Below are 54368 nucleotides of genomic sequence, written 5' to 3'. Positions count from 1 at the left end.
GTATCCTGTGAACAGTACCAAGAACAATCCTAAGCAAAGACCAACGGCACCAATTACCAAGCCGACTAAACGTTGCCAACCGACTAGTAATTCAGGTACCCATGTTTGGGCTAAATTACTAGTTGCATTAAATAGAATCCAAAAGCCGAATACGAGTCCAATAAAGTCTTTCGCAACGTCTTGGCGGAATAAGAGAACCAATCCCATTACAAGACTTAACAGGGCACTCATTAGGTGTGAACCACGTAAATAGGTACTGTTACGAAATAACATTAGATCAATGATAGCAATGAAAATTGAAAATAATCCAAATAGTATTGAAACCGCTAATAACCACTCGGGGTTAAAGACAAAGGCAAAAATTCCTAAAATAATTGAAATAACACCAGCAGTAGCCAATAATTTACGAACAAAATATGAAATGATTGGCTTATGAGGAAGTTGATGTTGTTCTGAACGACTTTGCGTCACTTCCTCACCACTGGCTTCAGATTGTTGTACTTCTGGCAAATTAGCCATAGCTATGCCTCCTTTTAGATTGAGTTGTTTAAATTGAGTGTAATGGAAAATAGAGTAAAATACAATTGAAGACCAATTTAAAATAAAAAATATTAAATATTTATAATAAAAGGAATGTGAAGAATGATTGAAATAATTATTATCTTGGTGCTACTCATTCTATTTGGGTATACACAGTATCGCCAAAAAAAGTTTGATAAATCAGTCGAGAGAAAAGCTAAATCATTAACGGATAAACTAAAGGACAAGAATAACCATTAGGACACTACCATGATTATAAGAATACTTGTATAATAGTATGGACAGAAAATACAAAGAATAGGAGCGCAATAATGAATATAGAAGAAATGCAGGCGCGCCAAAGACATATCCGTAATTTTAGTATTGTTGCCCATATAGATCATGGGAAGTCGACGATTTCAGATCGTATTTTAGAAGCAACTCATACGGTTACTGAGCGAGAGATGCAAGATCAATTACTAGACACGATGGATTTGGAACGTGAACGTGGTATCACGATCAAAATGAATGCCGTTGAGGTGCACTATCATGCCAAAGATGGTGAAAATTACATTTTTCATCTAGTTGATACACCAGGCCATGTGGACTTTTCTTATGAGGTGTCACGTTCATTGGCAGCTGCTGACGGTGCAATTTTAGTTGTTGATGCAGCCCAAGGGGTGGAAGCTCAAACTTTGGCAAATGTTTATTTAGCGATTGAAAATGATTTAGAAATTTTACCCGTTATTAATAAAATAGATTTACCAGCTGCTGATCCTGAAGCAGTGCGTACAGAAATTGAAGATGTAATCGGTATTGATGCCTCTGATGCTGTGTTGGCCTCAGCCAAAAAAGGGGTTGGCATTCCAGAACTTTTGGAAAAAATCGTGACTGATGTTCCAGCGCCTCAAGGTGATCTTGATGCGCCATTACAAGCCTTAATTTTTGATTCGGCCTATGATTCATATCGAGGTGTTATTTTGACCGTTCGAGTGATGAGTGGTGTGTTGCGTCCGGGTGAAAAAATTAAGTTTATGAACTCGGGGGCAGAGTACGAAGTGACCGAGGTTGGTGTTAATTCACCTATGCCAATTAAACGTGAGTTATTAATGGCTGGAGATATTGGTTACGTGGCAGCCTCAATTAAGAATATTCGTGATGCGCGTCCTGGAGATACATTGACGCACGTGAAGCAACCAGCCACGGAACCATTGCCTGGTTATCAGCCAATGACACCGATGGTTTATTCTGGATTATACCCAACTGATAATGCAAAATATAATGATCTACGAGATGCATTGGAAAAGCTGCAATTAAATGATGCTTCGCTTGAATTTGAACCAGAAACATCACAAGCACTTGGCTTTGGGTTCCGTACTGGATTCTTAGGTTTGTTGCATATGGATGTTATTCAAGAGCGTTTGGAGCGTGAATTTGACTTAGATCTCATTACAACGGCGCCGTCAGTTACTTATCATGCTTATACAACAGATGGTGAAATGGTGGAGGTTGCTAATCCATCAGAATTACCTGAGGTATCAGAGATTAAGTATATCGAAGAGCCATTTGTCCTGGCACAAATTATGGTACCTAATGATTATGTCGGTGCGGTTATGGAGTTAGCACAGTCAAAGCGTGGTGAATTTGATACCATGGATTATTTGGATGCAAATCGGGTTAATGTTAAATATTACATGCCATTATCAGAAATTATTTTTGATTTCTTTGATAAATTGAAATCAAATACACGTGGGTATGCTTCACTAGATTATGAATTATCAGGATACCGTCAGTCTGAATTAGTTAAAATAGATATTCTATTGAATAATGAAAAAGTGGATGCATTGAGCTTTATTGTGCATCGTGATTTTGCACAAGAACGTTCTCGTGTGATTACGAAGAAATTAAAGGAAATTATTCCACGACGAAACTTTGAAATTCCAGTCCAAGCTGCTGTGGGATCAAAAATTGTTGCTCGTTCAACAATTAAGGCTTATCGTAAGGATGTTACCTCGCGAATTCATACAGGTGATCCAGACCGTCGTGCAAAATTGTTGGATAAGCAGAAGCGTGGTAAGAAGCGCATGAAAGCTGTTGGAACTGTGGAAGTGCCACAAGAAGCCTTTATGGCTGTGCTTAAATCAGACGAAGAATAGACGCTTTGTTGGTAAAGAAATTAATCAATTTTTTGGCTGGTTTATATTGAAAAACTATCATTTTTTGGTTATTTATGTTACTATATTCTAGTTAAATAATCTGACTCTGGTTTTTATAAAACCAGGGCAATAAGGAGAAAATAATGAAGGCTGAAATTCATCCAGATTACCACCAAGTGGTATTCGTTGACTCAACTACTGGTTACAAGTTCTTGTCAGGTTCTACTCGTACTTCTGACGAGACTATCGAATTTGAGGGTGCTACTTACCCAATGATCCGTGTTGAAATTACTTCAGATTCACACCCATTCTACACAGGTAAGCAAAAGTTTACTACTGCAGATGGTGCTGTTGATAAGTTCAACAAGAAATATGGTCTTGCTTAATTGCAATTCCTTACAAAAGCCGTTACATAGTGCTAAATGCCTATGCGACGGTTTTTTTGTGCGTTTTTTGTAGTGTTATTTAGTATCATTTATTATCGACAAATATCAAAATTAGGGAACTTTTGGGAACTAGGGAACTATTTGGGAACTATTTTTTGAACACATTTAGCATCTTTTCTTCTTCATTTTCTCGTGCTTTTTTAAGAAAGTGAAAGTAAACTTTTTGGGTTACACTAATCGAACTATGACCTAATCTTTCACTGACATAAGCAATATCAACACCGTTGTTAATTAAAATACTTGCATGACTATGTCGCAACCCATGAAAAGAAATAGGCTTAATATCTAGCTTTTTTGTAAGACACCTCAAACGATAACTTGGTACTGACTGCGAAGTTTTTTCACCAAATATATGTTCATCTGTATTTGGAAACATCTTTTTAAATTGTTCTAATTGTTCAAAATAATATGTTGGCATGGTTATTTCACGTACAGACTGTTTCGTCTTTGGTGCCGTGTATTGATAGGGGACTCGATTAGTCTTTGATTTAGTGACTAATATTTTATTATTCTTAACGTCAAAGTCATTATAAGTTAGCGCCAATACTTCTCCTGCTCGCATTCCTGAAAGGGCAGCAGTGTAAATCATGAAATTAGGTGCAGTCATAGGGCTATTTTCAATGTATTTAACCAACTTATTAAACTCATCTTCTTCTAAAAATTTTAGATCAGTCGGTTTGCTATCATGAGCACCTTTGAATTTAAGATTAAACGTTGGATCTGTTTTGATAATCCCATCACTAAAAGCTTCTTTTAAACACATACCAACACGCATTGATATTTGATGTACTGAACTAGCCGTTCTCGTTGTGCTTAGATCATCTAAGAACTGCTGATACCTTTTGCGGTTCATTTGCTCCAAAGTAACATCTTGTAGATGCTCGTGAACGATAGTCTGTGTAGCGATGTGATTGGCAATCGTTTGTTGTTTAATACCTGACTTAATATGATTATCTAACCAGGTATCATAGAACTCTGTAAACAATTGCTTACTAGACTCAATATCATAGCCCTGATTGAGTTTTGCTTTAAGCATTGTTTCATAAGCTAGGGCTTCTGATTTATACTTAAAACCGCCTTTAGTGGCTTTTTTACGTTTGCCATCAACTTGATAGCTGACAATTGCGCGCCAAGTTTTGCTTTGTTTTTCAACTGACATTAGTTTAAACCTAACCCTTCTTGAAAAAATATAGATAGTTTAAAGACGTGTCTAGGTCTGGTATACTAGATACGTTAAATAAAGCGCATAAAACGCTTGTTAATATGGGAATGCACGTACACCTCAAGTTTGGCGATGGAGGGTGTGCGTGTTTTTTTATTTTATTGAACCTTATACGTCTTTGTTCCGATTACCTTAAAGTCAGAATTTGAAAATTCAACTTCAACATCATTAGTGTTTTTTAAATCAAATGACACAGCGACTTGAGCGGTTTTGCTAGGCAATAAATCGTTGTTCAAAGCGTCTTCTTCAGATTGAATAGGGCTATTACCGTTTTCATCAAGAGCGACTGTACCAGGATTTAATTGAACTCGTGATGTGTCATTCTTTTGGAACGCGTGTAATACCATGTAGACATTCGATGGATCCATGTTCTTTTTTGCATTGTTTGTTACGTCCATGTGAAGAACCAATGTTTTTGAACCGTCTTCTGCAGCACTATCCATTAATTCTGATTTGGTAATTTTGTAAGTCATATTGCCAGCGTCAAAAACGTTGTTTTTCAAAGTCCACTTTCTATCTGAAGGGTCATCAGATTTCTTAGTAGAAACTTTTTCAGCATTTTCTGATTTTTTAGATGAATTTTCGCTTGAACTTGTAGTATCAAAGGTATCATCAAATGATTTTTCGAATGCCGATTGTGTCATTAACACAATACCAAAGGCGACAGCAGAAAAAATGACACCCAACCAAGCCATAAGCTTTTTATGTTTGCGATTTATAATTAAGGCGACAATCCCCAGTATTAAACCAATGATAGCTATAACTGCTGCCATATTGTTAATAAATGGCATCCAAGAAAACACCAATGCTACCACACCCAAAACGATAGAAATAATACCTAAAACCCGATTTTCTTGTGGCTTATCCATAAGAAACATACTCCTTAAACAGCTTTTAACGTGGTTCAGGTTTGCACGTAATTTCATTCGGTTAATTTAACATAAAAGTAAACATCTTTTTCATCAAGAACGTTATCTTCTAAATCGCATAGTGTTAAAATGAATTTATGAGGTCCCTCACTGAATGCAACTTGTTTTGCTGTTAGGTTCATTCCAGTAGCAAAACAATCTCCAATTATTCGCTTATCATTTTCATTTTCGCCCAAATTAGCTTCAAATGGAATTTGATCACTAAGTATTTCAATATTACGATTGAGTATTCTCATCTTAAATATATATTTTCCTTTTGGCTTAATATATAGCAAATGGAAATCAAACTTTAATTGGGCTTTGTTTTCTTGATTAGTTATACTAACTATACTAGTAGTTTTCTCGTCTGGGTTATTTGCAAATCCGTATAGTCTTAAGTTAGTTATTTTTGGCTCAAAAAAATTCATAAGGAGGTTCCTTTCAATGGTTGAATTTAAAAATGCGAATTCTGAACTAAAACCAAATGTGTTGGAAATATTGGAATGGATGATTAATAAAGATTTAATATCAGTTCGAATAGACACGGATAATGGTAAAGCAATTATTTACGTTCCGTATATGGAAAGTAAAATTGATTGGGTCTAGTCTTGTGTTATTTCAGAATTAAAATTATAGCCATCGCGTACTTTTTTGATTTTTAATAATGGCGATTCATCAATAGGTTGCAATGTACTAATTCTGCTTTGCAGATTTCGTATATCTTTTGCAAAATCGTCGTTTAAATTTTTTTCTGCTTCTAGCTGTTTATTTTTCTCTGCTAATTTCATTTCTTTATCTGATAGACTAGCTGAAAGTATTTTTGTTTGATTATACCAATAAAATGCATAGTAAACGGCTAAAACAAAGGCAGTAATAAAGACTATCAGAATTATTATATTTACATTTAAATGCGATATTTTATTAATCACCAAACCAATAACGGTACTTATAGTAGCGGTAACTATCACATTTAATATGGCATTAGGTGGTTTTCTTTCATCGTTCAAAACTAGTTCCTTTCGATATTACATTGTTATTCATAAATAAAATCTTTAACTAATGGTTCAAACCAACTATGTATGCCACCTTAATAGGTGGTTTTTTATTTGTAAATAACTTCTTTAACCAACTCTTCAAAGTGAGACTGTAAACCTAATGAGTTCATAAAATCTAGCCAATTTCGCTGTTCTAGTGGTACATCTCTGTAAACAATATTAGCGATCATTTCAACTGCATGGTTATTGGCAGAGTTTTCTTCAACCTTCATAAATAATGGGGAAAATCTGTAATAGGGTAGTGAACTATTATCACCATATAGAATATGAGCGACTTCATGAGCTAAACGGAAACAATATTTATAACTAGTTGAAAAATTAGGGTTCATCATGATTTTTCTAATAAAAGGGAAAGCAATATCTGGTGCATATTCATCACTGGTATCAATGTCTAAAACATCAATATCTTGTCGATATGCTAGAGCAAGAAGCTCATCTTTTAAATATTCTTCATTCATTTAGTCACCAAACATCAACTTTGCCATTTCGTATAATTTTAGCTTTTGATCATCAGTAAGCTCTTTACCACCGAATGAAACAGAAGGGCCAAGTTTACTTAGTGTCTCTTCTAAATCAACTGGCATATCCTTATCTTTATTAGCGTGCATATCGTCAGTGTTACCTAATAGGTAGTCGACTGATACGCCAAGGACGTCAGCAACTTTTTTCAGAGAATCTGTTGAAGGAGTTTTGTCACGCCAATGGTAGATGCTGTTGGTTCCTAACCCTGCAAGGTCGTTTAACTTAGAAAGTGAATAACCCTTATTTTTCGAAATTTCTTTTATACGTTCAAACGTTGTCATATCAGTATTTCTCCTGAGTAGACAAATATAATTAGCAAATATGCGTAAAAAAGTTGACTTATTAGCACAAGTGCGCAATAATATATTTATCAAGTAATTGAGCAACAAAAAACAGACCTAAAATAATCAAAGCTTTGGCGAGCGAATGTTGATATATAGGGTTTCTGCGTTTGTTTTTCTATGCAATTATATTAGCACGAATGCTAATTTTAATCAACAACTTGATAATAAATAAACAGAAAGGAGGTCATAAAGATGAGTAAACAAAAAACGATTGAACTATCGCCAGATGGTAAATGTTCAATCGAAATTATTGATAAGCGTCACATGATTATTAAATCAGAAAAAGTAACGCTTAATGGTCAAATTACTTTGCAGGGTCAACAAAGTTAGGGTTTGGCTTTGTGTAATCAATAGTAATGTCAGTGCCGTTTTGATTTAAAACAAAATTAGAAGAAACATTAATCGTACCGTTTCCATTATCACTAGCAATAATGATTGCACCTTTTTGTGTTTCCTGTCTTACAGCGTACGAACCATTACCTAAGGCATATTGATTATTTTCAATAATGAATTTATCATCATCGGCTAATTTTAAATTCAATTCCATTGTCATGTACTTCCTTTCATCAGTGTAGGGGAGAATTGCGACACTCACAAATTAGATATTATCACAAATAAACAAAGGAGGTTGCACTATGACTGCAACAACAATTGAAGAAGAGCAAGATGCTCTAAAACGCAAAGTAAAAAAGCGTATTAAAGATGAGCTTTGGGATAGAAACGACATGACCCAAGGCGAATTAGCAAAATTAATTGGTGAGGGTGTTAGTCAAACCAATCGAGCAATTAACGGTGAGAACTCACCTAAATCCAAGGCGATTCGTAAAAAGATTTTTACGTTGTTTAATATCACAGATTTATAAGGAGAAACGACATGTCACAAAGTGAAAAAGATAAAAAGATAGAAGCTGAACTGTATAGCATCAAACAACGAAGCGGAATACTTAGCGATATTGCACTAATACTTTCCGTTCTCGCCTTAATATTCGCAATACTTAATTAAAAAAACGACATAACTAGAGCAATGGCGCTAATAACAATAGCTATCCACGAACGTAACGATGTCATATTGGTTTCTTCAATTCTATGCAGGTAATCTTCACCATCTGCAGTAATTTCATAACGATCATCATATATATGTTGACTTGAACCTGTATTTGGATTTTTTTCCGTTTTAATAACATGACGGACGACATAACGCTTATTTAATAAATAAGTTTTGTCGGGAAACCATTTTAATTTTCTGGGTTGATTATTATGTAAGTATCGCAGTACTAAGTAATTTTGAAAGACCATGTTGTACACCTCGTTATTTTATTTATCTAAATTATAACAACAAAGAAAGTAGGAATAACAATGAATAACAATATTCAAGTTTTTGACAACTTAAAAGTCAAGGAAGTAAACGGACAAGTAATGTTCGATGCAGAAAGTGCAGCAATTGGAATTGGAATTTCTGAAACAAAGAAAAATGGTGCAGTGTATCCAATTTGGAACAGAGTTAATAAGTATTTGGGACTTTCGACAGAAGTGTCGAAAATTAGCAAGGGTGATTTTATTACCGAGCCACAATTTTACAAGTTAGTAATTAAAGCAAATAGTCCAGTTGCTGATAAGTTTCAAGATTGGGTAACAACCGAAGTCTTACCAAGCATTCGCAAGCATGGCGCATATCTAACAAATGACAAGATTGAAGAAATCTTATTAAGCCCTGACACCTTAATCAAGGTAGCAACGGAATTAAAGAATGAGCGAGAGAAGAACGTACTGCTCACACAACAGGTTTCAGAGTCACGTCCTAAGGCTGATTATTATGACAAAATCATGCAATCAAAATCATTAGTAACAATCACACAGATTGCAAAAGATTATGGCTGGTCAGCTAAGCAAATGAATGACAAGTTACATGATCTAGGTGTGCAATACAAAATTGGCGGTCAATGGGTGCTTTATTCAAAGTATCAAGACAAAGGATATACGTTCAGCACAACGGTTGACATCACCAAAAAAGATGGAAGTAGTGATGTAAAAATGAATACTAAATGGACGCAAAAGGGACGTGTATTTATCTACAGCTTGCTGAAAGAAAATGACATCTTACCAACAATTGAAAGAGAGAATTAATTATGACTCAATACAAAACACACCCAGCACTACAAACCGACAACTATGTGCGAGCAACAACACTTGTACCTGATAAATACGGCATTATCCAATTATCTAATGATTTGCTAGTCGCTATGCATGAAGCGGATATGAGCAGTTTGAAACATGACACAACGGAAGATGTAAGTCTAAACGTAAGTGTCATAGATAACTTCACTCAACTAACTGACGCAATGGAAGATTTAGCTAAGGATATGGGTATTGAGGCTAAATTTAAATTTTAGAATGAACTTACAAACTGAATTGGAGGTGTAAGAGATGCACTCATACTATAAGTTACCAGCTTTTACCACTGTGGAAGATAAAGTAAAAAGAGGAGACAAAGCTGCCATCTTGGCAATGGATATTTTTGAACGATTGAATGGCATGACTGACTTGTCTTATGAACAAAAAGAAAAAGCACTTCATCTCGCAAATGAAATGCTTTTCCAAAAATTGGTAACAGATAAAAAAGAACCAAGATCAATGACGGAAAATCAGATTAAAAAATATTTTAGCGATCGTTAGATATCATTTCAAAAGATTCTATCATGTCAGTATTGATAAATAATAAATACTTTTTATTTGTCGTACGAACTGCAATTACAGGTGATTTAATTTTTTCGGTAACTGCTCTTTCATAACCCAAAACTGTAAAGACATTACCAGATGACATAGTGATAGATAAAACCACGTTATCTTTCAGAAGAGAAAGTATTTTGTTATACATCACGTTACTTTTCCTTTCATCAATGTAGGGGAGAATTGCGACACTCACAAAATTAATTATAGCAATAAAGAAAGGAGACAAACCATGCCAGATGACAACCGCAAGGTCACGCAAAAGGAAGCGTGCAAGATTTTAGGGGTAAGCGTGAACACTTTCAGATTTAAGATTAAACCCACTGAATTGTTCCAACGTAATGTCCCTGACAAAACACCTAATGAACGTACTATCACGTATTCATACCATGATGTGGTACGTTTCAGTAAATTCAGCAATTGGTATTAGAAAGGAGTAAGACATGTTAGCAGAAGTGGCAATGTTCATTCAGTTACTAGGCATGGCGACATTAGCAGCGATTTTGCCAACGATTATCGTGATGTGTGCAATCTATCTAGCTTACACATACAGGGTTCAAATTTGGTGGTTTATTAAAGGCATCATGCGAGCAATCAGCTATGGATTAACATGCATCACTGACGGTAAGGCAACTGCTGATAAGCGACTATTAGAGAGGAAATAACATGGCAGATTATGACATCGGATCAACAGGTGTAGGCAACTTACATCATGGTTTTTCAAAATCAAAAGACTTAGTGAGCTTGCCAGCTAGTAGTGAAAAGCAACTCATAAATGGGTATAGAACATTGAGTTGGAAAAAAGAAAACTCAATAGCGAAGTCACGCAAGCATGACAAAGAAATACACCAAAAGTGGGAAGCTAATTACAAAATTTTTAAGTCATTTTTTAAGTCATATCGTGATAAGCAACCAGATGCACGAGGCAACGAACTCGAAGAGTTGTATAAAAAAGTATCTGAACAAACTGGCATTTCACCATATACGCTCAAGGGATTGATGTATGAATACAAGTGGAGAGCAGAACAATGAGATTGAAAGAATTACGTAAACAAAGGCATGAAACTTTACAAAATGTTTCTGATGCTATTGGTGTATCAAATGGCACAGTTGCAAACTATGAAAATGAAAAGCGTGAACCACGTATAGATGTACTAATCAAATTAGCTGATTACTTTGATGTATCAGTTGATTACTTAATCGGACACGAAAAAACGTCTAACCATGGCACTGGTCAGACGTTCGGGTAATTAGCTTGGAGACAAATTACCCTCTAAGAATAACACGGAGAACGATATATGACAAAGAAATATGAGACATGGGCTGTATTAGATACAGGCAAGGAAGTTCATTATTTTGAAAGCTCATATCATGACGATTGGCGTAAAGCGCCAAACACAACGTATATCAAATTTCAGGAGGAAGTACGATGAATTTATACGACTTAACAAGCAATTGGCAACATGTCTATGACATGGATCTAGATGAAGATACTTGGCTAGATACGCTTGATGCAATCGATGAAGAAATTGACATCAAAGCAAACAACATCGGTTTCCTCATCCAAAATCTAACTGCTGATGTTGAAGGATATAAGAAAGAAGAAAAACGTTTAGCTGATAAGCGCCGTGTTGCTGAAAATAAAATTAAAAGTTTGAAATCATATTTGCAAGATAATATGGAACGTTTGGATCGCAAAAAGGTAAAAACAGATTTGTTTAGTTTCAATATTCAACGAAATGCACCAAGTCTGCAATTGACTGATGAACAGTTGATACCGCAGAAGTATTACACAGTTGAATCAGTACGAAAGTACGATAAACAAGCGATTAAGGACGATTTAAAAGCGGGTCGGGTAATTAATGGGGCAGAGCTTAAAACGTCTCAATCGCTCCGTATTCGCTAAATGTGAGGTGCTAAATGGAACGAGATTATGCACAGGAATTCATGGATCGCAACTTTTTTACACCAGATACATTGAAGAAACCAGTTGGTAATGACTTATTCGGTTATTCATTGGTAGAAGGTGATGAGGTCTTTGTTTATCAAGATAGTTATTTGTTAATTGAAAAGATGAAAAAGACACAAATTGAAATGGCAAAACTAATGAAATTAGAAAGGAAAACGCTTTGAAAGAGTTATCAATTATCCAAGGCGAATTAAACGCTCCTAAGAGTCAATATAACAGCTTTGGAAAATACAAATATCGTAATGTTGAAGACATTCAAGCAGCGTTGAAACAATACATCAGAGACTTAAAAGTTGACATAACCACAAGCGATGAAATTGTACTAGTTGGCGATCGTATATATGTAAAAGCAACGGCAACAATTACCAATAGCGAAGGTGAAAAGGTATCGACAACTGGTTACGCACGAGAGGCGGACAACAAAAAAGGAATGGATCCGTCACAAATAACAGGGGCTGCATCATCTTATGCTAGGAAATACGCCTTGAACGGTTTATTTGCAATTGATGATACCAAAGACGCAGATAGCATGGATAACCGTAACACCACGCAAAGCAGTGGCGACTTCAATCACCAATTCAATGAAGCTGCGCAACGTTATCAGCAAAAACATAGTGTGACTGCTGATGCAATGTATCAAGCAATCAACGGTATTTCAGGTCATTCAATTACTAGCTTTGCTGATATTAACAACAATATGAACGAACAACAAAAGAAAAACCTAATCAAGTGGTTAAACGAATAAAAGGAGATTATCGACATGGCATTTAACAAGACAATTTTAGAGGGACGCTTAACACGAGATATTGAAGTACGACAAACAGGGAGTGGTATTGCAGTTGCTAGTGGATCAATCGCCGTACAACGTGACTTTAAAAACGCACAAGGTGAACGTGACACTGACTTCTTTAACTTTACAGCATGGCGCAAGGCTGGTGAAACGTTAGCAAAGTATACCAGCAAGGGCAGTCGAGTACTGTTAGAGGGTTCACTACAAAATCGTAAGTATGAGAATAAGAACGGACAAGAAGTAACGGTTACAGAATTAATCGTTAGTGGGTTTGACTTCATTGAGACACGTAACAGTGAGCAAAGCAGTAACGCACAACCATTTAATTCTGGTAACGAAATCAACATCCAAGATGATGATTTGCCCTTCTAAGGAGGTTGTTTATAAATGATTAATAAGTTTTTATTGGATCGAGAATTACAAAGTATATGCCAACAAGATGATGAAACTTTTTCTATCATCAAAGACATATTTTTGAATTATCCAAATGGCGGGTCTGTAGACGACTATCAAGACGGAATTAGAGAAAGCGTATATACGTTTTTAGAAAACCAAGGATTGATTCTGTTATCAACTAATAAAACGAAATTTTCTGTGTCGGATTTAGGCTTTGCTATTGCAAATGAATTCAGAAATTCATATCGCTTCAGATAAATATAGTGAGGTTAATGATGGTAACAAAAAAATTCTTTTGGATAAAACTTAAACAAGATTTTTTCAACGATCCATACATTAAACTACTTCGACGTATGGCTGGCGGAGACACTTACACAATTATTTACTTGGAAATGTTGGTTAAAAGTGCAAATGCTGACGGGATGCTTTATTTCCAAGGAGCAGGTCAAGACATTGCGGAAGAACTTGCGCTTACTTTAGATGAAAACGTCGAAGATGTGCGCGCACTACTTGCGTATTTGGAAGCGAAAAAATTAATTACACACCCTGAAATTAAAGAAGATTTGTTTTTGGTAGCAAGTGCTGATTTAACAGGCTCTGAAACGGATTCCGCTATTAGAATGAGAAATTTTAGAGAGCGCCAAACGTCACATAGTTACGCTATAACGTCACATAGTGACAGTGATGTGACGCGCAGTGACGATAAGTTAGAGATAGAGAAAGAGTTAGAGATAGATAATAATGCGCAATCAAAGATTTCGCTCGAGTCTGAATTTGAAAAATTGTGGAAACTTTATCCTAGAAAAAAAGATAAAGCACGAGCATTCAAGTCTTACAAAAAAGCAATTAAAGATGGTGTGACTAACAAAGAGATTCAAACAGGGATCGTCAATCTGAAAAGAGAAATTTCGTTGAAGGGTACAGATATTAAATATGTGCCATACGGTAGCACTTGGTTTAATGGTAAGCAATGGGAAGATGATTACGAAACTGGAAACGTTGAGCAAAGCAATGATTATAAAACTAATGAAATTGCACGTTTGGAAAAAGAGTTGCAAGACGACAAATTGGATCCAATAGAACGCAATTTCATGAGTAAGAAACTAGCAGAATTAAAGGGGAGTGCTTAATGCAAGGACAAGAAGCTGAATGGGCTGCATTAGCTGATGTAATATCATCTGACAACCCTTATGAAGCGATGCAGGAGTTAAAAACAGTTGTGCGAGCAGATATGTTTAGCAATCGTATTGCTGGTAATATCTTTAAACTTTGGGCAAAAGCAGAAGATGATGATCATATTAACTTGCTGACTATCAATAATGACAAAGTTGGTAGTGTAGATATTATTAGTGAAGCAACAGCAATGTTGGTTAGTAGTGTACCAGCTGTACCAATCGCACCCAAGATACTAGGTAAATATATTCAAGACGAAGCAGTTAAACGGCTGTTTTATAAAAAGGCTAGTAATGGTGAAATTAGTAACTATGAAGACTTAGCAGCCTTTACTGAACAAATTGAACAGTATCAAAACTTTGATGTAGATAACACGGACTTAATCACTGAATACGAGGAATACATTGGCAGAGAACGTGAATACATTGATTTGCTGAAAAACTTTCAGATACAAGCAGAAACTGGTCAGATGATCGTGATTGCTGGACGTCCTGGTATGGGTAAAACTGCCTTAGCAACTAACATGATGAGCACCTTAACATTAAATCGTGTGCCAGTTGCCTTAATTAGCTTAGAAATGAGGCGTATGGAAGTTTTTGAACGCATGGTTGACAGATTGCTTATCGAACCAAAAATGACGAAAGAAACGGCAAAAGAGGTGTTTAAAGGCAACCTAGATGTGTTTGATATTAGAGATGACATAAGGTCGTCTATTGAAAACATTGAATTAGAAATTGGCAGACAAGCAGATGCAGGTAAAAAAGTGGTGGTAGTTGATTATTTACAGCTGATTACTTCAAAGGGTGTGAGCCGTTATGAACAAGTAAGTGACATTTCAAGACGTTTGAAATTAGCAGCGATGAAACACGATATCTTACTGATTGCCTTAGCACAATTAAACCGTGCAAAAGCTGGTGAGAAGAACAATCGCCCACAATTAACTGATTTAAGAGACTCTGGATCAATTGAACAGGACGCTGACAAAGTTATCTTGCTACATTCAGATGATTATTATCAGGAAAACGTGCCAACAAATGTTGATTTAGATTTAATCGTTGCTAAAAATCGTCAAGGCGGACAGCATACATTCAAGTCATTCTATGACCGAGAACATCAAGCAATTGGGGTACGTAAGTCATGAAAAAAGTATTTGAAGCAAAAATAGAATTACCCATGAAATTTGCATCGGGTAATCAAATGATGGTTGCTAGAAAGCGACTTATTAGGACGAAAGAATATCACACTTACCATGATTATTTAAAAGCTAGTTTAGAAGAGATACTAGACGAAGTGCAGGTACAAATGAAAGCAGGTCAAGCTTATGAGCTTAGAAGCTTGTTCATTTATCCAGTACCAAAATCATTGATAAGCAGCAAAAAGAAACGTGATGAATTTGATAGTTCAAAAGTATTGCCAATTACACGAGGAACGATTGATGTTGACAACTCTGTAAAGGCATCTGATGACGTATTACAAGAGGTTCTAGGCTTTGATGACAGCCAGATAGTTAATAACTTAGGGTACAAGCGTTATTGGCTAGGAGAGACGTATATTTACAAATTTGAGTTATACGAATTTGATAGTGGCATGGAGATTGAATTTTATGATTAAAAACAACCATGAATATAAGTACCAACTATTCGTTGAAATGTGGGAAGACGACTACACAGTGGCAGAGATTGCTAAGAAGTTGCATCTAAGGGAATTTACAGTAGCTGGTAAAAATTTTATGGGTAGATATTACCGTGAACACCCACGTGTAAAGCATGGCAGAATTAATGTCGACAGAATGATGGCGTTAGTACATGAGCTAGAAGACCGATACGGCAAGCTTAGTGATGAGATACCAGAGGACGACAGGCAACTGATGGAGCTGCGCAAAGTGGTACACGCTAACAACTAGAACAAACAGCCAAGGGTATTTAAAAATGGTAAACAAAGTGTTATTTAGTTCAAAAAATATGAGTTGGGAAACGCCAGAAGATTTATTTATAGAATTAAACAAAAAGTTTAAATTCGATTTAGATGCATGTGCAAGTGTTGAAAACCACAAATTAGAGAAATACTTCACAGAAAGGGACGATGCTTTAATTCAAAAGTGGGATGGAAATGTGTTCATGAATCCGCCTTATGGTAGGTCTATCAATAAATTTATTGAAAAAGCCTATAAAGAACATTTGCGTGATCCGAATAGATTCATTGTAATGCTAATACCTTCAAGAACTGATACGACTTATTGGCATGAGTTTATTCAAAACAAAAGTATTGTTAAATTTTTGAAAGGTCGACTTAAGTTTGAGCTTAATGGAAAAGCAATGGACGCAGCACCATTTCCGAGTGCAATTGTTGTTTATGGATTTTAAATAAGAACAAACAGCCAAGGGTGAAAAGACTGCGAGCCCGTATGAAGATGAAAAAATGGGTAGGACTTAGAGACTTAAATGAGTTTGCTGAAAGTCGTGGGTATCAAGATTGGGCAGAGTTTGAACATGAACATGAAAATGATAAATTCACAGTGCGAGAGGCACGAAAGATGATTGAGAGGGGCTACTGATGACAAATAGAGCATATATCGTGGCGAATGAGCAACAAGAGCGTAAAGTGTTAGAGAAGTTAGAACGAGAAGGATACCTATGGATAAGTGGTGTAAGGCCTACAGCTAGATCCTACTTTGAAAATGAGCCGATGACATTTTTTACTGACAAAGATAAAAAAATACATGCTAAAGATGATTCTGACAAAAAAACTCCATCAGAATTAAAATCAGAACTCGTCTATGACGGTCGAAAGGAGTAGAAGATGAGTAATAAATATGTGGTGTCACAGGAGTTTATTCGTTATTTAGAAAGTTAACAAATGCTATCTATGATACTAAGAAGGTGGAAGAGTAATGCGAGAGATTAAGTTCAGGGTGTGGAATAGCATGTGTAATGAATATAGATCATTAAGCTGGAATACCAATAATCAAAACTTGGGACTTGGATTTGAAGTGTCAGGTGGTATCGGTAGCAATGTAACCACAATGTATCACTCTGTTGGAGACACTGTTGAGCAATACACAGGTATGACCGATAAAAACGGTGTTGAAATTTATGAAGGGGATATTATTCAGACTAGTACAGGCGAATTACAGACCGTTGTAGGGATTACACCAATTTACATTAACGAAGATATCTATACATTAGTACAAGCAACAAAATCATTGTCTGGTGAAATTTTCATTCTTGATAATAGTGATGTTGTGATTGGCAATATCCACGAAAACCCAGAGTTGTTGGAGGCTGATGAGTAATGAAATATGACGCTGTAAAGCACCCTAAGCACTATTTATTGAGTGACGGTACAGAAGTGAAAGACCATATCAATAGTATCGTAGGTGACATGCTAGGACGTTCAGCATGGAAAGTGGCTAACGTGATTAAGTACGTGGCACGAGCTGATAAAAAGAATGGCTTAGAAGATTTAAAAAAAGCACGTGAATATATTGACATGTTACACGTGAATATATTGACATGTTAATTGAGGATAAAGAAAAATGCACAAAAATTATGAAACACCAAAATATGTCGTTTTTAACACGCTTGCGAGAGATATTAACGGTAAAGCGCTAGTTACGGCAAGCGGTAACGATTTAGAGAAATTGTTAAGTGCTTATCACGGCAAGGCGTATCAGATTATGAAAGTTAAATCATTGAGTGATCGGGAGGAATGGTAATGACGTTTGATGAAGCTCTAAAAAAATTAATGACTAAAAGTTATTACTTACCAAATGGGACAGATGATGAGTTTGCTATTTCAATGAAAGATGCACAAGAAATTATATTGAATTTACGTGATGCTTATGAAAATGGGAGATTAGGATAATGAGTTATTTAAAGTGGTTAGGAACAGAATTAAAGAGTATTAATACGGCAGGTGGCGTGATGTTGGCGTTCATCATTGGTGTACAGTTAGCATTTTACTTATCAGCACCGATTACAGGGCTATCAACAATTACATTGGTTGCAACATTGGTTGGTTCGGCATGCACGGTGTATATGAGTTTAGGAAAGCCAATTAATGGACTGCTAGGACTAATCAGTGCAATTGGATTAATCTATATCAATTGGACAGCAGGACATTATGCCAGCGTGTTAGATCAGCTAGTGTTCGTTGCCTTGATAGATTTACCACTTATCTTTACTTGGAAGACGTGGGGACACAAAGTTGAGAATGGTGTTAAGTTCTTAGATAAGACAGGTTGGGTGTTGACGTTATCGTTCATTTTGGCTGCATGGTATCCGATGATGTTGGCATATACAGCGCTAGGAGATAGCAACCCACTATGGGACAGTATTGTGTTGATTATTGGAGCAACTGCTAGTTTGTATGTATTCAAAGGATATGGAGATAGCTACACGCTTTGGCTACTATCTGATTTTGTCAATATTGCCTTATGGGTGTCAGCGCTATTTGCAGGCTATTCAGCAAGTTCTTTGCCTATGTTGCTAACTATGAGCTTCTACCTTGCAACAGCCCTATATGGACGTTTCTGGAGCATTTGGCGAGGTAACAAATGAGTGAAGATTGGTTGATGAGAATATTTGAGATTGAAACATTCACTGATCAATATGGCTTTGAACGTTCAAATACAAAATTAGTTAATCACGAAACATTTACGAGCAAGTCAGAAGCGTTAATTTACAAAAAGATCATTGAAAAAGATATGAATAAGCGGGTTATTATCAAACCCAAAAAATAATCATTAACGAGGAAGGTTACGAATGGCTGATAAGTTAGATAAAGTTTTGAGTGATTACTTTACTGGTGTGATAGATACCAACATTAAACTGCGTAAGCTAGAATTAAAATTTAACTTTGATCGTACACCTGATGAGAACATCGGTGGTGGTCGTAAGCAAAATGATTACAACAATCCAGTTGAGTCAGCTATGATACGTGAACTACAAGATGAAGAGCTGCAAGCTTGGATATGGCAAAAGCAAGTCATCGAGATGTGGTACAACATAACCGTTAAGCCACAAAGGACTATCTTGTATGAGCGATATGGTCGCAAGAAAAGCTGGTTAGCTATTTCATTAATTGCTCATGCTGATGAAAGAACTTGTCGAGAATGGCGAGACAGATTTAAAGATGGTATTTCAGGATGGTTGAGTGATACACCTGAACGGGTGCACCGTTTTTACTCCATAAATCACCCGTAATTGTCTAATAATAGGCGCATAATATGTATTGTGGAACAGTTGGTTAGATGATGAATTTCCTTCTATTATTGTACGTGTGACTACTGCCAATCACTGTTCTACATAGCAAGCGTGGCGGAATAGGTAGACGCTAACGGAGTTATAAGACAAAGATGGTGAAAAAGGGTGCTGGTAATGACGGAGACTAAATAAATCTGATAAAGCACACATCTATAACATATAAGAGAGATTAACTTCAAGCCACGACCTCACTCAACGATAGGTACGAGTAGCTCCTAATCTTATATGGTGTCATGTTAGGTGCAAATCCTAACCACTTGCATATAAACAACAAAGGTTATCCGATTGGGTAGCCTTTTTATTTTGCAGGAGGTGCAAAGATGTAGATGTTCATAGATGAAAAGTATGGCTTGATGTCTAGCTATGAAGAGCTGGCAATATTGAAGGAGTTGGACAATAAGATGAGAGCACATAGATGTGCAGAGATTGGTTGCCGTGAGTTGATACCTTTGCGTTGGGACTACTGTGATAAGCATTATCAATTGAGAATGCAGAAGTATATCAAAGCTAAACAGATTAGCAATGAAACTAAAGCCAAGACTTTGCGAGGACAACGAGAGTTAGCAGAGCAGACCAAAGTTTATGACAAAGGCAGACGATATGAACTGCATGATGGCTTCTACCAGTCGAAGCAGTGGACAAGAGTAAGCGAGTTTGTTAAGCAAAGAGATGGATATTGTGATGCTATTGATGGGAACTTGTGGGATAAAGGTGATTTAATTGTTGACCACATCATTCCTAGACGATTATTGAGTAAAAGCGAGCAATTAGATACTGAAAATCTATGGTTACTTACTAAAAGGCAACACAATCATAAAACTGCGGTTGAAAGCAAATTAAATGAAAATGTGTTGAAACATGCTGGACGAAATTGGTGGATAAATGTTTTATCTAGTTCCAAAGTCTAGATTATATCCCCGCCCCGGCTAGGTAAGGAGTAACCGAATATCAAAAGCTCCCGTCCTTTGCACACACTGCAGTTATTTTTATTTTTTAAACTAAGGGTTTTGCGATTTGAAATCGTTAAACCTATGAAAGGTCAGTTTTTAAAAACGAGCTATTGAAAGGAGGTGAGACAATGCCACGAAAAGCAAAAGTTACCAATGAAGAAGATGATCGCAAAGACCAACGTGACCGAACGGAACATTTGAAAGATGTGCTTGCTGCTAAAGATAAGCTTTCTGAACAAGCTCCTGCACATTTGGCTGGTGATGCCAAAAAACTTTGGGAAACGATTGTGCCTGAATTGAATGCGACTGGATATGTAATCGGAGTTGATGCATCAGAAGTCGAAACGTTAGCAATGAATTATCAAATGCTGCGTGAAGCCTATGAATCAGTTAAAGACAACGGCATCACGTATATGGCAGGTGGGAAGATGTTTAAGAACCCAGCAGTGGGTATCATTGATTCAACTACTAAAGTTATCAAGTCGATTGGTAGTGACTTGGGTCTATCTCCACAAAGCCGTGCCACGTTGATTGATATGGCATCATCTGATGATGAAGATGCAGGGGAAGCTTTAGCTAAGAGGTTTGGTGCATGAGACAATTCACGGAGTTAAAGAAGCGTTATCCAAATGACCCTGCTTTGACGTATGCGATCGATGTTGTCACTGGCAAGGTACTTGCAGGCGAGAAGATGAAACAAGCTTGTGAGCGCCACATAAACGATTTAAAGCGCATCGAAGATGATGATGATTTCATCTATATATATGACGTTGACGAGGCACAAAAGATTATTGAGTTTGCCACACTGTTGAAAGATGTTTCAAGTGGTGAACAATTTGATCCTAGCCCTTATCAGCGTTTTATTTTTGCCGTCATTCAAGGTTGGCGAAACCCTGAAACAAAGGGAATGCGCTTTAAAAATATTTTTATCTCAATGGCACGTACCAATGGTAAAACTCAACTGTTGTCAGCGTATGCACTGTATAACTTTCTGTTTGGTTTCCCTAAGATAAACAGGCGATTGGCGGTTACTTCAATTGACATTGCTCACACATCTAACTTGTACAAGTACATGACGTTCAATTGGTCTCAATTGTCTGATGGTGTATTTAGTAAGCTAGCTAGAAAGTGGGGCGTTGAATTCAATCGTAATGAAATGCGTATTGATAGCCAATCAACTGCTATGAAAAGACTATCTGCGCAAGGCAGTCCATCCGATTCTGACCACTACACAACAGGTATTGTTGATGAGTACCACTTGTTGGGAGAAGGACAACGTGAGTTCGTTAATTCCATGACATCAGGTATGGTTAATAACCCACTGGCACAGATGTTTTTCATATCAACTGCTGGGTTAGATCCAAACTCTCCTATGTATGCCGACTATCGCAGGTATGCCAAATATCTTGAGAATGGCGACTGGCAACAAATTGATAAAGATTTAGTTCTTATTTGGGAACAAGACGATAAAGATGAAGCTTATATGCCTGAAACGTGGGTTAAATCAAACCCACTAATGGAATTGCCTAGTATGCGCAAGAATTTAACTGAAGGTATGATTACTGAACGTGATTCTAAGGCAAGTCAGGGTAAGTTGTCGGACTTTATCGTTAAGAACATGAACATGTGGCAGAACGCTAAGAGCAATGCCTATTTGCCTGTTGATTTGGTTGAGAACGCCGTTATTGATGAGTTTGATGTATTTGGACGTGATGTCTATATCGGCTTTGACTACTCTCAAACTAATGACGATACGGCGCTAGCGTTTGTCTTTCCTTATCAGGCTGCAGACGGCAGTTACAAGTATCATCTGTACCAGCATTCATGGATACCACTTACTAAGGTGGGAACAATTGAAGCTAAGGAGCAGAGAGACAACATCAATTATCGAGATGTTGAAGAAAAAGGTTTTGCAACTATCACCAGAGACCGCTTTGGTCTGATTGATGAAGATGAAGTGTTCAATTGGCTACTTAATTTTATTGAAACCAATGAGCTAAACGTTAAAGCAATTCTTTATGACCAGTGGGGAACAGGTCGTGTAATTAGACGGCTTGATGAGATTAAAGATGAATACCTGATTATCCCCGTTAGACAAGGTATCAAGTCATTAAATGAACCGACAAAGTTTTTGCAAACCACCTTTATCAAGCACAACATCACAATGCTAGATGATAACGCTATGCAGCAAGCTTTAATTAACTCGGTAGTTGTCTCTGATAACAATGGAATCAAGATTGATAAGAATACCAACTCACAAAAGATTGATATTGTTGATGCGATCATTGATGCGTTGTATGAAGGACAATTTTATTTCACTGATTTCACCAATGTAGACGAAAAGCCAACTAAATCTCCCTTTGGTAATATGTCTGATGATGAAATCAGTGACTACTTCATTAATGACTTTAGTTTTTAGGAAAGGAGGAGCAAATGTTTAAATATCTACCAATTATTTTAATTATTTTCGCAATGGCGCTAATCTCGGTTGGCGTTTTTTTAATGTCGCAATCAATTGGGTTTGTTGTTACAGGTGGACTTGTAGCCTTACTGGCTTATTTAATAGCTCCAAAGGGTGATGATAGATGAGTTTGTTAAACCCTTTTGAAAAACGTTCAAGTACGCCAGCTATCTCAACTATGCCTTACATATTCACTGAAAAAGGTTTTGTGCCAAACAACTTGATTAGTGCTACACAAGCGTTAAAGAATAGTGATTTATATTCTGTCACAAGTTTGATTAGTTCTGACATTGCAGGAGCACGGTTTAAAGGTACAAATAGTTTGGCAGTTGAATTGTTAAACCACCCTAGCAAGTTCAATAACAAGGTGAGTTATTGGCAAACGGCGTTGTTGAATCTGTTACTGAATGGTAATTCGTTTATGCTTATTGAGCGTGATGGTGGCGTTGTTTCTGGTCTGCGAATGATACCTTCTAACGCAGTTACCATTGATATTACAGATGATGTATTGACTTATGACATAAACGCATTTGATGAGTTTCCAACAATTAACAATGTACCTGCTAGCGATATGATCCATGCAAAAATCATGGCATATGGTGATACACAGTTAGACATGCTAATCGGGCATTCACCACTTGAAGCGTTGGCTAATGAGATTAACCAGCAGAATCAAGCTAACAAGTTGTCGCTAACCACGCTAAAGGGCGCAATCAACCCCACGAGTTTGATTAAGATACCTGAAGGTACGTTGAGTAAAGAAGCCAAGAAAGCAGTTCGTAGCGAGTTTGAAGAAGCCAACACTGGTGAAAACGCTGGACGTGTCATGGTATTAGACCAATCAGCTGATTTTTCAACTGTTTCAATCAATGCTGACGTTGCTAAGTATTTGGCTAACCTTGATTGGGGACGAACACAAATTGCTAAAACGTTTGGCGTGCCTGATTCATATTTGAATGGTTCAGGAGACCAACAGTCTAGTTTAGACCAAATCAGTGCATTGTACGTTGGTGGGTTAAATCGTTATATTGAACCATTGATGTCAGAACTCAACTTTAAGTTGGGAGGCGATTTGCAATTGGATATGGCTCAAATTATGGACTATTCAAACACGACTTTTAAGGAAGATGTGCTTAATTGGGTCGATAAACAAATCATCACACCTAGTGAAGCTAGAGAATTACTAGCCAGAAGGGGGGTGATTTAGTGACCGAACATGAGAAGTATTTTCACGAGTTAGACAAGTTGGAAATTCGTGAATCACAAAGTAATGATTCAATCGGGCAAATTGCTGGCTATGCCTTGAAGTTTAACAAGCCAAGTTCCGCTATCGCACCATTTGTTGAATACATTGCACCACACGCCTTAGATGGCGTTAATTTATCACAGACGTTGGCATTATATGACCATGATTATGCAAATATTCTGGGTCGTACTGATGCTGATACCTTAAAGCTAGAAGTTGATGATGTTGGGCTTAGCTTTGTTCTCGACTTGGCAGACACGTCATTGGGCAGAGATGTCTATAACAACGTGAAAGCTGGTAATTTAAGAGGCATGAGCTTTGGCTTTATTGTTGCTAACGGCGGTGATAGCTGGAAACGTGACGATAAGCCAGTCCGTACTATCAACAAAATAGCAAAATTAAATGAAATAAGCGTGGTAACAATGCCAGCTTATGATGATACAAGCGTTTCAGTGACACGATCATTGGACGCTTTTTTGTTGCAATCAAATTATAAAGAGAAAGTGAGGGTTTATCTCGATGAAGCTTAATGAGCTAGAAGATAAATTAACGGCAAAGACTGCTGAATTAAACGATAAGACAGTTGAAGTCCGTTCTGCCGTTGAAGATGATGAAAAGTCTGTTGAAGATGTCAAGACTGGCATGTCTGACATTGATGCATTAAAGAAAGAAATTTCAGGTATCGAAGAAGATATTAAGGCATTGAAAGATGCTGCTGACTTAGATGTTCCTAAGAAGGGCGAAGAGCCTGCACCAGTTGCGCCTAAAAAACGTGAAGGTGAAGATGAAATTTTGCCTGATGAAGGCGATTCTGCTGATGTATCAACGGAAGATGAACCAGTAATCAATAAAAAGAAAGAAGATGAGGACGCTGAAAAGCGTGACTTAGGAGGAATGGAAGATATGAAGAAGAACGTTGCTGGAGCGACAGAGCCTAACGCAGTTGAAGCATTTGGTGATTACTTAAAGTCAGGTGAAACACGTGATGTTACTGGTCTGAAGCTATCAGACGGTGCTGTTATTATCCCTGAAACAATTTTGAACCCTGAACATGAGGAACACCAATTTCCACGTTTGGGTTCATTAGTTCGTAATGTTTCAGTTACAACCACTACTGGTAAGTTGCCAGTATTCATGAACTCAACTGATAAGTTGGCAGCACACAAAGAATACGACCCAACTGCTGCTAATGCCGCACCAGAAATCAAGCCTATTATGTGGGACTTGAAGTCATACACTGGTGCATACGTATTCTCACAAGAATTGATTTCAGATTCATCATATAACTGGGAATCTGAATTGCGTTCACGCTTGGTTGAGTTGCGTGATAACACTGATGATTCATTGATTATTGATGCTTTGACTAAGGACATCACACCAGTTGATAGTGAAGATTTAATTGCTGACATCAAGACTGCTTTGAACGTTACTTTGAAGCCACAAGATTCAGCGCAAGCATCAGTTGTTTTGTCACAATCAGCTTATGATGCTATTGATCACATTAATGACGGTGAAGGTCGCCCTATGTTGCAACCTAACATTGCACAAGGAACTGGCAAGTTGTTCTTAGGTAAGCAAGTAATCGTTCTTGATGATGCTTTGTTCCCAGATGGTGTTAATGCCATTGTTGCACCGCTACAAAAGGCAGTCATCAACTTCAAGTTGACTGAAATTACTGGTCAATTCCAAGATACTTATGATGTTTGGTACAAGCAATTGGGTATTTTCTTGCGTGAGAACGTTGTACAAGCACGCCCAGAGTTGATCGTAAACATCAACGGTACAGTTCCAGCGAGTAGCACCGAAGGTGAGTAGTACAAAAGTAAATGCTCATGGCGCAACTATTGAAGCTAAATAGAAAGGAGAGACATGGCTACATTTGATTTATATAACAGCGACAAAGTAGAACAATCTGGCGTTGAATCATCAATTGAAATTACTGGCTTAAAGCCTAATACACAATATGACGACTATGGTCTAGCTTATGCAGGAAAATCTGCCAAAACACCATTGTCATTTAAGACTGCTACGCAACCTGTTACTGGTGTATCGCTAGACAAGGCAACGTTGTCGCTTGAAACAGGTAAGACTGCCACACTAAAGGCAACAGTTGCTCCCACTGATGCCACCAACAAAGGTTTGAACTGGGCAAGTACAGATGAGGCAATTGCAACAGTTGACAACAACGGTAAAGTTGCTGGTGTAAAAGTTGGTGAAGCTACCGCAGTTGCAACAACTGATGATGGTGGCAAAACTGCTGAAGCTAAGATTACCGTTACAGAAAAGCTTGCTGACCCAGAGCCAACAGAATAAGGGGGTTAGCGTGTGGAATTAATTACGGCAGAACAAGTATGTGATGAGTTACATATTGACCAATCTGAAGAAGAATTAGCTACAATTGGGCGGCTGCTGGTCGATTCCAGTGCGCTAATTCGTGGTTCAATATCAAACGATGTGACTGACGAACAGATTTTTGCATTAAGTGGTGACGTATACAATCGGTTGATTTTAGCTTTAGTAACTCGTATGTATTATGACCGAGAGCTAAGCAACGGTTACGGCATGGGCATTCAAATCATGCTCAACCAAGTAAGGGCAAGGGTATTAGGTGATGGATAATAACACGTTTAATAGCCGTTTGAAGCCCTCTGACCTGAATCGTAAAGCCGAGTTTGGCGATTTAAAGTCGGTTAAAAACCCTAATACTGGTGGCTACAAGAAAGAATTTGTTAAGCGGTTTTCATTATGGTTTGCAACTCGTACGCGTACTATCAGTCAACAAGTTTCACTGGTGGGTACAGAGTGGGAAAACACCAAAGTGATTGTCACTCATCACAAAGAAGAGATTGAAGATATTCAACTGGTCAAAATTGGCAAGGCTATCTATGATGTGGTGAGCTATTCACCAGATGAAAGCAACAAGTACATTGCCTATGACTATATCACTCTGAAAAGGCGGTCTTAATATGGCAAGCCTTGAAGAAGTATTAAGCGTTTTTTTAGATCAGGTGGAAAGTGTATCGGCTGGCATCTCAACTGAAGATAGAAAACGAATAACTAAAGCTGAAGCTAAGGTATTTAAGAACGAGGTGGAACAAGTCACACACGATAAGCACTATCGCAATCGAAAGACTGGTGCAGACCCACATCTTGCTGATTCAGTGCTTATGCAAAGCAATCGAAACGGTACTTCATCAGTTGGTTGGGACTATTCTAAGTCTCGACAGGGACATTTGATTGAAAATGGAACGAAATTCCCACTATATACCGCGAATGGTCGCATGCACAAGAACGCTGGTCAGGTTGCTATTCGTGGTGATCACTTTGTTCGTAAGACACGTCAAAACAAGCGAGTACAAAAGAAAATGTTACAGGCTGGTGCAGCAGAGTATTCACAGATTGTTCGAGAAAGGGGGGACAACTAATCGCAAGATATATTGAAGAAGTTGCTGATGTTATCAGTGATTTAAACCCTGATTTTGAAGTCTACGTGGATAAGATACCAGATGAAACTATTGATGATGTACACGTGACCCAAGTATTGCTTACAGAATCGCTTATGGAAAATGAACTGTACGGTGATATGACGTTTAATGCTATTGATGCAGGTGTGGACATTCAAATATTCTATTCAGTTGATTTTACAGGCGATATGCAGTTGACAGAAATCAAGCTCATGAAAGAACTTGAGGCTAGAAATTGGCGAACGATAAACAGTGAGCCACATTATCTAGATTTAAGTCAGACTGATGAGCAACAAATGATTAAAAATATTGAAGTTAGAAAAGTTATTGAGATTGACGTTTAGTCAGTCTTTTTTATTAGAAAGGAAATTAATTAATATGGCACAAGGTGGACAAGTAGGTTTAAAGCACACTTACATGGCATTGGTTGATGAAAACAACGAGATTATTACTGGAGATACTGGACTTGCAGAAGATGGTTTGTATACATCAAATGCTAAGGACTTAGGTACATCATCAGCTAACATCACTAACATGGCGCAAGCTGGTAAGCAAATTTATGGTGACAACGGAATGGTTGACCAATCTAAGGCAAAGTCATTCCCACAAGTTGCAGGTGTTTGGAATGGTTTGCCATTCGAGACTAAGCAAAAGCTTTTGGGACGTGAAGGAGACGGCAATGGAGGCTGGGTAGACACTACCAGCACTCACAAGGTCGCTTTGATTGTTGAGACTGAAACGTTAGATCGTGCTAACTCAATTTTCTATTCATTCTCAAATGGTGAGTTTATTGAGCCAGCATCAAATATTCAAACGGATAACAATGAAGAGCAACGTGTTACTGATGCGTTGACTTACCAATCATTTGGTGACGACCGCTGGAATGGTCAAGGTATGAAGGTGTTCTTCTCTGGTGCAGAAGGCTTCAAGAAGGAAGATATGTTATCAGAAGTTTTGGGTGGCTATTCAGCGAGTAGCACCAACCCCGAAGGTGAGTAAACTGACAGCAAACACTCATGGAGCAGTGATTGAAGCTTCATAGCAAGCAGGGGCTTAGTCCCCTGATACATATCATGCCTGCTAGTTATTAGTGGGCATCAAAAAAACGAAAGGTGAAATGATATGCAAATTAAAGTTGAACAATTAGCAAAGAAACCGTTTGAGGTAAAAAGTTCTGTTAAGAACTTGAAGAAAACGTATAAATTCCAAAAAGATATGGCACAAATGGAGGACATCACTGAAACTGCTGAAGGAACAGAAATGTTTGATGCAATGGATAATATGCTAGATGAATTGATTGATTACTTATCAACTATCTTACATTTGAATGCAAAACAAGCTGAATCATTGGAAGAATTAGAACAACCAGAACTTATTTTTATGGCACAACGTGTAGCTATGCGTTTAATGGGTGCATCAGAAGAAGATATTGCGTCAATTAATGAAGATGCTGAAGAGGGTTTAGAAGCAACCCCAGAGAACGAGTAATCACTTACGACAATCATCTAATGGACATCAGACTGTTTGAGAAAGATGCCATGCAACAACTCCACTGGTCTTTGTCTGATATTGAAGATGAAGATTACGAGGAGCTTATGGCAGTTCTTGGTGCTGATGAAAACAATAAGATGGTTGATCCAGAAGAATTTGCTAAGCAATTCATGTAGAAAGGAGGATATATGGCAACAGAAAAAGTTGGAGACCTGTTAAAAACGGACATTGACATAGATGTCACTAAAGCCGAGAACTCGCTGAAAAAGTTACAGTCGGCAGTTAAAGATTCAACTTCTGAATGGAAACAAATGGAAAGCCAGATGAAGCAGTCTGGAGACTCTGTTAGTGCCAGTGAAGCTAAATATAAAGGGCTATCTGATTCTGTTGAGAAACAGAAAAACGTTGTAGCTAAACTGCGGTATGAGCAACAACAAGAAAAGCGTGACACTGATGATAGTGAACGGTCATACCAGCGCTACAATACGCAGATAACGCAGGCTGAACGTAAGCTGACTTCAATGACTAGCCAGTTAAAGAGTGCTGAACGTTCATACGAACTGCAAAAGTCAGGTATCATGTCGCTTAATAAAGAGATTAAGCAGAATGTTCAAGAGACTGATGCACAAGTTGACCGTTTAAAAGCTGAAGGTCGGGCTAGTGAAGCAAATAAGGTTAAGCACGAAGGTTTATCTAATACGATTGAAAAACAGAGTAAGCTCTATAAAGCTCAAAAAGCAGAGTTAGATCGTATGGAAAAGTCTGGCGATAAGTCGACTGAATCAATTAGTAAGCAACGTATCGCCCTTAATCGAACTGGTAAAGAATTAGCTGAAAACAAGACATCTTTGAAGTCCTTGAATTCAGAAATGCGCAGAACTAGTCCTAACCCATTTGTTCGTTTGTCTGAAAAGATTAAAGATACAAATAAGCACGCTAGAAAAACGCATACCATATTCAAGCAAGTATTTAGTGCGAACATTATGGCTAATGTGGCTGGTGCAGCATGGCGTAACATGACCATGCACATTGGTGATGCCGTTCGTTCTGGTAACGAATATCTTGAGCAACAGGATAAGATGAATGCCCAATGGAAAACCTTAGCAGGTTCTACTAAGGGCGCAAAAGAAATGACTAAGGGTATCAATGAACTAGCTTCAGCTGCTCAAAATAGTGCAGAGATGGTTAATGGACTTGCTACTCAATTCTATGCAGTTGATAAGAACAAAGACCAAGTGTTGGAGCTATCTAAGGCTACATTGACCTTGCAAGATGCCTTTGGTGCTACCGATGATGCCGTACAAAATTTTGGTAAGCAATGGTCACAGATGATGGCTAACGGTAAGGTTTCTGCACAGGACTTCATGAGTTTTACTAATGTTTTCCCTGCATTGAAACCAGCATTGCTAGACTATGAGCGAGATATAACTCACAACTCTAATCTAACGATGAAGCAGTTAAACGACATGATTTCGCAAGGCAAGATTTCATCTGAAACGATGAACAAAGTCTTAGTTGATACTGCTAACAAGAATAAGGAAGCTACTGAAAACTTTGGTAAGACAATACCTGGAATGACACGTACTATTCAATCAACTATGCCAAAGTTAATTGGTGAGATTGAAAAGCCATTCTACAAGATGAAAAACCCACTTGTTGGGTCAATTTCTACTTGGGTAACAGATAAGAATACGACTAAAGAGTTTAACAAGCTAGGTAAGGCACTTACAGAGGCACTGGGAAACATTACTGATGCGTTTGGTGGTGAAAAACTAGATGCAGGTAATGCTTTAGACGGTATGCTTCAAGGTTTAACCAAATCAATAAAAAACTTAGGTAAGTGGTCTAAAACTCATAAGAAAGATATACGTGAGTTCTTTAGCAACTTTAAAGAAAAGACTGCTGACACCATTAAGATACTTGGTTCAACTATGAAGGCATTTGCCGTGGTCGTAACACCTTTAATTAAATTAATGGCAGCACACCCAAAGATTGCTGGTACATTTTTGGCAGGCTTCATGGTCGCCAACAAATTAGCTGCTCCAATCGCTATGATGGGAGCTATGGCTGGCGCTACCAAGAAGATGTTCAATAGTTTTAGTGATAAAGAAGGTATCGCTAATAAGGTACTGACCAAGTTATGGCAGGCGGTCAAAACAATAGGCAGTAAAATTAAAAAAGCCATTGTTTGGACTGCTCAAATGTCTACCAAAGCAGCTAAAGCAGCATACAACGGTTTGAAAAAAGCCGTAGTTAGCTCTGCTAAAGGTGTTGGTAAGGCTTTGAAGTGGACTGCATCAATTGCTACCAAAGCAGCTAAAGTAGCGCTTACTGGTCTGCTTAAAACTGCTCAATTTGTGGGCAAGGGTCTTAAATTAGCTTTTAGTTTCTTGAAGGCTAATCCGTTCATCATGATCATCACTGGAATTGCTGCGGCAGTCGCTGCGTTTGCAGAACTGTATAAGCACAACAAGAAGTTCAGAAAATTCGTCAATAACATTGTTGCTTCAGTTAAAAGCTTTTACAAAAATGTTGTTAAGTGGTTCAAAAACACTTGGAACGGCGTTATCAAAACGTGGAACAGTTTCAAAAAGACGTTCACGAAAGGTTTCAACTCATTTAAAAAATCTATTACCAAAGCTTGGAATGCCTTTTTGAAGGTTATTTCAAAGGTGTGGAGCAATGGCTGGAATGCCGTCAAGAAAACATTTAATAAGTTTGTTAGCACATTTAAGCATACATTCAATTCATTTAAGAAATTCTTTGTAGATACATGGAATGCAATGAAAAGAACTGTTACTAAGATTGCCAAGTCACTTTGGCACGCAATTACTAGCGGTGTTAATGCATTTTTCAGAGGTTTCAAGAGCACATGGAATAAGATTAAGAGTTTCTTCCACAATACTTGGAAAGGTATGAAAACAATTGGTCATGATGCCATTTGGTCGATTAAAAATACCTTTGATAGTGTACTAGGAAAAATTCATAAGGCGTTCAGCAACACTTGGAGCAAGATTAAAACTGGCTTCAAGGACATGTGGGACGGCATGAAGCAACTGGCTCAAGACGGAATCAATGCGGTTATAAAGATACCAAACAAAGGTATTACTGGTATTAACTCATTGATCCATGACTTTGGTGGCCCTAAGCATGCTATCGGTAAGATACCAAAGGTAGCCTTTGCAACTGGTACTGGTGCATTTGGCAATGTCAGACGTGCAATCACTAAGCCAACACTAGCATTGCTAAATGACGGTAATGATAGTCCTGAAACTGGTAATCAAGAGATGTTGATTCACCCTAATGGGCAATCAGAACTGGTTCAGGGACGTAACACGCCACGTATCTTAGGTGCTGGAACAGAAGTTTTAAACGCTAAAGAAACGGCTATGATGATGGGCATGCAAGCCATGCCATTTAAGTCTGGAACTGGTTTCTGGTCACGTGCATGGAAAGGTGTAACTAACGTTGCAGGTAATGCATGGAGTGGCTTAAAGAATGGTGTTAAGAAGTTTACTTCAATGTTGAAGTTCATAACTAACGCCGTTGCGCACCCAGTTAAAACATTGAACGGTAAGCTAAACTTGAATACCAAAGGACTTGATGCAGTTTATAAAGACTTTGGAACTGGTTTCTTTAAAAAGACAACCGGTCAGGCTAAGAAGTGGTGGAAAACACTTTGGTCAATGGCATCAGAAGCATCAAACGCTGGTGCTGATGGTGGCATGAAGGGTGACGATTATCAATATAAGAACCGAGTAGCTGACTCAATGCCTCCTGATAAGTGGGGCTATTTCATTAAAGAATGTGTTTCTTTCGTTGCTAGTCGTTTAGCTAATTCTGGTGTACCAGCACACAAGTTTAGTCATTTAGGTAATGGTAGCGAGTGGGTCAATGCTAAAGTTCCTCACATGAGTAAGCCAAAGGTTGGTTCTGTTGCCGTTTACGGCCCGGGTTCTGAGTTTGGAAATCACGTTGCTATGGTTACTGGTGTTCAAGGCGATAAGATTTCTGGAGAAGAATATAACTGGCTTGGAAAACATGCTTATCACAAGTACCATGGACGTAATGCATCAGGAGCTACAACTTTCCTAGACTTTGGTTTGGGTGGTAGCAGTAAAGCGCCAGAAGTTAAGGCAAACAGCCCTATGGCAAAACTCATCAAACGTCAAACTGGTGGCATGATGAAATGGATACAAAAGTTTATCTCGCCTTTGAATGAATCATCAACTGGTAAAGATGGTGACGTACATTCATGGTCAGATGATGTTAAGAAAGCCCTGAATAAGTTAGGACTTTCAACTTCTGCTGCAATGGTACAAAAGGTATTGCGCCAAATAAGTACCGAATCTGGTGGTAACCCGAAAGCACGCCAACCAGGAGCAGACCCCGATGGTGACGGTTCAGGGCCAGCGCTAGGGTTAATGCAGACTAAGCGTAGCACATTCAATGCCAATGCCTTATCTGGTCACAAGAATATCTTCAATGGATATGACAATATCCTTGCAGGTTTGAACTATGCACGTAAGCGCTATGGTGATAGCTTGTCATTCTTGGGTAATGGTCATGGCTATGAAAATGGTGGCTTGATCAGTAATCACGGAATGTATGAAATTGCCGAACGCAACATGCCTGAGATGGTTATCCCACTTGCAGCCGAAAAGAAGTCACGTGCTAATCAACTATTAACTGAAGCTAACGAGCGTATCAACGGTAAATCTACTGATGATAGCCTAGTTAAGCAGTTAATCGAGCTGATGAAGCAGTGGAAGAGTTCGCAAGATAATCAAGGTGATACGTACGAAATCAATATCAACGTTAATGCTGATACAACGCTTGCTACCTTGAAAAAGATACAACAAGCGGTTGAAGATGCGATTACACGTAAGCAAAGTGCTAAGACACGAGTATTTGGAGGTTAAAAATATTGAAGCAGGGCGAGTTCACATTAGGGAACCTACAATCGAGTTCCCTCAATGCCAAATTAATGAATTATCCAATTGCAACATTGCCTGAAAGAAAAATAACACAAAATACTAGTCCTATCGGAATTGATAGGGCTATTTTATTTGATGATGGTAGTTATAATAACCGCCAAATTGATTTAACTGTTGGTTTTGAAGGAGCTAATGCTGACGAAAATGTAAGCAAATTTCTGGCTAAGTTGGACACTGGCAAGTATGAAGATTTCCGTATGTTTTCTGATGAAAATTATACCTACCAAGTGACACGATCGGGCGCAAGCACCAAAAAACGTCCTGATTATTCTGCAAGCTATCGTGAGCTGACGGTATCGCTGAACGCTGCACCATACAAGTATGTATATCCAGCCAAGCCAATTGAAGTTAAGGAAAACGTTGAAACTACTATCAAGAACCCAACAAGTTATGAGAGTAAGCCACTAATTCACATCACTGTGAATGGCGATACTGATTTAACAGTCAATGGCAAGGTTATTCACATCAAAGAAGTTAATACTGATATTTACTTGGACAGTGCTATACAAGATGCCTACATTGAAGAAGGATATACCATGACGAATGCCAATAGTAAGTTGAGTGTTGGCCCTTATCCAATATTCAAGTCAGGTAATAACAAAATTAAGTTGTCCGCAGGTACGGCAACAGTTGAAGGGAGGTGGCGCAGTATATGATACCGATTTTATATAAATCTGCTGAAGTCGATTTCACAACAAATGGCTTGGGTCTGCTTAATGATATTTATAGTGTTGATATTCAAGAGCAACGCAATGGACTGCTAACTTTAACTGCTAGTTATCCAACGAATGCCAAGCATTACAAAGAAATCGAGACAGGACGTATCATCTACGCTAAGCCCAACCCACTTGATAATGCACAAGCATTTCGTATCGTTAAAACGGAGCTAGATATTTCTGGCTACAATTTAAATATTGAAGCAGACCATATCACGTATGATCTAACGCACAACTTGGTTAAGGAAGTTCACTTGCAGGGTGATGGGCAAAATGCCATGACTCACTTGCAAAACGCTACTGTGACACCTCATCTATTTAAATTCACCTCCGATTTACAACATATTGGAGATAGTCGCTTGCAATATGTCAACCCAATGGAGGCTATTGCAGGTACTGAAGGCAGTATTTTACAAATTTGGGGCGGTGAGTTGCACCGTGATAATCGTATTATTTCCATGCTTTCAAGGCGTGGACGAGATAACTTCACAACTTTCCGACTAGGTAAAAACATTAATGGTTTGAAGTACACGGTTGATATGAGCAATGTGACTACTCGTATTGTTCCAACAGTTACCAAATCAGATGCCACAGATAGTGACAAAGCTTATTTCGTTGTTGGAGATGTGGTCGATTCAAAAAACTTGAACAAATATTCCAATGTTTATATTCAACATGTAGATATGGGCGAAAAGGTCACGATTAATGAAGGTGAAACTGATGAGCAGATAAAAGCTAAGATTGATAAGCAAGCCAAAAACTGGTTTACGCAATCGGCTAACACTGGCATAGATTTACCACAAGTCACTGTTGAAATTGATGTAACTAGCTTGCAAGATAGCGCCGATTATCAAGAAAAGTTTAGAAACCTTGAATCAGTTGGACTGACGGATACTGTTAGTGTTTATGTACCTGAATTTAACGTCAACGTCACGGCTATCGTTAATGAGTTGCACTATGATCCAGTGGCTGAACGAGTAACTAGTTTAGTTGTTGGGACAAGTAAGAAGTCATTTGCTGACAATAACAGTAATGCACTGGCAGAATTGCAAAACTCAATCACGCAAATTCGCCAAGATGCTACAACTGCAATTGTTAGTTCAAATGGTAAGAACACTAACTACTATAGTACGAAAAAACCAGCACACCCTGTTGAAGGTGATTTGTGGTTCAAACAAGTTGGTGATGAAACTTACCTGATGATATTCAAGGACGGACGTTGGCAAGAATGGGTATCGACTAAAACGCAAGAAGAAATTGCCAAGAAAGTTGATGATGCCATTCAAAAGGCTAAGGACTACACTGATGAACTGAATGATAAACAATCCAAAGAAGTGCAAGAGTTCCAGTCTGAAGCTAATGAAGCATTGAGTGAAGCAGCGGCCGAACGTAATAGTCTGTCAGTGCAAGCCGACACTATGTTAGATGGTGCTAACTCATACGCAGATAGTATGGCAGATAGTGCAGCGGCATACGGCAAGGCACAAGCTGGCGCAGTGTTAAGTCAGGCGCAAACGGAACTAGCAACGGCTAAGCAACAGTTAGGTTCAGAAGTATCGAAAGCACAATCTGATATTACTACCACTAATAAGCAGTTAGCTGGTAAAGTTAGCCAAACTGATTTTGATAAAACAACTGGTGATCTATCCACGAAGTACGGTCAGGTTAAAGCAACTGCTGATGCCGTAACGACTGATGTTGCTAAGTACAAGCAGACAAATGACAAGAAGGTATCTGCCAACATTGCAAGCATTGCTACTATGAGTGACCAGATTACTTCTAAGATAAGCAAGACTGACTTAGATAAAGCAACGGGTGAGTTAAACAGCAAGTTCACGCAACAGCAGCAGACTGTGGATAGCATTTCGCAGACCGTTACCGAGTTGCAGGCTAAAGCTAATTCACAAGGTCAGGTTAATCAGTTACTGAACACGGAGTTCACACCTGATTTAGAAGGTTGGTCAGCAACCAACAGTGATATATCTTATGCAGGAATAAGCAAGACTGTAACCGTTAATGGGTCTAATGTTCTTAATATCACGCATAGTGCTAACACAAATTGGTCGTCATACAGACAACAAATTAAAGATTTTGTTGCTGGAGATACGTTATCTGCCAGTGTTTATGCAAGAGCCACTTCAACTGGTTGGGGTTTTGCAATTGATAGTTTTAGCGCTGACGGAAAGAGAACGATTATTCAGCAAGTTACTGTTCCAACTACTAACACATTACTTAAGATTGAAAATGTGACTATTCCGAGTGACGCAAAGGAGCTTTATTTCTCGTTTTGGGGAAATACTGCTGGAACAGCGGTCATTTATAAACCAATGCTTGTATTTAATTCAACCGTTGGTGATTATGTTCAAGGTAATTACAACAACAATTCACGTGTTTCAGCGCTTGAAGTTGATTTAGACGGCATTAATGGTCTAGTAAATGACCCAAAGAACGGTTTATCTGCCACAGCGGCACTTGCAGCAAATGGACTATCTGTTGCTACAAAAGCACAAAATGACGCTGCAACAGCTATTCAAACAGCTGAGGGAGTGCAAACAAAAGTTGAGCAAATGGGTAGTATTAACCAGTTGGTAAATACCGAGTTCAGCCCTAATTTAGAGGGTTGGAACTCCAGTGAAACAAGTTCTGGTGTTAAAACACCTTATCGACAATACATTTATCAAGGTTCTAATATGTTGACGTTTGACGCACGTAACCAAACCGACAGAAAGTATTCATCAATTAAGCAAACAATTCCTTTTGCCACATCTGGAAGTAATCGTGTGGTGTCCTTGAGTTGGTGGTCAAGAATTGCCGAAGGTACTGGTTTATATGGAAGCACTCATATTCGTTCGTATGATGCAAATATGGTTAAATTAACTGATGTTGCTCAAAACTGGGATAGTAGCAGTTCAATGACTTTGCAGAAATTTGAAAATGCTGCCATACCTGATGAAGCACAGTTTGTCGAAGTTACGTTCGCTGTTCGTGAAGGTTATTTAGCTTTCTTGACAAAGCCAATGCTTGTATTTGATAAAACAGTTGGAACGTATGTTCAAGGTAACTACAACAACAATAACTCCTTAGAATCTACAAGAACGCAACTAGCAGGTCAGATTGCTGATGAAATTAAAGACCGTAAGAGTGGTGATGGGTCAGTTGTTACCCAAATGACAAATTTGATTGATAGTAGGGTAAAGAACGTTACAAGTGGTTATGAAACAGCAATAAGTCAATCGGCTGACAAAGTAATGGCTAGTGTCTCAATGCCTAATCAGCTGATTAACACAGAGTTCACACCTGATTTGGAAGGTTGGTCAGGGAATAGCTTTATCAGTTATGTCGCTGTGAACAAGAGTACGAAAAAAATGGGTTCAAATGTCTTAAACATTACACACAGTACTGATACTGGTTGGGGGCAATATAACCAAAAAATTAGTAATTTCATGGCCGGAGGTGTGGTATCTGCAAGTGTTTATGCGAGAGAAGATAGCGGTAATTGGGCATTTACTTTGGATAGTTATGACGTAACTGGCAAAAGAACGATTTTAAAATCAGTCAATGTAACAACTGGCTACACGTTATTAAAAATCGAAAATGTAACAATACCAAGTGATGCCGTTGAACTTCGATACTCGTTTTGGTGTCAAACGGCTGGAATGCTATTAATTGCACAACCAATGTTAGTATTCAGTAATACAGTTCCTACTTATATGCCGGGGTCTTACTCTGGAATAAATACGAGTACAGTATTAGAACTGTTTAAAGATAACTGGGCATTAGGTATTGCCGATAATTCTGGAAAGATTATTTCAGGTATTAATGGAGATACATCAGGGACGGTAATTCAAGGTAAGAAATTAGTTATCAATTCTGATACAACAATCAATGGTACAGCTTTCATTGATGGCTCTGTTATTAAAAATGCCTCAATTGGTACAGCACAGATTGGTAAAGCAGCAGTTGGTTCAGCTCAAATTATCAATGTTGATGTTTCTAAGATAAGCGGTAATATTGCTAACTTTATAACTGCTAATGTTAATACGTTGAATGCCAGAGTGCTGTACGGTGATACAGGACACTTAGGTACGACCGATACTGGTTTAATCATTAATAAACAAGATAATCATTTACAATTGTCGTCAAAAGGTCAATATAACGTTGATACAAAACGTGCACAATTAGAGTTACTGAATTACGCTGACAATATTGATAGTAATATGCAAGGTTCTTTGAACTACTACAAAAATCCGCATAATGCAGGTACTGGTTTGGGTATTCGTTTTTACGGTAATCAAATATTAGCTATTGATGAAGCCGTATCAACCGGTAATTTATACCTATCTCCATACGCTTCAGGTCAAGTTCAAGTTGTTAATCGAGATAGAAATGGATTCCAAGACATTAAAGCAAGTAAGTTTGTTACAAGTTCTGAACGAAAATATAAATCAGAAATTAATGAATTTAATGACGATGCTTTGGACTTAGTGAATGGACTAAATATTAGAAGTTATATAAAGAATAGCGAGAATGAAATTGGTGTTATTGCTGATGAAGCAGACGAAAGAATTTTGGATAAAACTAACACTGGTGTTGATTTATATAGCTTCGTTTCAGTCGTTGCAAAAGCGGTTCAAGAGTTATCAGAACAGGTGAAGGAGCTTCAGGATGAAAGACCAAATAATTAATAATTTAGCAGTGGAAATTGCTACATTAAACGTTAAATTAGCAACCGCACAAGCGGAAAATGCACAGTTACAACAACAATTACAAGCAAAAGAAAACGAGGATATTAATCATGAAAATTAATCAATCGACAACATTTGACGCACAACTACGAGATGCAAACGAAGCCACTTACGTGAACTTCACAGGTAGCGTTGATGCACAAGCAGTTCCTTCAATTAATTACTATATTTCTAATCAAGACACATACTTGGCAAACGTTAAGGCATTTCGTTCAGCATTAGTTGAGTTCCAAAATGCTGTTTTCGATGCAGCAGACGCTAAACAAGCAGAACTTGATGCACAAACACCAAAGGAGTAGTAATGAAAAACTTTATGCCGCACGACTTAATCGGGTGGCTTACTGTACTAACATCAATTAGTGGTGCGGTTTGGGTGGTTATTAAATTCACGTTCGTTAAATCATTCGACATGTTAAATGAGACGATGAAAGAATTAAAAAACACGATTGGGTCAGTTGACAAACGCATTGATAACTTAGATCGACGTACCAGTATACTCGAAGATTGGCGTGCATATCACGATAAAAAAGGTGATTAAATATGAATCTAAAAACAATTGGAGAGATTATTTTATTTCTCTGGAATACAGGAATCTTAACGGCAGTTGCATATGCAGCTAGCCGTTTTTTAGTTGCTCACACAAAGAACAAGAACTTGCTGTTGCTCAACGAATGGGCAATGCAAGCCGTGCAATATGCAGAGACACACTTGCACAGTTCAACGGATAAGAAGCAGGCTGCTTTGTCATTCTTAACTGAACGCTTAAATGCTAACAAGCTTGGCTTGAAGTTTGACGCTAAGCAACTTGATACAGCTATTGAACTGGCAGTTAAGCAATTGAAAGGAAGCAAATAATGGTAAACGTAATTAAAAATATCGTAGTACCTGGTCGTCCAGCGGTAGATAATGGATTAGCAGTAGCGCCTTTTAAACAAGTTCATCTACACTCAACTGGTAGTGTTGCACCTAATAAGAACTTTATTTCATACCTTTCACGGTCATGGGGTAATGCTTATTACACACACATTGTTGGTGAAGGACAAGCAATTCAAGTTGCCAATGTAAACGGCGGTGGATACGATCTTGGTGGAGATTGGAATTGGGAGGGCTATGCCTCAATTGAATTCAATGAAAATGTCCACTCACAAGCAGAGTTTAATCGTGACTATAAGATTTATATTGAACTAGCACGTCAATTAGCTCGTGAAGCTGGCATCACTGATTTTACTTTGGATAATGGTAGTATCGTGGGAATTAAGACGCACAACTACTGTTCACGAACTGGTCACGGTTCTGATCATGTTGACCCACTACCATTCCTGCAAAAGTGGGGTGTGCCGTATGATCAATTAAAGCATGATATTAAGTATGGTGTTGGTGGCTCAGTAACTACTTCTAGTAAATCAGCTAAGTCAACTGCCAAAGTAGACCAAGTTCTAAACGTAGGAGAATACTTTAAGGCTAAGCCTGCATATCGTGTGGACGATATGAAAAAGGTTAATGGTATTTGGCAAGTTTATAGTAACGAATTAGGTGGTGGTTCAAACAAAAACTGGACGCTTAACGGACTTGGTGTTGAGTCAGTTGACAAAGTTGATAAGAATGGTAAGAAAACAGCTAATCAAACACTAGCTGTTGGTGACTACTTCCGTTTGCATTCAGATCGCATTAAGGTAGTAGCAAACGATCCAGCAACTAACGGCGTGGCATTTGGCACTCGCTATGGCAATGTTTGGGTATCAGCAGATACACTAACTGAAGTTAAATAGTTAATTTTTATGAATTGTAAAATAACTATCAATAAACTATAATTTAATTAACCTGATAGCTTATCTCCAGCACTAAAAAAGCGATAATTAGTTGCATTAAACAAACAGCTATCAAGTTAAAAGCCCACTGGTCATTACGACTGGTGGGCTTTTTGTTGTTATTGGTTGACTATATTGAAATATTCGTGTAATATAATACCAAAATTAGTGATTGGAAAGGAGTGAATTATGTCAGTACAAAATAAGAATGTATTTGAAGATAAGAATGCTTTAGCCAGTTTTTTATTATCTTTTTATGACAGTCCAACTCCATTAAAAATTCAAAAATCAATATATCTATTATGGGCTTTTTATGCAGGTACATATGGGGCAATTGATTATGCTGAAGAAAATTTTAACAATGATAATAGTTTAAGGTATCCTACTCAGTTATTTGATCCTGCTTTCGAAGCGTGGAGGTACGGACCTGTTGACTATGATATCTATACAGAAATGAAACAGGATAAATTACCTGAAAGTGAAAGTGATTTAAACAATTTAATTGCCCAAAGTACTTTAGATGATGCTAGTCAAAAAAGAAATATTTATATGTTTTTGGAAAATTTGATTTCTCAAATCAATGATATGGATGATTTTTCTTTAGTTAATAGAACTCATCAAGACAAAAGTTGGTTAGATTCTTATAAAGAAGGAAAACCACATATAAATATTCCTTCCGAAATTATTCATGACGAGTATGTAAAAAAGTTATCAGGCACAATTTGATTATGGTAATTAATGAGGATTTATTTAATAGTATCGGTCTAGACAATAAACAAAAGATTAATCAGGAAGATGTCTTTTCAAAAGAAATAAGTGCTGGAAAAATTAGTATAGACAAATCTGAATTTTCTAAAGAGAAGATTGATGTTTTTTTCTCTGATTATGCTGGATATAGCATTAATTTAAAAAAATATAAATTTTCTAATTTTGATTCCGAATTTCCGCCTGATCAAGGAATTCAACAAGCGTTTAATTTAATTAAAAGCAACTATAAGCAATCTGTATTATTCGATTTTAATGAGATAAATAAATATTCAAATACCTATAATACACGTATGTTACCAATTTTAAAGGAACATATAAACTCATCGGTTCCTGAAGAAAAGAGATTTAATGCTTCAGAATATTTATACGCTGAAGGAAGAGTTCATAAACCTGGTAATGGTAAAGGACCGTTTCGTGTTTTTATGAGGTGGATCCCTATTCATAGTACATTGAATGGCAACATTCTTACCAAGGATGCTTTGGTTGTTGAATTCTATGACCCTTTTCACTTAGTTTTTCCGTGGAAAGATGGTATAAAGTACGAGAATGTATCATCTAATTCTAAAATGCTGAAAGAACGATATTATAAATCTATTCCAAAAAATTATAGACTTTATACGTTATGATATTTTAAGCCCACTAGGTTATTCGATTGAATAGCTTGGTGGGCTTTTTTGTTATGTGTTATAATTCCTGTGTAGAGTGTAATAGCTATTTGATTGACTACTCTTAATTAGCTCTACAAATAGTTATGTGTTGAATGAGTCATATAACTATTAAAACCGTGATTCACTCACCATCACTGATTGCTCTTTTCATGGTTTTAGCCACCAGCTTGTATGACTGGTGGTTTTTTTATGAGTTATTTAAAGCATCGTGTTAAAATATTTGTATAGATATTTGGTAGGCAACATTGACTACTAACTATCTTGATTAGATTCTTCTAGATTTTGTTTACTTACTACAGTTTTCATTTTGTTTTATCTCATCTTATTAGTTATTTGTAACTAGGATAGGACATTTTAAAAAGCCCCACTGGGTAGAGTAGTCACTCTATCTGGTGGGGCTTTTTTGTATTGGGAACTAACAGGGAACTATTTGTTGCCAAACCATTGATACAAAAGCGTTCTTGAACTTCAACAAAAATATGGTCTTGCTTAATTGCAATTCCTTACAAAAGCCGTTACATAGTGCTAAATGCCTATGTGGCGGTTTTTTTGTGCAAATTTTGGTTTGAGTTTTGTGTAATTACCTTGTGATACATTGCTGAAGACAAAGTTGACAAAGAAAACATTGATGCGTACAATAACGGGTATCAGTAGGGGACTTCATTGTATGTCAGAGAAGCTACGGGAGCTGTGAGTAGCGCAGGTGGAGTCACTGAACTATTTTTAAACATTGAAATAAACGAAAGAGAGTTGATCCGTGGAGACCAACTAATTTTTGGGTGGTACCGCGGAAAAACTTCGTCCCAGTAAATAGGTTTAATACCTGTTTACTGGGATTTTTTTATGCAGATAGGAGCAAAATAATGGGGTATTAAGGCATACAAGTCATGCAGGTGGTCTTACTCGTTATCGACTGAATTAGAAATAGCACATTAATGACAAAAATTATTTCATAAATAGAGGAGAACAGATAATGAATAAGCCGATGACATTTAAACAGAGTATTTTATTATTATTAGGATTAGTTTTTATTTTTAGTGGTAGTATCCTTGGCTTTGGGTTATCACCCAATGTGCCACTTGTGATTAGTATTATTACAGTCATGATATTTGCGAGAATTCGCCGAACATCTTGGCAAACAATCCAGGAACAGTTGCTAAAAGGGATTGAAAAAGCGCTGGCACCATTATTTTTGTTTCTGTTAATTGGTATGTTGATTGGATTATGGATGGCAACTAATACCATTCCATCGTTACTATGGGTTGGCTTAAAAATTGCCAATGTACAATGGTTTTTGCCAAGTGCATTACTGATTATGGGCTTGATGGGAACAATGATTGGATCTGCCTTTACAACGATAGCGACGGTAGGAGTTGCATTAATGGGCGTGGGGACTGCGATTGGATTTGACCCAGGTCTCGTCGCTGGTGCTGTACTGTCTGGTGCAATTTTTGGTGATAAAAGTTCACCATTATCTGATTCAACAAATTTAGCAGCATCAATCGCAGGGACTGACTTATTTGCACACATTAAGAACATGATGTGGACAACAATTCCAGCATTATTAGGCTCATTATTGATTTTTATTGTTTTCAATCAACATCAGGTCATTAAGGGTAGCATGAATGATTTGCAAAAGTTAGCTGATTTGTTAACCCCTACATGGTGGTCAGCATTGCCAATTTTATTGTTATTTATTATGGCGTGGCGTCATGTACCAGCCATTCCAACGTTATTAGTTAATATTACTGTGACAGGATTTATGTTTATGTTAAATCACACGCCACAGCAGTTGGCAGATGTTATTATGAATGGTTCAAAAACAACCATTAAAAATGAATTATTAGCAGCATTGTTGAACCGTGGGGGGATGCTTTCTATGATGCCCACAGTCATCATCATTATGCTGGCGCTAGCATTAGGTGGTTTATTAACTGAACAAGGTGTTTTAAAGGCGGTTATGACACCATTAGTCAAGCGCATTAAAACAAAAGCAGGCGTGATTACTGGTACGTTGGTGACAGGTATTTCAGCTAATTTCCTAATTGGTGAACAATACTTAGCAACGATTTTACCCGGACAACTTTGGCGCGATACTTTTGTTCGATTACAGGTGAGTCGGCTGGCTTTAGGAAGGACGTTGGAAGATTCAGGGACAGTGATTAATTACTTAGTACCTTGGGGTGTTGCTGGTAGTTTTGCTGCACAAACGTTAGGTGTGCCAGTGACTGCTTTTGCACCATTTACTTTTTTCGCATTACTATCACCTGTTTGTTCGCTAGTCAGTGCGTGGACTGGGATTGGACAGCTTAATCCTGACGATGAATAGCTTGCCAAGCTAATTGATGGGCGCCATGGTTTTGTTTTTCTGGTATCCAGGTGCTAATGATTAAATGATAGCGATCATAGTAATGTAATAATTGTGCTAATTGGGTACCAAAGTGCTTCGCATAGCGTTTATGAATACTGTCGATAACAATTTTAGAGTCGGCATAGTACATGATGGTATCAGTATCACTACTAAGCGTTGCTAACACTTGGAAAGCCCAAATAGCTGCTGCGAATTCTGCTTCATGATTTGACATATTTCCCAGGTAGTGATGCCGTTGAATTTGTTGTCCATCATATAAAATGACTAGACCGGCACCACTATTACCAGGGTTTCCTTGACTAGCAGCATCTGAATAAACTTTGATTAACATGACAAGTACCTCCAATTTCATTATACTAGATGATAGAAACATTCTCAGATGGTTTACAAACAACATGCTTATTAGTAAATCAGAAAGGACATAAGAATGAAGGGATATTACCAACCAGCAGGCCTACTTGGCTGGGTCAACTGGCTGTGGATTTTAATGATTGCTATGTTTGGCCTCGTCATGCTATTAGAGGTTACGCACCTCAACGTTTGGACAATTGGTGCTGTGGTAGTTTTCATTATTGTTGCACTATTAACTTATTTTAGAAGAAGAGTCGCATTGGCTACAGACGCACTTTGGATTTTACCAACGTTTGGCGTTCATACAGATAAATTTCGTTTTTCTGAAATGTCACATGTGCAGTTTACGAAAAGGACTGTCTTGTTCAGTTATGATGGTGAATATTATCATTTTTGGATGAACCGGCGCTTTTTGAACAGCTTAAGAAAAGAAATTGAAGGAAAAACAAATGACTGAGGAATCACTGACAATCACAGACCAGAAGGGACGCTTAGATAAAGTTGTCGCAGATGCATTTACTGAATATACACGAACACAAGTATCAAAGTGGATCGATGAAGGTGTTTTAACGGTCAATAAGGAAAACAAGAAACCAAATTACAAAGTACGTCCTGATGATGTCATATCATTTGTTGTGCCGGAACCAGTTGCTTTGGATCTTAAGCCAGAGAATTTACCGCTGGATATTGTCTACGAAGACGACGACTTATTAGTGGTTAATAAGCCGCAGGGGATGGTCGTTCATCCGGCTGCTGGTCATCCGAATGGTACGTTGGTCAATGCTCTAATGTATCATACTGAGCTGTCTTCAATTAATGGTGTTATTCGCCCAGGGATTGTGCACCGTATTGATAAAGATACGTCAGGCTTACTGATGGTTGCCAAAAATGATCAAGCACATGAGGCCTTGTCATTAGATTTAAAAAACAAGAAAAATCTACGCCAATATTATGCTTTGGTGCATGGTGAGTTTTCTGAGAATAAAGGCACGATTAAAGCACCGTTGGGACGTTCAAAAACCAATCGTAAGAAACAAGCTGTTATTGCTGGTGGTCGTGATGCCATCACTCATTTTGAAGTTGTTAAACGATATGTGGGTTATACGTTATTACGGGTAACCTTAGAAACTGGGCGTACACATCAAATTCGTGTACACATGGCCTATATTGGTCATCCAGTGGCTGGCGATCCATTATATGGACCAAAGAAAACGTTGGCGGGCAATGGTCAATTTTTACATGCGGCTACCTTAGGATTAACGCAACCAACAACAAAAGAAGCACTAACATTTGAGGCACCTTTACCACAGTATTTTGTTGACGCAATGGCAGAATTAGAACCTTATGCAGAAGAAAATAACTGATAGTACGCAAACCGTGTTGAACATGATAAAATAGACCTAGGTAAATTGAATGAATGTAACTTTCTTAAAGTAATCCTGTGAGTTTACTAGGAGGTAACGTAATGAATAAGACTGCATGAGACGTTATCCTTTTTAGAAGTGATGGGGTCTCTTTTTATTAGTTGAAATCAATGAGAGAAAAGGAATAGATTATGGCAAAAGAAATTGTTGATGCAATGGCGATGCAACGAGCACTCACAAGAATTACATATGAGATCATCGAAAAGAATAAAGGGGTGACAAATCTTGCTATTGTCGGGATAAAGACACGTGGCGTCTTTATTGGTCAACGAATTGCTGATCGCTTGCAACAATTAGAAGGAGCGACAATTCCTGTTATACCACTTGATATTACACATTATCGTGATGATGATGCTGAACGAGCTGGTGAAAAATCATCTTTTAATGTAGATATCGATAACAAGCGAATTATTTTAGTTGATGATGTGCTATTTACTGGTCGGACGATTCGGGCAGCCTTAGATGCCATTATGGATAACGGACGACCTGCAGCTGTTAACCTAGCAGTCTTAGTGGATCGAGGCCATCGTGAGTTACCAATCCGTGCTGATTTTGTTGGCAAAAATATTCCAACAGCAACTTCTGAAAAGATTCGCGTAAACATGAAAGAATTTGACGGCCAGGATGGTATTGAAATCCGTTAGTTTTTCAACGGTTAGACGGGAAGGAGGGATCGTTTAGCATTTGCCAAACGAGATCTACGTCATGACAACACGTTATTTAATTTTACAAGATGGTACGGTATACGAAGGTGAAGCTTTTGGGGCACCAGCAACGACTTTTGGTGAACTAGTGTTCAATACGGCGATGACTGGCTATCAAGAAATTATCACGAATCCAATTTATTACAATCAAATTATCATGTTTACGACACCGACAATTGGTGCGGCCGGTATCAACCATTATGCAGATGAAGCAATTGTGCCAGCAGTCAAAGGAGTGGTTGTACGTGAAATTGCGGAGATTTCAACTAATCGTATCCGAGCACTTAGCTTAAATGATTATTTGAAAAGACATAATATCCCCGGTATTTCGCAAATTGATACACGGGCATTAACACGACATTTACGTGAAACCGGGGTCCAAAAAGCATCAATTGTTGATCAACCAGATGACCATGCTTTTGATCAATTGCGAGCAATGGTATTAACTAATCAACAAATTGCGCAGATTTCAACACCGAAAGCATATGCTAATCCCGGACGCGGCGCAAATGTTGTGGTGCTGGATTTTGGCCTTAAAAGTGGTATTTTACGAATGTTAAGCGATTTTGATGCGAATGTGACCGTATTGCCTTTTTCAGCGACATTTGATGAGGTTGCCAATCTTGATCCAGATGGCCTAGTCATTTCATCTGGACCGGGTGATCCGGCACAAGTTCCGGAAACAGCGCTTGATCTTATTCGTGAATTTGAGACACGCGTGCCATTGTTTGGTATTGGTTTGGGGCATGAATTATTTGCGATAGCTAATGGGGCTAAAGTTAGTGAATTGACTTCAGCTCATCACGGCATGAACCATCCAATTCGTGAGCAAATCACGAAAGATATCATGTTTGCAACACAAGGACAGGCGTACTATGTTGATGCAAAATCTATTAAAGATACACCTTTGTTTGTAACCCATATCGATATTACTGATAACCAAATTCAAGGATTACGCCATCGGGATTACCCAGCATTTAGTGTACAATTTTTTCCAGATGCGGCTCCTGGACCATTAGAAGAGACCCAAGCATTCGCTGAGTTTATGGAAATGGTGATGGCCCGTCGAGGAGGTGGAACGATATGACAGAACGAGTATTAATCATTGGTGGTTCCGCTAACGATTTTGGTCGAGAAACTGAGGGTGATGTAGCGGCTTATCAGGTCGTTCAAGTACTGAAACAATATGGTCATGAAGTGGTGGTGGTTGATGACAATCCGTACTCATTTACTAGCGCACGTCACGATATCCAAGTCATTGAACAAACATTAACAGTTGAAAATCTGGTTCAAATTATTAATGATGAGCATATCACAGCGATGGTTGCGTCGGTAGGTGGATCAACAGCCACACGATTAGGTGCTGATATCCTGAGACTTATGGGTAACGGTGCACCAACGGTTTTGGGGTTATCTTTACCGGTCATGCAAGCTACCCAAAACACAAAATACCTACACGAGCGTTTGCAGCAACTAAATATACCGACAGTCCAGTCACGACTTGCTAGTAATGTGAGTGAGGTTTTTGATGCAACCAGAGATTTTGAGTTACCAGTTGTCATTCGACCAGTTGCGCCAATGGGTCAAACATTGCGATTACAGGTTGAAGATACAGATGATTTAGAGGAAGCGGCAGAAACCGCACTTGCTCGTTCAATTACACATCAGGTAAATATTGACAAGAGTATTCGTGGATACCAAGAAATTTCTATGTTGGTTATTCGTGATAAGAGTAATTCGACCATTTTAATTGGTGGTGTCGAAGATATGGACCCGGTTGGGATTCATTCAGCGGATTCAATTGCGATAACCCCAATTCAAACTTTGCCAGACCCGGTTTATCAAAAATTACGTGCTGCAGCAATCAAGGTTATTAGAGGCTTTGATGTTGTGGGGTTATTAGAAGTCCGTTTTGCAGTGGATCCTAAGAATAATGAATATGTCATTACCCGTGTGACACCTTACTTTGATCGGACAGCAGCCTTGTTGGTGGCAGCAACAGGTTATCCACTGGTTCCGGTGGTCGTTCGGTTAATGTTAGGTGAAAATATCGAAGATGTTCAGACACCGGTTATTGGGGCAAACCATACAGCATTATTAGAACCAACGATGGATCACATTGTGATTCGTTTCCCAATTTTTTCATTTGGAGATTTTGAATCAAATGGTGTTAAAACAGAGCATCGGTTAAACACAGTCCAAAAGTCAGTCGGGGCAACGATGGGAGTTGGTCGTAGTGTTGAAGAGGCTTTAGAGAAAGCTATTCGTGCGGCACACTTTAATAATCGTAATTTTTCACCAACTGTGATGAATGCGATAACTGATAATGAAATTATTGAGCAATTGATTTACCCGCGTGATAATCGAATCTTTGTATTAATGGAAGCCTTGCGCCGTGGTTACACGGTTGATGAACTAGCAGAAATGACAAAAATCAATGCTTTTTATTTCTATAAATTGGCTCAGATCAATAAATTAGAAGAGACCGTCAAGAACAATGCTTGGCAAACAGATGTTTTAAAATTAGCCAAGTATTATGGTCTTTCAGATGGGTTGATAGCCCGTTTATGGAATGCTAAGTTTGAAGAGATACGTCGTTATCGTTGGGATAATGGTATTTTGCCAACATTTAAGGCGTTTGAACCCTCTGCTGGCGAATTCGAAGAAGCAGCTAATCAATACTATTCTACTTTTGAGTCAGAGAATGAAAGTAATCGTTTAGACCGGCATTCCGTGTTAGTCATTGGTCCTGGTGGCTTCCGGTTAGGGGATGGAGCAGCTGCCTCCTACGTGATGGCGATGGTTGTCAAAGAACTCCAAAGCCAAAATATTAGTACGATTCTGATGAACAATAATCCGACTGATTTGATGTTTATGTCGGAGTTAGGTAGCAAAAAATATTATGAGCCGTTAGAAATTTCTGACGTTATGAACGTCATTGAAATCGAACAACCTGTGCAGGTATTTGTACCGGGTAATCGTATTAAATTAATAAAGAGTTTGCGGAAAAATGGTGTTAACGTCCAGGTAATTGCTAAGGAAAAATACCTGCCAAGTAGCATGAAAGATGACTTACCATATACAGTAATCAACTACTTTTATGATGGCCAAACTATCTATCTAATTGGCTTAGGTTATCAAAGCAACCAAGGAATTATTTTAGACCAAACCATGATGTCAGAGGAATTGTGGGAACGATTACCAAAGCCACGAATGAGTTCTGAAACACCAGGGCTTTATCAATTGATTATTAATCAATTACCAAGTTACGATGAAAACCCGGCGATGATTGTGCGACCAATGCCGTTTACGATGATAGCTTTCCTAGACAAGGTCACGGGTATAGATTGGTTACGTTTAGTCATTCGCTATATGTTAAATCGACAAACGTATGCCGAACAACAGTTTTTGGCGCAACTAAGTTCATTAGATTGGCGTGTACCAAAGGCGCAACTCGAGTATTGGGATGCGGATTTTGCGGAACATATGGAAATTAATGAAGAATTGGACAATGGTCGTTATGCGATTGGCGCAACTTACCGTATAATTTAAGTAACAGTTGTGTTTATATGATAAACTAGACAAGTTGAATTAAAAAATTTCTAGAAAGAAGGCACTACCGATGTGGAAAAAAGTATTAGGCGTGCTCGTCGTAATTGCGGTGGGTGTTGGGCTGGCTGCTTGGGGAATTGGCCCAAAGTTGCTCGTAACGACCGATGCAGGTAATGTTTCACAAGCTGAATATTACAAAAAGTTAAAAAGCTCTCCAGAAGGGCAAGAAGAATTGGCCAATATGATCATTCAAAAGGTTTTGGATGATAAATATGGAGATAAGGTTTCAAAGAAATCGATTGAATCACAATACGATGATGCCAAGTCACAATATGGTTCTCAATTCTCACAAGCTTTGTCACAAAATGGCATGACTGAAGACAGTTTCCGTGATTCATTGCGCCTACAAGCTTTAGAAAAGCAAGCAGTGATTGCAGATAAGCATTATTCAAATAAGCAACTACGTCAGGCTTACAAAGAATATCAACCAAAGGTTAATGTGTCAGTTATTTTGACTTCATCAGAAGATGATGCCAAAAAGGTTATTTCTGAACTTGACAAGGGTGGTGACTTTGCTAAGTTAGCCAAAGAAAAGTCAACTGATACTAATACCAAGAAAAACGGTGGTAAGATGACTGGCTTTGATTCAACTGACACTAATCTTGAAGATGATTTCAAGACAGCTGCTTTCAAGTTGAAGAAGGGTGAATACACGAAGACACCAATTAAGTCAACTTCATCAAAGGGTTACTTTGTTATTAAGATGAATTCAAAGAGTGATAAGAAGTCATTCAATGCTTTGAAGTCAAAGATGAAGAATATCTTAGTTGAAAAGACGATGTCAGATACATCTGAAGTTCAAGCAATTGTTGGTGAAGAATTAGGTAAGGCAAATGTAAACATTAAGGATTCAACATTACAAAATGTTTTGTCTACTTACACGCAAGCCGCCGCAACAGCTAAGACATCAAAGAATAGTTCATCTGCTGAAAGCTCAAGTTCTTCATCAGAAGCTTCTTCAAGTTCTGACGCAAGTTCATCAGCCTCATCAGAGAGTTCAAGTTCTGACGCAAGTTCAAGTTCTGCATCAAGTTCTAGTTCAGAAGATGATAAGTAATAGATGTTAAATAAATCAGGCTAGTACATTTCTGTTCTAGTCTGGTTTTTTATTGGATAAATTGCTGAAAGAAATTCGGATTTAGGTTACAATGGTTGTTGAATATAATAATTTGTTCGGTTTTTCGAAAAGAAATAAGAGGTAAACGAAGGATGCTTGATCGTTACACACGCCCGGAAATGGGACGTATTTGGTCGCTTAACAATCAATACCAATCGTGGTTAGATGTTGAAATAGCTGCTACGGCAGGATGGGTTTCAGTTGGTCATGTGCCAGCAGAGGACTTAGCTGCTATTCGGGCCAATGCAAAATTTGATGTTGATCGCATTGCAGAAATTGAACAGTCAACGCGTCATGATGTGGTTGCTTTTACCAGAAATGTTTCCGAATCATTGGGCGAAGAGCGTAAGTGGATACATTATGGGCTAACTTCAACGGATGTTGTTGATACGGCGCAAGCGTTGAGATTACGACAAGCTAACCAGGTGATTAAGGATGATTTGAAGGCATTAAAAGAAACGTTAGCTGAACTGGCATTAAAGTATAAAGACACGGTTATGATGGGACGTACACATGGTGTACAGGCGGAACCAACAACGTTTGGTTTAAAGATGGCACGATTCTATCAAGCAGCCGTACGCAACATTGAACGTTTTGATAAAGTTGCCGCAGCCATTGAAACGGGTAAACTTTCAGGAGCGGTAGGAACTTTCGCAAATATTCCACCACAAGTTGAAGAAGTGGCTATGAAAGAACTAGGGCTAACACCACAACCAATTGGTTCACAGGTATTACCACGTGATTTACATGCAGATTACATGACAACGATTGCGGTTATCGGTGCTAATTTGGAAGAGTTAGCAACGGAAATTCGTGGGTTACAACGTTCAGAAATTCATGAAGTCGAAGAAGGTTTCCGTGGTGGGCAAAAGGGTTCATCAGCAATGCCGCATAAACGTAATCCAATTGGTTCTGAGAATGTTGTTGGTTTGTCACGTGTCTTACGCGGTTATGCAGTAACCGCACTTGAAGATGTGACATTGTGGCACGAACGTGATATTTCACATTCTAGTGCGGAACGGATTGTGCTTGTTGATGGCACAACTGTCTTGGACTATATGTTGCATCGTTTGACAAATATTTTACGTAATCTACAAGTATTCCCAGACACAATGGAACAAAATATGGGTCGCACATATGGCTTGATTTATTCACAACGCTTGTTATTGAAATTGGTAGACGCTGGTTTATCACGTGAAGCAGCCTATGATACGGTGCAACCACTAACCGCCGAATCTTGGGACCACCAGCGACAATTCCGTGAGTTGGTGGATGCTGATGAGACAATTAAAGCTAATTTGACGCCTGCACAGATCGATGATGCCTTTGATTATCACTGGCACCTTAAGCATGTGGATGATATTTATAAGCGATTAGGGTTATTAGAAAAGTAAAATTGGCAGATATATTATGGCGAATGTAGTTACTTTAAAAATAGTTACATTTGTCATTTATTTTTTATTTAATAGATATTATTTGCACTGTCCATAAATACCAGTTATTATAGAGAAAATATAGAAACGGGGGATTATATTTATGGCATTCGAAGACGATGTAAAAGGAAAAGTAGATCAGGCTTCAGGTAAGGCAAAAGAAGTTGCTGGTGTTGTTTCTGATGATGAAAAGTTAGAGGCAGAAGGTAAGGCACAAGGCGTAGCTGGTAAGGCACGTGGCGCTTTCGGTGATGCTAAAGATAAAGCAGAAGAAGCAGCTAAGAACGCGAAAGAAAAGACAGAAGATGCAGTTGATAATTTGAAGTCAAAGTTTGATAAGGAAAAGTAGCTGACAAGATAAAAGGCTTTTGTCTTTTATCCGTTAGTTTTCACAATAGCGATCAGGACATTTATTAATGTTCTGGTGAACTGAACCCCGTAAGTTGGAGTAATTTCCAAAACTTACGGGGTTTTACTATGTTTTCAAAAGAAGTACAAATTGAAGCTGTCACAATGTATCTACAAGGTATTCCGCCTTATAAAATACGGAA

Annotated in this window: 76 protein-coding genes (1 of these 76 running past the window's edge); 66 read left to right on the top strand and 10 right to left on the bottom strand. The window is 38.0% G+C overall.

Annotation, left to right across the window (positions count from 1 at the left end; translation table 11 throughout):
* On the bottom strand, positions 1-519 hold the 5' portion of the coding sequence (locus NGR58_RS04360; protein ID WP_258088421.1) for an HdeD family acid-resistance protein. It extends 111 nt beyond the left edge of the window; the window shows 519 of its 630 coding nt (coding positions 1-519); it begins with the start codon at positions 517-519; the stop codon falls past the left edge of the window.
* Between the two features lie 123 nt (positions 520-642).
* On the opposite strand from NGR58_RS04360, the gene NGR58_RS04355 reads away from it, so the two are divergent.
* The 3 genes from NGR58_RS04355 to NGR58_RS04345 all read left to right on the top strand — a co-directional run bounded on the left by NGR58_RS04355 (position 643) and on the right by NGR58_RS04345 (position 3061).
* Positions 643-780, top strand: a complete 138-nt coding sequence (locus NGR58_RS04355) for a hypothetical protein (protein ID WP_258088420.1) — start codon at positions 643-645, stop codon at positions 778-780.
* Positions 781-851: 71 nt separating this feature from the next.
* Entirely contained in the window at positions 852-2675 is a 1824-nt protein-coding gene (lepA, locus tag NGR58_RS04350) for a translation elongation factor 4 (protein ID WP_258088419.1), read from the top strand.
* A 143-nt stretch (positions 2676-2818) separates the two neighbouring features.
* On the top strand, positions 2819-3061 hold the full coding sequence (locus NGR58_RS04345) for a type B 50S ribosomal protein L31 (RefSeq protein ID WP_075269296.1): 243 nt from the start codon (positions 2819-2821) through the stop codon (positions 3059-3061).
* 148 nt (positions 3062-3209) lie between these two features.
* Here NGR58_RS04345 and NGR58_RS04340 read toward each other — a convergent pair whose 3' ends face one another.
* The 3 genes from NGR58_RS04340 to NGR58_RS04330 all read right to left on the bottom strand — a co-directional run bounded on the left by NGR58_RS04340 (position 3210) and on the right by NGR58_RS04330 (position 5679).
* Positions 3210-4280: a site-specific integrase gene (locus tag NGR58_RS04340; RefSeq protein WP_258088418.1), complete on the bottom strand. Its 1071-nt coding sequence runs from the start codon at positions 4278-4280 to the stop codon at positions 3210-3212.
* Positions 4281-4441: 161 nt separating this feature from the next.
* Positions 4442-5212 carry a DUF5067 domain-containing protein gene (locus NGR58_RS04335; RefSeq protein WP_258088417.1) on the bottom strand — a complete coding sequence of 257 codons (771 nt, stop codon included), beginning with the start codon at positions 5210-5212 and terminating at the stop codon, positions 4442-4444.
* A gap of 53 nt (positions 5213-5265) precedes the next feature.
* On the bottom strand, positions 5266-5679 hold the full coding sequence (locus tag NGR58_RS04330) for a hypothetical protein (RefSeq protein WP_258088416.1): 414 nt from the start codon (positions 5677-5679) through the stop codon (positions 5266-5268).
* A 16-nt stretch (positions 5680-5695) separates the two neighbouring features.
* Here NGR58_RS04330 and NGR58_RS04325 point away from each other — a divergent pair, with 16 nt between their 5' ends.
* A complete protein-coding gene (locus tag NGR58_RS04325; protein WP_258088415.1) occupies positions 5696-5857 on the top strand; it encodes a hypothetical protein in 162 nt (53 codons plus the stop codon).
* Here the strand turns inward: NGR58_RS04325 and NGR58_RS04320 are convergent.
* The 3 genes from NGR58_RS04320 to NGR58_RS04310 form a co-directional block, all read right to left on the bottom strand.
* Entirely contained in the window at positions 5854-6258 is a 405-nt protein-coding gene (locus tag NGR58_RS04320) for a hypothetical protein (RefSeq protein ID WP_258088414.1), read from the bottom strand. The genes NGR58_RS04325 and NGR58_RS04320 overlap by 4 nt on opposite strands.
* Positions 6259-6353: 95 nt before the next feature.
* Positions 6354-6764, bottom strand: a complete 411-nt coding sequence (locus tag NGR58_RS04315) for a hypothetical protein (protein WP_258088413.1) — start codon at positions 6762-6764, stop codon at positions 6354-6356.
* Entirely contained in the window at positions 6765-7109 is a 345-nt protein-coding gene (locus tag NGR58_RS04310; protein WP_258088412.1) for a helix-turn-helix domain-containing protein, read from the bottom strand.
* 255 nt (positions 7110-7364) lie between these two features.
* On the opposite strand from NGR58_RS04310, the gene NGR58_RS04305 reads away from it, so the two are divergent.
* Positions 7365-7502 carry a hypothetical protein gene (locus NGR58_RS04305; protein ID WP_258088411.1) on the top strand — a complete coding sequence of 46 codons (138 nt, stop codon included), beginning with the start codon at positions 7365-7367 and terminating at the stop codon, positions 7500-7502.
* Here the strand turns inward: NGR58_RS04305 and NGR58_RS04300 are convergent.
* Complete coding sequence (locus tag NGR58_RS04300) at positions 7477-7719, bottom strand: hypothetical protein (RefSeq protein WP_258088410.1); 243 nt, start codon at positions 7717-7719, stop codon at positions 7477-7479. The two genes, NGR58_RS04305 and NGR58_RS04300, sit on opposite strands and share 26 nt — an antisense overlap.
* Positions 7720-7807: 88 nt before the next feature.
* On the opposite strand from NGR58_RS04300, the gene NGR58_RS04295 reads away from it, so the two are divergent.
* A complete protein-coding gene (locus tag NGR58_RS04295) occupies positions 7808-8035 on the top strand; it encodes a helix-turn-helix domain-containing protein (protein WP_153280090.1) in 228 nt (75 codons plus the stop codon).
* Positions 8036-8171: 136 nt separating this feature from the next.
* Here NGR58_RS04295 and NGR58_RS04290 read toward each other — a convergent pair whose 3' ends face one another.
* Entirely contained in the window at positions 8172-8468 is a 297-nt protein-coding gene (locus NGR58_RS04290; protein WP_258088409.1) for a hypothetical protein, read from the bottom strand.
* Positions 8469-8528: 60 nt separating this feature from the next.
* Here NGR58_RS04290 and NGR58_RS04285 point away from each other — a divergent pair, with 60 nt between their 5' ends.
* The 52 genes from NGR58_RS04285 (at position 8529) to NGR58_RS04030 (ending at position 45134) form a co-directional block, all read left to right on the top strand.
* On the top strand, positions 8529-9296 hold the full coding sequence (locus tag NGR58_RS04285; RefSeq protein ID WP_258088408.1) for a phage antirepressor KilAC domain-containing protein: 768 nt from the start codon (positions 8529-8531) through the stop codon (positions 9294-9296).
* Positions 9297-9298: 2 nt separating this feature from the next.
* Positions 9299-9562, top strand: coding sequence for a hypothetical protein (locus NGR58_RS04280; protein ID WP_258088407.1), 264 nt, complete (start codon positions 9299-9301; stop codon positions 9560-9562).
* A gap of 34 nt (positions 9563-9596) precedes the next feature.
* The gene (locus NGR58_RS04275; RefSeq protein ID WP_258088406.1) at positions 9597-9845 is read left to right on the top strand and encodes a hypothetical protein; all 249 of its coding nucleotides are present in this window, start codon (positions 9597-9599) and stop codon (positions 9843-9845) included.
* A gap of 497 nt (positions 9846-10342) precedes the next feature.
* Positions 10343-10564, top strand: a complete 222-nt coding sequence (locus NGR58_RS04270; RefSeq protein ID WP_258088405.1) for a hypothetical protein — start codon at positions 10343-10345, stop codon at positions 10562-10564.
* 1 nt (position 10565) lies between these two features.
* A complete protein-coding gene (locus NGR58_RS04265) occupies positions 10566-10931 on the top strand; it encodes a hypothetical protein (protein WP_258088404.1) in 366 nt (121 codons plus the stop codon).
* Positions 10928-11149: a helix-turn-helix domain-containing protein gene (locus tag NGR58_RS04260; RefSeq protein WP_258088403.1), complete on the top strand. Its 222-nt coding sequence runs from the start codon at positions 10928-10930 to the stop codon at positions 11147-11149. Before NGR58_RS04265 ends, NGR58_RS04260 begins: the two co-directional genes overlap by 4 nt.
* A gap of 48 nt (positions 11150-11197) precedes the next feature.
* On the top strand, positions 11198-11332 hold the full coding sequence (locus NGR58_RS04255; RefSeq protein WP_258088402.1) for a hypothetical protein: 135 nt from the start codon (positions 11198-11200) through the stop codon (positions 11330-11332).
* Positions 11329-11805, top strand: a complete 477-nt coding sequence (locus NGR58_RS04250) for a siphovirus Gp157 family protein (protein ID WP_258088401.1) — start codon at positions 11329-11331, stop codon at positions 11803-11805. Before NGR58_RS04255 ends, NGR58_RS04250 begins: the two co-directional genes overlap by 4 nt.
* 14 nt (positions 11806-11819) lie before the next feature.
* Positions 11820-12032 carry a hypothetical protein gene (locus NGR58_RS04245; RefSeq protein WP_258088400.1) on the top strand — a complete coding sequence of 71 codons (213 nt, stop codon included), beginning with the start codon at positions 11820-11822 and terminating at the stop codon, positions 12030-12032.
* A complete protein-coding gene (locus NGR58_RS04240) occupies positions 12029-12613 on the top strand; it encodes an ERF family protein (protein ID WP_258088399.1) in 585 nt (194 codons plus the stop codon). The genes NGR58_RS04245 and NGR58_RS04240 overlap by 4 nt, the downstream gene beginning before the upstream one ends.
* A 15-nt stretch (positions 12614-12628) precedes the next feature.
* Entirely contained in the window at positions 12629-13030 is a 402-nt protein-coding gene (locus NGR58_RS04235; protein WP_258088398.1) for a single-stranded DNA-binding protein, read from the top strand.
* A gap of 15 nt (positions 13031-13045) precedes the next feature.
* Positions 13046-13312 carry a hypothetical protein gene (locus NGR58_RS04230; protein ID WP_258088397.1) on the top strand — a complete coding sequence of 89 codons (267 nt, stop codon included), beginning with the start codon at positions 13046-13048 and terminating at the stop codon, positions 13310-13312.
* Between the two features lie 17 nt (positions 13313-13329).
* A complete protein-coding gene (locus tag NGR58_RS04225; RefSeq protein ID WP_258088396.1) occupies positions 13330-14184 on the top strand; it encodes a phage replisome organizer N-terminal domain-containing protein in 855 nt (284 codons plus the stop codon).
* The gene (locus NGR58_RS04220; RefSeq protein WP_258088395.1) at positions 14184-15368 is read left to right on the top strand and encodes a DnaB helicase C-terminal domain-containing protein; all 1185 of its coding nucleotides are present in this window, start codon (positions 14184-14186) and stop codon (positions 15366-15368) included. Before NGR58_RS04225 ends, NGR58_RS04220 begins: the two co-directional genes overlap by 1 nt.
* A complete protein-coding gene (locus NGR58_RS04215) occupies positions 15365-15838 on the top strand; it encodes a RusA family crossover junction endodeoxyribonuclease (protein WP_258088394.1) in 474 nt (157 codons plus the stop codon). The genes NGR58_RS04220 and NGR58_RS04215 overlap by 4 nt, the downstream gene beginning before the upstream one ends.
* Complete coding sequence (locus NGR58_RS04210) at positions 15831-16130, top strand: hypothetical protein (protein ID WP_258088393.1); 300 nt, start codon at positions 15831-15833, stop codon at positions 16128-16130. Before NGR58_RS04215 ends, NGR58_RS04210 begins: the two co-directional genes overlap by 8 nt.
* 25 nt (positions 16131-16155) lie before the next feature.
* Positions 16156-16590: a phage N-6-adenine-methyltransferase gene (locus NGR58_RS04205; protein WP_258088392.1), complete on the top strand. Its 435-nt coding sequence runs from the start codon at positions 16156-16158 to the stop codon at positions 16588-16590.
* Positions 16591-16637: 47 nt separating this feature from the next.
* Positions 16638-16781 (top strand): hypothetical protein, encoded by a 144-nt coding sequence (locus tag NGR58_RS04200; RefSeq protein ID WP_258088391.1) that lies wholly within the window; start codon positions 16638-16640, stop codon positions 16779-16781.
* A complete protein-coding gene (locus NGR58_RS04195) occupies positions 16781-17023 on the top strand; it encodes a hypothetical protein (RefSeq protein WP_258088390.1) in 243 nt (80 codons plus the stop codon). Before NGR58_RS04200 ends, NGR58_RS04195 begins: the two co-directional genes overlap by 1 nt.
* 94 nt (positions 17024-17117) lie before the next feature.
* Positions 17118-17519: a YopX family protein gene (locus tag NGR58_RS04190; protein WP_258088389.1), complete on the top strand. Its 402-nt coding sequence runs from the start codon at positions 17118-17120 to the stop codon at positions 17517-17519.
* Complete coding sequence (locus tag NGR58_RS04185) at positions 17519-17746, top strand: DUF3310 domain-containing protein (protein WP_258088388.1); 228 nt, start codon at positions 17519-17521, stop codon at positions 17744-17746. The genes NGR58_RS04190 and NGR58_RS04185 overlap by 1 nt, the downstream gene beginning before the upstream one ends.
* A 16-nt stretch (positions 17747-17762) precedes the next feature.
* The gene (locus tag NGR58_RS04180) at positions 17763-17942 is read left to right on the top strand and encodes a hypothetical protein (RefSeq protein WP_258088387.1); all 180 of its coding nucleotides are present in this window, start codon (positions 17763-17765) and stop codon (positions 17940-17942) included.
* Positions 17942-18091, top strand: coding sequence for a hypothetical protein (locus NGR58_RS04175; protein ID WP_258088386.1), 150 nt, complete (start codon positions 17942-17944; stop codon positions 18089-18091). The genes NGR58_RS04180 and NGR58_RS04175 overlap by 1 nt, the downstream gene beginning before the upstream one ends.
* Entirely contained in the window at positions 18091-18786 is a 696-nt protein-coding gene (gene pnuC, locus NGR58_RS04170; RefSeq protein ID WP_282556343.1) for a nicotinamide riboside transporter PnuC, read from the top strand. The genes NGR58_RS04175 and pnuC overlap by 1 nt, the downstream gene beginning before the upstream one ends.
* A complete protein-coding gene (locus NGR58_RS04165) occupies positions 18783-18968 on the top strand; it encodes a hypothetical protein (RefSeq protein WP_258088385.1) in 186 nt (61 codons plus the stop codon). The genes pnuC and NGR58_RS04165 overlap by 4 nt, the downstream gene beginning before the upstream one ends.
* A 22-nt stretch (positions 18969-18990) precedes the next feature.
* Positions 18991-19431 carry a RinA family protein gene (locus NGR58_RS04160; protein ID WP_258088384.1) on the top strand — a complete coding sequence of 147 codons (441 nt, stop codon included), beginning with the start codon at positions 18991-18993 and terminating at the stop codon, positions 19429-19431.
* Positions 19432-19817: 386 nt separating this feature from the next.
* Positions 19818-20399 carry an HNH endonuclease gene (locus NGR58_RS04155; RefSeq protein ID WP_258088383.1) on the top strand — a complete coding sequence of 194 codons (582 nt, stop codon included), beginning with the start codon at positions 19818-19820 and terminating at the stop codon, positions 20397-20399.
* 170 nt (positions 20400-20569) lie between these two features.
* Positions 20570-21037, top strand: a complete 468-nt coding sequence (locus NGR58_RS04150) for a phage terminase small subunit P27 family (protein WP_258088382.1) — start codon at positions 20570-20572, stop codon at positions 21035-21037.
* The gene (locus NGR58_RS04145; protein ID WP_258088381.1) at positions 21034-22860 is read left to right on the top strand and encodes a terminase large subunit; all 1827 of its coding nucleotides are present in this window, start codon (positions 21034-21036) and stop codon (positions 22858-22860) included. Before NGR58_RS04150 ends, NGR58_RS04145 begins: the two co-directional genes overlap by 4 nt.
* Positions 22861-22874: 14 nt before the next feature.
* On the top strand, positions 22875-23030 hold the full coding sequence (locus NGR58_RS04140) for a hypothetical protein (protein ID WP_258088380.1): 156 nt from the start codon (positions 22875-22877) through the stop codon (positions 23028-23030).
* Complete coding sequence (locus NGR58_RS04135; protein ID WP_258088379.1) at positions 23027-24109, top strand: phage portal protein; 1083 nt, start codon at positions 23027-23029, stop codon at positions 24107-24109. Before NGR58_RS04140 ends, NGR58_RS04135 begins: the two co-directional genes overlap by 4 nt.
* Complete coding sequence (locus tag NGR58_RS04130; RefSeq protein ID WP_258088378.1) at positions 24109-24678, top strand: HK97 family phage prohead protease; 570 nt, start codon at positions 24109-24111, stop codon at positions 24676-24678. The genes NGR58_RS04135 and NGR58_RS04130 overlap by 1 nt, the downstream gene beginning before the upstream one ends.
* Positions 24668-25963 carry a phage major capsid protein gene (locus NGR58_RS04125; RefSeq protein WP_258088377.1) on the top strand — a complete coding sequence of 432 codons (1296 nt, stop codon included), beginning with the start codon at positions 24668-24670 and terminating at the stop codon, positions 25961-25963. The genes NGR58_RS04130 and NGR58_RS04125 overlap by 11 nt, the downstream gene beginning before the upstream one ends.
* Positions 25964-26017: 54 nt before the next feature.
* Positions 26018-26461 (top strand): Ig-like domain-containing protein, encoded by a 444-nt coding sequence (locus NGR58_RS04120; RefSeq protein ID WP_258088376.1) that lies wholly within the window; start codon positions 26018-26020, stop codon positions 26459-26461.
* A gap of 12 nt (positions 26462-26473) precedes the next feature.
* Positions 26474-26767 carry a hypothetical protein gene (locus NGR58_RS04115; protein WP_258088375.1) on the top strand — a complete coding sequence of 98 codons (294 nt, stop codon included), beginning with the start codon at positions 26474-26476 and terminating at the stop codon, positions 26765-26767.
* On the top strand, positions 26760-27113 hold the full coding sequence (locus tag NGR58_RS04110) for a phage head closure protein (RefSeq protein ID WP_258088374.1): 354 nt from the start codon (positions 26760-26762) through the stop codon (positions 27111-27113). The genes NGR58_RS04115 and NGR58_RS04110 overlap by 8 nt, the downstream gene beginning before the upstream one ends.
* 1 nt (position 27114) lies before the next feature.
* Positions 27115-27573: an HK97 gp10 family phage protein gene (locus NGR58_RS04105; protein ID WP_258088373.1), complete on the top strand. Its 459-nt coding sequence runs from the start codon at positions 27115-27117 to the stop codon at positions 27571-27573.
* Positions 27573-27956, top strand: coding sequence for a DUF806 family protein (locus NGR58_RS04100; protein ID WP_345791595.1), 384 nt, complete (start codon positions 27573-27575; stop codon positions 27954-27956). Before NGR58_RS04105 ends, NGR58_RS04100 begins: the two co-directional genes overlap by 1 nt.
* A gap of 34 nt (positions 27957-27990) precedes the next feature.
* Positions 27991-28611, top strand: a complete 621-nt coding sequence (locus NGR58_RS04095) for a phage tail protein (RefSeq protein WP_258088372.1) — start codon at positions 27991-27993, stop codon at positions 28609-28611.
* Between the two features lie 123 nt (positions 28612-28734).
* Positions 28735-29100 (top strand): phage tail assembly chaperone, encoded by a 366-nt coding sequence (locus NGR58_RS04090; RefSeq protein WP_258088371.1) that lies wholly within the window; start codon positions 28735-28737, stop codon positions 29098-29100.
* Between the two features lie 20 nt (positions 29101-29120).
* Positions 29121-29279 carry a hypothetical protein gene (locus NGR58_RS04085; RefSeq protein WP_258088370.1) on the top strand — a complete coding sequence of 53 codons (159 nt, stop codon included), beginning with the start codon at positions 29121-29123 and terminating at the stop codon, positions 29277-29279.
* A gap of 12 nt (positions 29280-29291) precedes the next feature.
* Positions 29292-34025: a tape measure protein gene (locus NGR58_RS04080; protein WP_258088369.1), complete on the top strand. Its 4734-nt coding sequence runs from the start codon at positions 29292-29294 to the stop codon at positions 34023-34025.
* A 5-nt stretch (positions 34026-34030) separates the two neighbouring features.
* A complete protein-coding gene (locus tag NGR58_RS04075) occupies positions 34031-34756 on the top strand; it encodes a hypothetical protein (protein WP_258088368.1) in 726 nt (241 codons plus the stop codon).
* On the top strand, positions 34753-39501 hold the full coding sequence (locus NGR58_RS04070; protein WP_258088367.1) for a phage tail spike protein: 4749 nt from the start codon (positions 34753-34755) through the stop codon (positions 39499-39501). Before NGR58_RS04075 ends, NGR58_RS04070 begins: the two co-directional genes overlap by 4 nt.
* Positions 39482-39622 carry a hypothetical protein gene (locus tag NGR58_RS04065; RefSeq protein ID WP_258088366.1) on the top strand — a complete coding sequence of 47 codons (141 nt, stop codon included), beginning with the start codon at positions 39482-39484 and terminating at the stop codon, positions 39620-39622. The genes NGR58_RS04070 and NGR58_RS04065 overlap by 20 nt, the downstream gene beginning before the upstream one ends.
* Positions 39612-39860: a hypothetical protein gene (locus NGR58_RS04060; RefSeq protein ID WP_258088365.1), complete on the top strand. Its 249-nt coding sequence runs from the start codon at positions 39612-39614 to the stop codon at positions 39858-39860. Before NGR58_RS04065 ends, NGR58_RS04060 begins: the two co-directional genes overlap by 11 nt.
* A gap of 2 nt (positions 39861-39862) precedes the next feature.
* On the top strand, positions 39863-40099 hold the full coding sequence (locus NGR58_RS04055) for a hypothetical protein (protein ID WP_258088364.1): 237 nt from the start codon (positions 39863-39865) through the stop codon (positions 40097-40099).
* Positions 40100-40101: 2 nt separating this feature from the next.
* Positions 40102-40416 carry a phage holin family protein gene (locus NGR58_RS04050; RefSeq protein ID WP_258088363.1) on the top strand — a complete coding sequence of 105 codons (315 nt, stop codon included), beginning with the start codon at positions 40102-40104 and terminating at the stop codon, positions 40414-40416.
* Positions 40416-41330 carry a lytic exoenzyme target recognition domain-containing protein gene (locus tag NGR58_RS04045; RefSeq protein WP_258088362.1) on the top strand — a complete coding sequence of 305 codons (915 nt, stop codon included), beginning with the start codon at positions 40416-40418 and terminating at the stop codon, positions 41328-41330. Before NGR58_RS04050 ends, NGR58_RS04045 begins: the two co-directional genes overlap by 1 nt.
* 228 nt (positions 41331-41558) lie before the next feature.
* Positions 41559-42095 (top strand): Panacea domain-containing protein, encoded by a 537-nt coding sequence (locus NGR58_RS04040; protein ID WP_258088361.1) that lies wholly within the window; start codon positions 41559-41561, stop codon positions 42093-42095.
* A gap of 2 nt (positions 42096-42097) precedes the next feature.
* Positions 42098-42763, top strand: a complete 666-nt coding sequence (locus NGR58_RS04035) for a hypothetical protein (RefSeq protein ID WP_258088360.1) — start codon at positions 42098-42100, stop codon at positions 42761-42763.
* 1015 nt (positions 42764-43778) lie between these two features.
* Positions 43779-45134 carry a Na+/H+ antiporter NhaC family protein gene (locus NGR58_RS04030; RefSeq protein ID WP_258088359.1) on the top strand — a complete coding sequence of 452 codons (1356 nt, stop codon included), beginning with the start codon at positions 43779-43781 and terminating at the stop codon, positions 45132-45134.
* On the opposite strand, the gene NGR58_RS04025 is transcribed toward NGR58_RS04030, so the two are convergent.
* Complete coding sequence (locus tag NGR58_RS04025; protein ID WP_258088358.1) at positions 45115-45507, bottom strand: ribonuclease HI family protein; 393 nt, start codon at positions 45505-45507, stop codon at positions 45115-45117. The two genes, NGR58_RS04030 and NGR58_RS04025, sit on opposite strands and share 20 nt — an antisense overlap.
* Positions 45508-45603: 96 nt before the next feature.
* Here NGR58_RS04025 and NGR58_RS04020 point away from each other — a divergent pair, with 96 nt between their 5' ends.
* From NGR58_RS04020 to NGR58_RS03985, 8 genes are all read left to right on the top strand, one after another.
* Positions 45604-45984: an EbsA family protein gene (locus NGR58_RS04020; RefSeq protein WP_258088357.1), complete on the top strand. Its 381-nt coding sequence runs from the start codon at positions 45604-45606 to the stop codon at positions 45982-45984.
* Complete coding sequence (locus NGR58_RS04015; protein WP_258088356.1) at positions 45977-46891, top strand: RluA family pseudouridine synthase; 915 nt, start codon at positions 45977-45979, stop codon at positions 46889-46891. The genes NGR58_RS04020 and NGR58_RS04015 overlap by 8 nt, the downstream gene beginning before the upstream one ends.
* A 191-nt stretch (positions 46892-47082) precedes the next feature.
* Positions 47083-47595 (top strand): bifunctional pyr operon transcriptional regulator/uracil phosphoribosyltransferase PyrR, encoded by a 513-nt coding sequence (pyrR, locus tag NGR58_RS04010; RefSeq protein ID WP_075269301.1) that lies wholly within the window; start codon positions 47083-47085, stop codon positions 47593-47595.
* A gap of 61 nt (positions 47596-47656) precedes the next feature.
* Positions 47657-48742, top strand: a complete 1086-nt coding sequence (locus NGR58_RS04005; RefSeq protein WP_075269302.1) for a carbamoyl phosphate synthase small subunit — start codon at positions 47657-47659, stop codon at positions 48740-48742.
* The gene (locus NGR58_RS04000; RefSeq protein WP_258088355.1) at positions 48739-51207 is read left to right on the top strand and encodes an ATP-binding protein; all 2469 of its coding nucleotides are present in this window, start codon (positions 48739-48741) and stop codon (positions 51205-51207) included. Before NGR58_RS04005 ends, NGR58_RS04000 begins: the two co-directional genes overlap by 4 nt.
* Before the next feature lie 70 nt (positions 51208-51277).
* On the top strand, positions 51278-52324 hold the full coding sequence (locus tag NGR58_RS03995; RefSeq protein ID WP_258088354.1) for a peptidylprolyl isomerase: 1047 nt from the start codon (positions 51278-51280) through the stop codon (positions 52322-52324).
* 152 nt (positions 52325-52476) lie between these two features.
* Entirely contained in the window at positions 52477-53778 is a 1302-nt protein-coding gene (gene purB / locus NGR58_RS03990; RefSeq protein WP_258088353.1) for an adenylosuccinate lyase, read from the top strand.
* A 142-nt stretch (positions 53779-53920) separates the two neighbouring features.
* Positions 53921-54166 carry a CsbD family protein gene (locus NGR58_RS03985; RefSeq protein WP_258088352.1) on the top strand — a complete coding sequence of 82 codons (246 nt, stop codon included), beginning with the start codon at positions 53921-53923 and terminating at the stop codon, positions 54164-54166.
* Positions 54167-54368: the final 202 nt, after the last annotated feature.

Origin of the sequence: Weissella fangxianensis (assembly GCF_024718545.1) — a bacterium.
In the GTDB taxonomy this organism is placed as follows: Bacteria; Bacillota; Bacilli; order Lactobacillales; family Lactobacillaceae; genus Weissella; species Weissella fangxianensis.
This window is presented reverse-complemented; position numbering and strand designations above follow the sequence as displayed.

What these genes read in the sequence shown, in the direction of transcription:
- NGR58_RS04035 (WP_258088360.1), top strand. Translation starts at nt 42,098, where the DNA reads ATGGTAATTAATGAGGATTTATTTAATAGTATCGGTCTAGACAATAAA.
- NGR58_RS04005 (WP_075269302.1), top strand. Translation starts at nt 47,657, where the DNA reads ATGACAACACGTTATTTAATTTTACAAGATGGTACGGTATACGAAGGT.
- NGR58_RS04055 (WP_258088364.1), top strand. Translation starts at nt 39,863, where the DNA reads ATGAAAAACTTTATGCCGCACGACTTAATCGGGTGGCTTACTGTACTA.
- NGR58_RS04135 (WP_258088379.1), top strand. Translation starts at nt 23,027, where the DNA reads ATGAGTTTGTTAAACCCTTTTGAAAAACGTTCAAGTACGCCAGCTATC.
- NGR58_RS04000 (WP_258088355.1), top strand. Translation starts at nt 48,739, where the DNA reads ATGACAGAACGAGTATTAATCATTGGTGGTTCCGCTAACGATTTTGGT.
- NGR58_RS04250 (WP_258088401.1), top strand. Translation starts at nt 11,329, where the DNA reads ATGAATTTATACGACTTAACAAGCAATTGGCAACATGTCTATGACATG.
- NGR58_RS04325 (WP_258088415.1), top strand. Translation starts at nt 5,696, where the DNA reads ATGGTTGAATTTAAAAATGCGAATTCTGAACTAAAACCAAATGTGTTG.
- NGR58_RS04045 (WP_258088362.1), top strand. Translation starts at nt 40,416, where the DNA reads ATGGTAAACGTAATTAAAAATATCGTAGTACCTGGTCGTCCAGCGGTA.
- NGR58_RS04270 (WP_258088405.1), top strand. Translation starts at nt 10,343, where the DNA reads ATGTTAGCAGAAGTGGCAATGTTCATTCAGTTACTAGGCATGGCGACA.
- lepA (WP_258088419.1), top strand. Translation starts at nt 852, where the DNA reads ATGAATATAGAAGAAATGCAGGCGCGCCAAAGACATATCCGTAATTTT.
- NGR58_RS04095 (WP_258088372.1), top strand. Translation starts at nt 27,991, where the DNA reads ATGGCACAAGGTGGACAAGTAGGTTTAAAGCACACTTACATGGCATTG.
- NGR58_RS04260 (WP_258088403.1), top strand. Translation starts at nt 10,928, where the DNA reads ATGAGATTGAAAGAATTACGTAAACAAAGGCATGAAACTTTACAAAAT.
- NGR58_RS04340 (WP_258088418.1), bottom strand. Translation starts at nt 4,280, where the DNA reads ATGTCAGTTGAAAAACAAAGCAAAACTTGGCGCGCAATTGTCAGCTAT.
- NGR58_RS04210 (WP_258088393.1), top strand. Translation starts at nt 15,831, where the DNA reads ATGATTAAAAACAACCATGAATATAAGTACCAACTATTCGTTGAAATG.
- NGR58_RS04020 (WP_258088357.1), top strand. Translation starts at nt 45,604, where the DNA reads ATGAAGGGATATTACCAACCAGCAGGCCTACTTGGCTGGGTCAACTGG.
- NGR58_RS04040 (WP_258088361.1), top strand. Translation starts at nt 41,559, where the DNA reads ATGTCAGTACAAAATAAGAATGTATTTGAAGATAAGAATGCTTTAGCC.
- NGR58_RS04330 (WP_258088416.1), bottom strand. Translation starts at nt 5,679, where the DNA reads ATGAATTTTTTTGAGCCAAAAATAACTAACTTAAGACTATACGGATTT.
- NGR58_RS04345 (WP_075269296.1), top strand. Translation starts at nt 2,819, where the DNA reads ATGAAGGCTGAAATTCATCCAGATTACCACCAAGTGGTATTCGTTGAC.
- NGR58_RS04070 (WP_258088367.1), top strand. Translation starts at nt 34,753, where the DNA reads ATGATACCGATTTTATATAAATCTGCTGAAGTCGATTTCACAACAAAT.
- NGR58_RS04230 (WP_258088397.1), top strand. Translation starts at nt 13,046, where the DNA reads ATGATTAATAAGTTTTTATTGGATCGAGAATTACAAAGTATATGCCAA.
- NGR58_RS04245 (WP_258088400.1), top strand. Translation starts at nt 11,820, where the DNA reads ATGGAACGAGATTATGCACAGGAATTCATGGATCGCAACTTTTTTACA.
- NGR58_RS04050 (WP_258088363.1), top strand. Translation starts at nt 40,102, where the DNA reads ATGAATCTAAAAACAATTGGAGAGATTATTTTATTTCTCTGGAATACA.
- NGR58_RS04225 (WP_258088396.1), top strand. Translation starts at nt 13,330, where the DNA reads ATGGTAACAAAAAAATTCTTTTGGATAAAACTTAAACAAGATTTTTTC.
- NGR58_RS04030 (WP_258088359.1), top strand. Translation starts at nt 43,779, where the DNA reads ATGAATAAGCCGATGACATTTAAACAGAGTATTTTATTATTATTAGGA.
- NGR58_RS04105 (WP_258088373.1), top strand. Translation starts at nt 27,115, where the DNA reads ATGGCAAGCCTTGAAGAAGTATTAAGCGTTTTTTTAGATCAGGTGGAA.
- NGR58_RS04180 (WP_258088387.1), top strand. Translation starts at nt 17,763, where the DNA reads ATGCACAAAAATTATGAAACACCAAAATATGTCGTTTTTAACACGCTT.
- NGR58_RS03985 (WP_258088352.1), top strand. Translation starts at nt 53,921, where the DNA reads ATGGCATTCGAAGACGATGTAAAAGGAAAAGTAGATCAGGCTTCAGGT.
- NGR58_RS04220 (WP_258088395.1), top strand. Translation starts at nt 14,184, where the DNA reads ATGCAAGGACAAGAAGCTGAATGGGCTGCATTAGCTGATGTAATATCA.
- NGR58_RS04310 (WP_258088412.1), bottom strand. Translation starts at nt 7,109, where the DNA reads ATGACAACGTTTGAACGTATAAAAGAAATTTCGAAAAATAAGGGTTAT.
- NGR58_RS04150 (WP_258088382.1), top strand. Translation starts at nt 20,570, where the DNA reads ATGCCACGAAAAGCAAAAGTTACCAATGAAGAAGATGATCGCAAAGAC.
- NGR58_RS04295 (WP_153280090.1), top strand. Translation starts at nt 7,808, where the DNA reads ATGACTGCAACAACAATTGAAGAAGAGCAAGATGCTCTAAAACGCAAA.
- NGR58_RS04290 (WP_258088409.1), bottom strand. Translation starts at nt 8,468, where the DNA reads ATGGTCTTTCAAAATTACTTAGTACTGCGATACTTACATAATAATCAA.
- NGR58_RS04355 (WP_258088420.1), top strand. Translation starts at nt 643, where the DNA reads ATGATTGAAATAATTATTATCTTGGTGCTACTCATTCTATTTGGGTAT.
- NGR58_RS04305 (WP_258088411.1), top strand. Translation starts at nt 7,365, where the DNA reads ATGAGTAAACAAAAAACGATTGAACTATCGCCAGATGGTAAATGTTCA.
- NGR58_RS04175 (WP_258088386.1), top strand. Translation starts at nt 17,942, where the DNA reads ATGACGTTTGATGAAGCTCTAAAAAAATTAATGACTAAAAGTTATTAC.
- NGR58_RS04155 (WP_258088383.1), top strand. Translation starts at nt 19,818, where the DNA reads ATGTTCATAGATGAAAAGTATGGCTTGATGTCTAGCTATGAAGAGCTG.
- NGR58_RS04085 (WP_258088370.1), top strand. Translation starts at nt 29,121, where the DNA reads ATGGACATCAGACTGTTTGAGAAAGATGCCATGCAACAACTCCACTGG.
- NGR58_RS04275 (WP_258088406.1), top strand. Translation starts at nt 9,597, where the DNA reads ATGCACTCATACTATAAGTTACCAGCTTTTACCACTGTGGAAGATAAA.
- pnuC (WP_282556343.1), top strand. Translation starts at nt 18,091, where the DNA reads ATGAGTTATTTAAAGTGGTTAGGAACAGAATTAAAGAGTATTAATACG.
- NGR58_RS03995 (WP_258088354.1), top strand. Translation starts at nt 51,278, where the DNA reads ATGTGGAAAAAAGTATTAGGCGTGCTCGTCGTAATTGCGGTGGGTGTT.
- NGR58_RS04265 (WP_258088404.1), top strand. Translation starts at nt 10,566, where the DNA reads ATGGCAGATTATGACATCGGATCAACAGGTGTAGGCAACTTACATCAT.
- NGR58_RS04215 (WP_258088394.1), top strand. Translation starts at nt 15,365, where the DNA reads ATGAAAAAAGTATTTGAAGCAAAAATAGAATTACCCATGAAATTTGCA.
- NGR58_RS04065 (WP_258088366.1), top strand. Translation starts at nt 39,482, where the DNA reads ATGAAAGACCAAATAATTAATAATTTAGCAGTGGAAATTGCTACATTA.
- NGR58_RS04090 (WP_258088371.1), top strand. Translation starts at nt 28,735, where the DNA reads ATGCAAATTAAAGTTGAACAATTAGCAAAGAAACCGTTTGAGGTAAAA.
- NGR58_RS04025 (WP_258088358.1), bottom strand. Translation starts at nt 45,507, where the DNA reads ATGTTAATCAAAGTTTATTCAGATGCTGCTAGTCAAGGAAACCCTGGT.
- purB (WP_258088353.1), top strand. Translation starts at nt 52,477, where the DNA reads ATGCTTGATCGTTACACACGCCCGGAAATGGGACGTATTTGGTCGCTT.
- NGR58_RS04235 (WP_258088398.1), top strand. Translation starts at nt 12,629, where the DNA reads ATGGCATTTAACAAGACAATTTTAGAGGGACGCTTAACACGAGATATT.
- NGR58_RS04125 (WP_258088377.1), top strand. Translation starts at nt 24,668, where the DNA reads ATGAAGCTTAATGAGCTAGAAGATAAATTAACGGCAAAGACTGCTGAA.
- NGR58_RS04205 (WP_258088392.1), top strand. Translation starts at nt 16,156, where the DNA reads ATGGTAAACAAAGTGTTATTTAGTTCAAAAAATATGAGTTGGGAAACG.
- NGR58_RS04110 (WP_258088374.1), top strand. Translation starts at nt 26,760, where the DNA reads ATGGATAATAACACGTTTAATAGCCGTTTGAAGCCCTCTGACCTGAAT.
- NGR58_RS04015 (WP_258088356.1), top strand. Translation starts at nt 45,977, where the DNA reads ATGACTGAGGAATCACTGACAATCACAGACCAGAAGGGACGCTTAGAT.
- NGR58_RS04255 (WP_258088402.1), top strand. Translation starts at nt 11,198, where the DNA reads ATGACAAAGAAATATGAGACATGGGCTGTATTAGATACAGGCAAGGAA.
- NGR58_RS04160 (WP_258088384.1), top strand. Translation starts at nt 18,991, where the DNA reads ATGGCTGATAAGTTAGATAAAGTTTTGAGTGATTACTTTACTGGTGTG.
- NGR58_RS04300 (WP_258088410.1), bottom strand. Translation starts at nt 7,719, where the DNA reads ATGGAATTGAATTTAAAATTAGCCGATGATGATAAATTCATTATTGAA.
- NGR58_RS04185 (WP_258088388.1), top strand. Translation starts at nt 17,519, where the DNA reads ATGAAATATGACGCTGTAAAGCACCCTAAGCACTATTTATTGAGTGAC.
- NGR58_RS04140 (WP_258088380.1), top strand. Translation starts at nt 22,875, where the DNA reads ATGTTTAAATATCTACCAATTATTTTAATTATTTTCGCAATGGCGCTA.
- NGR58_RS04080 (WP_258088369.1), top strand. Translation starts at nt 29,292, where the DNA reads ATGGCAACAGAAAAAGTTGGAGACCTGTTAAAAACGGACATTGACATA.
- pyrR (WP_075269301.1), top strand. Translation starts at nt 47,083, where the DNA reads ATGGCAAAAGAAATTGTTGATGCAATGGCGATGCAACGAGCACTCACA.
- NGR58_RS04195 (WP_258088390.1), top strand. Translation starts at nt 16,781, where the DNA reads ATGACAAATAGAGCATATATCGTGGCGAATGAGCAACAAGAGCGTAAA.
- NGR58_RS04315 (WP_258088413.1), bottom strand. Translation starts at nt 6,764, where the DNA reads ATGAATGAAGAATATTTAAAAGATGAGCTTCTTGCTCTAGCATATCGA.
- NGR58_RS04190 (WP_258088389.1), top strand. Translation starts at nt 17,118, where the DNA reads ATGCGAGAGATTAAGTTCAGGGTGTGGAATAGCATGTGTAATGAATAT.
- NGR58_RS04120 (WP_258088376.1), top strand. Translation starts at nt 26,018, where the DNA reads ATGGCTACATTTGATTTATATAACAGCGACAAAGTAGAACAATCTGGC.
- NGR58_RS04060 (WP_258088365.1), top strand. Translation starts at nt 39,612, where the DNA reads ATGAAAATTAATCAATCGACAACATTTGACGCACAACTACGAGATGCA.
- NGR58_RS04200 (WP_258088391.1), top strand. Translation starts at nt 16,638, where the DNA reads ATGAAAAAATGGGTAGGACTTAGAGACTTAAATGAGTTTGCTGAAAGT.
- NGR58_RS04165 (WP_258088385.1), top strand. Translation starts at nt 18,783, where the DNA reads ATGAGTGAAGATTGGTTGATGAGAATATTTGAGATTGAAACATTCACT.
- NGR58_RS04280 (WP_258088407.1), top strand. Translation starts at nt 9,299, where the DNA reads ATGACTCAATACAAAACACACCCAGCACTACAAACCGACAACTATGTG.
- NGR58_RS04145 (WP_258088381.1), top strand. Translation starts at nt 21,034, where the DNA reads ATGAGACAATTCACGGAGTTAAAGAAGCGTTATCCAAATGACCCTGCT.
- NGR58_RS04335 (WP_258088417.1), bottom strand. Translation starts at nt 5,212, where the DNA reads ATGGATAAGCCACAAGAAAATCGGGTTTTAGGTATTATTTCTATCGTT.
- NGR58_RS04285 (WP_258088408.1), top strand. Translation starts at nt 8,529, where the DNA reads ATGAATAACAATATTCAAGTTTTTGACAACTTAAAAGTCAAGGAAGTA.